The organism is Labrys sp. LIt4, assembly GCF_017813775.1.
Classification (GTDB): Bacteria; Pseudomonadota; Alphaproteobacteria; order Rhizobiales; family Labraceae; genus Labrys; species Labrys okinawensis_A.
Map to the genome: position 1 here is coordinate 285,522 of NZ_JAGIPY010000006.1, position 56,400 is coordinate 341,921.

54 protein-coding genes and 1 pseudogene (2 of these 55 running past the window's edge) are annotated in these 56,400 nt (G+C 62.6%); 37 read left to right on the forward strand and 18 right to left on the reverse strand.

Annotated elements, in window-relative coordinates; all coding sequences use genetic code 11:
• Positions 1-140 (reverse strand): annotated as a pseudogene (dinB, locus tag J8I29_RS30440) (DNA polymerase IV); it reaches 1,113 nt to the left of the window's first position.
• Positions 141-550: 410 nt separating this feature from the next.
• Between dinB and J8I29_RS14225 the strand changes: the two are divergent.
• The 4 genes from J8I29_RS14225 to J8I29_RS14240 all read left to right on the forward strand — a co-directional run bounded on the left by J8I29_RS14225 (position 551) and on the right by J8I29_RS14240 (position 4,952).
• Positions 551-2,002: a hypothetical protein gene (locus J8I29_RS14225; RefSeq protein ID WP_209432138.1), complete on the forward strand. Its 1,452-nt coding sequence runs from the start codon at positions 551-553 to the stop codon at positions 2,000-2,002.
• Positions 2,003-2,072: 70 nt separating this feature from the next.
• Positions 2,073-2,804 (forward strand): hypothetical protein, encoded by a 732-nt coding sequence (locus J8I29_RS14230; RefSeq protein WP_209432139.1) that lies wholly within the window; start codon positions 2,073-2,075, stop codon positions 2,802-2,804.
• Between the two features lie 2 nt (positions 2,805-2,806).
• On the forward strand, positions 2,807-3,880 hold the full coding sequence (locus J8I29_RS14235; RefSeq protein WP_209432140.1) for a hypothetical protein: 1,074 nt from the start codon (positions 2,807-2,809) through the stop codon (positions 3,878-3,880).
• Complete coding sequence (locus J8I29_RS14240; RefSeq protein WP_209432141.1) at positions 3,873-4,952, forward strand: hypothetical protein; 1,080 nt, start codon at positions 3,873-3,875, stop codon at positions 4,950-4,952. Before J8I29_RS14235 ends, J8I29_RS14240 begins: the two co-directional genes overlap by 8 nt.
• A 17-nt stretch (positions 4,953-4,969) precedes the next feature.
• On the opposite strand, the gene J8I29_RS14245 is transcribed toward J8I29_RS14240, so the two are convergent.
• The 3 genes from J8I29_RS14245 to J8I29_RS14255 all read right to left on the reverse strand — a co-directional run bounded on the left by J8I29_RS14245 (position 4,970) and on the right by J8I29_RS14255 (position 7,249).
• A complete protein-coding gene (locus J8I29_RS14245; RefSeq protein ID WP_209432142.1) occupies positions 4,970-5,797 on the reverse strand; it encodes an alpha/beta hydrolase in 828 nt (275 codons plus the stop codon).
• Positions 5,798-5,873: 76 nt separating this feature from the next.
• Positions 5,874-6,326: a cupin domain-containing protein gene (locus J8I29_RS14250; RefSeq protein ID WP_209432143.1), complete on the reverse strand. Its 453-nt coding sequence runs from the start codon at positions 6,324-6,326 to the stop codon at positions 5,874-5,876.
• A gap of 197 nt (positions 6,327-6,523) precedes the next feature.
• Positions 6,524-7,249, reverse strand: a complete 726-nt coding sequence (locus J8I29_RS14255) for an SDR family NAD(P)-dependent oxidoreductase (protein WP_209432144.1) — start codon at positions 7,247-7,249, stop codon at positions 6,524-6,526.
• Positions 7,250-7,347: 98 nt separating this feature from the next.
• Between J8I29_RS14255 and J8I29_RS14260 the strand changes: the two genes are divergently transcribed.
• Entirely contained in the window at positions 7,348-7,728 is a 381-nt protein-coding gene (locus J8I29_RS14260) for a helix-turn-helix domain-containing protein (protein ID WP_105860570.1), read from the forward strand.
• A 133-nt stretch (positions 7,729-7,861) separates the two neighbouring features.
• On the opposite strand, the gene ugpC is transcribed toward J8I29_RS14260, so the two are convergent.
• Positions 7,862-8,932: a sn-glycerol-3-phosphate ABC transporter ATP-binding protein UgpC gene (ugpC, locus tag J8I29_RS14265; protein WP_209432145.1), complete on the reverse strand. Its 1,071-nt coding sequence runs from the start codon at positions 8,930-8,932 to the stop codon at positions 7,862-7,864.
• Between the two features lie 130 nt (positions 8,933-9,062).
• Between ugpC and J8I29_RS14270 the strand changes: the two genes are divergently transcribed.
• The 7 genes from J8I29_RS14270 to J8I29_RS14300 all read left to right on the forward strand — a co-directional run bounded on the left by J8I29_RS14270 (position 9,063) and on the right by J8I29_RS14300 (position 15,765).
• Positions 9,063-9,773 carry a GntR family transcriptional regulator gene (locus J8I29_RS14270; RefSeq protein ID WP_209432146.1) on the forward strand — a complete coding sequence of 237 codons (711 nt, stop codon included), beginning with the start codon at positions 9,063-9,065 and terminating at the stop codon, positions 9,771-9,773.
• Positions 9,770-10,771, forward strand: coding sequence for an alpha/beta hydrolase (locus tag J8I29_RS14275; protein WP_209432147.1), 1,002 nt, complete (start codon positions 9,770-9,772; stop codon positions 10,769-10,771). The genes J8I29_RS14270 and J8I29_RS14275 overlap by 4 nt, the downstream gene beginning before the upstream one ends.
• Before the next feature lie 35 nt (positions 10,772-10,806).
• Positions 10,807-12,021 (forward strand): sugar ABC transporter substrate-binding protein, encoded by a 1,215-nt coding sequence (locus J8I29_RS14280; protein WP_209432148.1) that lies wholly within the window; start codon positions 10,807-10,809, stop codon positions 12,019-12,021.
• Between the two features lie 70 nt (positions 12,022-12,091).
• Positions 12,092-13,015: a sugar ABC transporter permease gene (locus tag J8I29_RS14285; protein ID WP_209432149.1), complete on the forward strand. Its 924-nt coding sequence runs from the start codon at positions 12,092-12,094 to the stop codon at positions 13,013-13,015.
• The gene (locus tag J8I29_RS14290) at positions 13,012-13,845 is read left to right on the forward strand and encodes a carbohydrate ABC transporter permease (RefSeq protein ID WP_209432150.1); all 834 of its coding nucleotides are present in this window, start codon (positions 13,012-13,014) and stop codon (positions 13,843-13,845) included. The genes J8I29_RS14285 and J8I29_RS14290 overlap by 4 nt, the downstream gene beginning before the upstream one ends.
• A gap of 46 nt (positions 13,846-13,891) precedes the next feature.
• Positions 13,892-14,773: a sugar phosphate isomerase/epimerase family protein gene (locus J8I29_RS14295; RefSeq protein WP_209432151.1), complete on the forward strand. Its 882-nt coding sequence runs from the start codon at positions 13,892-13,894 to the stop codon at positions 14,771-14,773.
• The gene (locus J8I29_RS14300; protein ID WP_209432152.1) at positions 14,770-15,765 is read left to right on the forward strand and encodes a Gfo/Idh/MocA family oxidoreductase; all 996 of its coding nucleotides are present in this window, start codon (positions 14,770-14,772) and stop codon (positions 15,763-15,765) included. The genes J8I29_RS14295 and J8I29_RS14300 overlap by 4 nt, the downstream gene beginning before the upstream one ends.
• 364 nt (positions 15,766-16,129) lie before the next feature.
• Here the strand turns inward: J8I29_RS14300 and J8I29_RS14305 are convergent, their stop codons facing one another.
• The 5 genes from J8I29_RS14305 to J8I29_RS14325 form a co-directional block, all read right to left on the reverse strand.
• Positions 16,130-18,100 carry a glycoside hydrolase family 127 protein gene (locus J8I29_RS14305; protein WP_209432153.1) on the reverse strand — a complete coding sequence of 657 codons (1,971 nt, stop codon included), beginning with the start codon at positions 18,098-18,100 and terminating at the stop codon, positions 16,130-16,132.
• Between the two features lie 24 nt (positions 18,101-18,124).
• Entirely contained in the window at positions 18,125-18,988 is an 864-nt protein-coding gene (locus tag J8I29_RS14310; RefSeq protein WP_105860579.1) for a carbohydrate ABC transporter permease, read from the reverse strand.
• On the reverse strand, positions 18,985-19,866 hold the full coding sequence (locus J8I29_RS14315; RefSeq protein WP_245197013.1) for a sugar ABC transporter permease: 882 nt from the start codon (positions 19,864-19,866) through the stop codon (positions 18,985-18,987). The genes J8I29_RS14310 and J8I29_RS14315 overlap by 4 nt, the downstream gene beginning before the upstream one ends.
• Positions 19,867-20,072: 206 nt before the next feature.
• A complete protein-coding gene (locus J8I29_RS14320; RefSeq protein WP_105860581.1) occupies positions 20,073-21,317 on the reverse strand; it encodes a sugar ABC transporter substrate-binding protein in 1,245 nt (414 codons plus the stop codon).
• Positions 21,318-21,344: 27 nt separating this feature from the next.
• Positions 21,345-22,406: a LacI family DNA-binding transcriptional regulator gene (locus J8I29_RS14325; RefSeq protein ID WP_209432155.1), complete on the reverse strand. Its 1,062-nt coding sequence runs from the start codon at positions 22,404-22,406 to the stop codon at positions 21,345-21,347.
• Between the two features lie 400 nt (positions 22,407-22,806).
• Here J8I29_RS14325 and J8I29_RS14330 point away from each other — a divergent pair, with 400 nt between their 5' ends.
• The 12 genes from J8I29_RS14330 to rpsU all read left to right on the forward strand — a co-directional run bounded on the left by J8I29_RS14330 (position 22,807) and on the right by rpsU (position 34,513).
• Complete coding sequence (locus J8I29_RS14330; protein WP_209432156.1) at positions 22,807-23,721, forward strand: transketolase; 915 nt, start codon at positions 22,807-22,809, stop codon at positions 23,719-23,721.
• Entirely contained in the window at positions 23,718-24,692 is a 975-nt protein-coding gene (locus tag J8I29_RS14335; protein ID WP_105860584.1) for a transketolase C-terminal domain-containing protein, read from the forward strand. Before J8I29_RS14330 ends, J8I29_RS14335 begins: the two co-directional genes overlap by 4 nt.
• On the forward strand, positions 24,692-26,170 hold the full coding sequence (locus J8I29_RS14340) for an FGGY family carbohydrate kinase (RefSeq protein ID WP_209432157.1): 1,479 nt from the start codon (positions 24,692-24,694) through the stop codon (positions 26,168-26,170). The genes J8I29_RS14335 and J8I29_RS14340 overlap by 1 nt, the downstream gene beginning before the upstream one ends.
• A 65-nt stretch (positions 26,171-26,235) precedes the next feature.
• Positions 26,236-27,216: an ABC transporter permease gene (locus J8I29_RS14345; RefSeq protein ID WP_105860586.1), complete on the forward strand. Its 981-nt coding sequence runs from the start codon at positions 26,236-26,238 to the stop codon at positions 27,214-27,216.
• Between the two features lie 76 nt (positions 27,217-27,292).
• Complete coding sequence (locus tag J8I29_RS14350) at positions 27,293-28,231, forward strand: sugar ABC transporter substrate-binding protein (protein WP_105860587.1); 939 nt, start codon at positions 27,293-27,295, stop codon at positions 28,229-28,231.
• 129 nt (positions 28,232-28,360) lie between these two features.
• Positions 28,361-29,860 (forward strand): sugar ABC transporter ATP-binding protein, encoded by a 1,500-nt coding sequence (locus J8I29_RS14355; RefSeq protein ID WP_209432158.1) that lies wholly within the window; start codon positions 28,361-28,363, stop codon positions 29,858-29,860.
• Between the two features lie 14 nt (positions 29,861-29,874).
• The gene (locus J8I29_RS14360) at positions 29,875-30,639 is read left to right on the forward strand and encodes an SDR family oxidoreductase (protein ID WP_209432159.1); all 765 of its coding nucleotides are present in this window, start codon (positions 29,875-29,877) and stop codon (positions 30,637-30,639) included.
• A 140-nt stretch (positions 30,640-30,779) separates the two neighbouring features.
• Positions 30,780-31,751 carry a sugar-binding transcriptional regulator gene (locus J8I29_RS14365; protein WP_209432160.1) on the forward strand — a complete coding sequence of 324 codons (972 nt, stop codon included), beginning with the start codon at positions 30,780-30,782 and terminating at the stop codon, positions 31,749-31,751.
• 11 nt (positions 31,752-31,762) lie between these two features.
• Positions 31,763-32,554: a glucose 1-dehydrogenase gene (locus tag J8I29_RS14370; RefSeq protein WP_209432161.1), complete on the forward strand. Its 792-nt coding sequence runs from the start codon at positions 31,763-31,765 to the stop codon at positions 32,552-32,554.
• 699 nt (positions 32,555-33,253) lie between these two features.
• Positions 33,254-33,457 (forward strand): hypothetical protein, encoded by a 204-nt coding sequence (locus tag J8I29_RS14375; protein WP_105860592.1) that lies wholly within the window; start codon positions 33,254-33,256, stop codon positions 33,455-33,457.
• 76 nt (positions 33,458-33,533) lie between these two features.
• On the forward strand, positions 33,534-34,019 hold the full coding sequence (locus tag J8I29_RS14380; protein ID WP_209432162.1) for a hypothetical protein: 486 nt from the start codon (positions 33,534-33,536) through the stop codon (positions 34,017-34,019).
• 218 nt (positions 34,020-34,237) lie between these two features.
• Positions 34,238-34,513: a 30S ribosomal protein S21 gene (gene rpsU / locus J8I29_RS14385; protein WP_105860594.1), complete on the forward strand. Its 276-nt coding sequence runs from the start codon at positions 34,238-34,240 to the stop codon at positions 34,511-34,513.
• A gap of 196 nt (positions 34,514-34,709) precedes the next feature.
• Here the strand turns inward: rpsU and J8I29_RS14390 are convergent, their stop codons facing one another.
• The 5 genes from J8I29_RS14390 to J8I29_RS14410 all read right to left on the reverse strand — a co-directional run bounded on the left by J8I29_RS14390 (position 34,710) and on the right by J8I29_RS14410 (position 39,318).
• A complete protein-coding gene (locus J8I29_RS14390; RefSeq protein ID WP_245196984.1) occupies positions 34,710-35,156 on the reverse strand; it encodes a hypothetical protein in 447 nt (148 codons plus the stop codon).
• 42 nt (positions 35,157-35,198) lie between these two features.
• On the reverse strand, positions 35,199-35,906 hold the full coding sequence (locus J8I29_RS14395; protein WP_245196985.1) for a lysozyme inhibitor LprI family protein: 708 nt from the start codon (positions 35,904-35,906) through the stop codon (positions 35,199-35,201).
• 511 nt (positions 35,907-36,417) lie between these two features.
• Entirely contained in the window at positions 36,418-36,957 is a 540-nt protein-coding gene (locus J8I29_RS14400) for a cytochrome b (protein WP_209432164.1), read from the reverse strand.
• Positions 36,954-38,006 carry a catalase family peroxidase gene (locus J8I29_RS14405; RefSeq protein WP_209432165.1) on the reverse strand — a complete coding sequence of 351 codons (1,053 nt, stop codon included), beginning with the start codon at positions 38,004-38,006 and terminating at the stop codon, positions 36,954-36,956. Before J8I29_RS14405 ends, J8I29_RS14400 begins: the two co-directional genes overlap by 4 nt.
• A gap of 475 nt (positions 38,007-38,481) precedes the next feature.
• Positions 38,482-39,318, reverse strand: a complete 837-nt coding sequence (locus J8I29_RS14410; protein WP_209432166.1) for a phytanoyl-CoA dioxygenase family protein — start codon at positions 39,316-39,318, stop codon at positions 38,482-38,484.
• Between the two features lie 231 nt (positions 39,319-39,549).
• Between J8I29_RS14410 and J8I29_RS14415 the strand changes: the two genes are divergently transcribed.
• Complete coding sequence (locus tag J8I29_RS14415; protein WP_209432167.1) at positions 39,550-40,599, forward strand: cyclase family protein; 1,050 nt, start codon at positions 39,550-39,552, stop codon at positions 40,597-40,599.
• Between the two features lie 39 nt (positions 40,600-40,638).
• Here J8I29_RS14415 and J8I29_RS14420 read toward each other — a convergent pair whose 3' ends face one another.
• Positions 40,639-41,718, reverse strand: coding sequence for a hypothetical protein (locus tag J8I29_RS14420; protein WP_209432168.1), 1,080 nt, complete (start codon positions 41,716-41,718; stop codon positions 40,639-40,641).
• A 195-nt stretch (positions 41,719-41,913) separates the two neighbouring features.
• Here J8I29_RS14420 and J8I29_RS14425 point away from each other — a divergent pair, with 195 nt between their 5' ends.
• A complete protein-coding gene (locus J8I29_RS14425) occupies positions 41,914-42,171 on the forward strand; it encodes an alpha/beta hydrolase (protein WP_209432169.1) in 258 nt (85 codons plus the stop codon).
• Between the two features lie 20 nt (positions 42,172-42,191).
• Here J8I29_RS14425 and J8I29_RS14430 read toward each other — a convergent pair whose 3' ends face one another.
• The gene (locus J8I29_RS14430) at positions 42,192-43,235 is read right to left on the reverse strand and encodes a LacI family DNA-binding transcriptional regulator (RefSeq protein ID WP_209432170.1); all 1,044 of its coding nucleotides are present in this window, start codon (positions 43,233-43,235) and stop codon (positions 42,192-42,194) included.
• A 96-nt stretch (positions 43,236-43,331) separates the two neighbouring features.
• Here J8I29_RS14430 and J8I29_RS14435 point away from each other — a divergent pair, with 96 nt between their 5' ends.
• The 11 genes from J8I29_RS14435 to J8I29_RS14485 all read left to right on the forward strand — a co-directional run bounded on the left by J8I29_RS14435 (position 43,332) and on the right by J8I29_RS14485 (position 54,310).
• Positions 43,332-44,150 carry an SDR family oxidoreductase gene (locus J8I29_RS14435; RefSeq protein WP_209432171.1) on the forward strand — a complete coding sequence of 273 codons (819 nt, stop codon included), beginning with the start codon at positions 43,332-43,334 and terminating at the stop codon, positions 44,148-44,150.
• Entirely contained in the window at positions 44,137-45,669 is a 1,533-nt protein-coding gene (locus J8I29_RS14440; protein ID WP_209432172.1) for an AMP-binding protein, read from the forward strand. The genes J8I29_RS14435 and J8I29_RS14440 overlap by 14 nt, the downstream gene beginning before the upstream one ends.
• A 26-nt stretch (positions 45,670-45,695) precedes the next feature.
• Complete coding sequence (locus tag J8I29_RS14445) at positions 45,696-46,388, forward strand: SDR family oxidoreductase (protein ID WP_348536018.1); 693 nt, start codon at positions 45,696-45,698, stop codon at positions 46,386-46,388.
• A gap of 5 nt (positions 46,389-46,393) precedes the next feature.
• The gene (locus tag J8I29_RS14450; RefSeq protein WP_209432174.1) at positions 46,394-47,176 is read left to right on the forward strand and encodes a citryl-CoA lyase; all 783 of its coding nucleotides are present in this window, start codon (positions 46,394-46,396) and stop codon (positions 47,174-47,176) included.
• Positions 47,173-48,345, forward strand: a complete 1,173-nt coding sequence (locus J8I29_RS14455; protein WP_209432175.1) for an iron-containing alcohol dehydrogenase — start codon at positions 47,173-47,175, stop codon at positions 48,343-48,345. The genes J8I29_RS14450 and J8I29_RS14455 overlap by 4 nt, the downstream gene beginning before the upstream one ends.
• Positions 48,346-48,394: 49 nt before the next feature.
• The gene (locus J8I29_RS14460) at positions 48,395-48,829 is read left to right on the forward strand and encodes a lipocalin-like domain-containing protein (protein WP_209432176.1); all 435 of its coding nucleotides are present in this window, start codon (positions 48,395-48,397) and stop codon (positions 48,827-48,829) included.
• A 29-nt stretch (positions 48,830-48,858) separates the two neighbouring features.
• Positions 48,859-49,761, forward strand: a complete 903-nt coding sequence (locus J8I29_RS14465) for an MBL fold metallo-hydrolase (RefSeq protein ID WP_209432177.1) — start codon at positions 48,859-48,861, stop codon at positions 49,759-49,761.
• A gap of 134 nt (positions 49,762-49,895) precedes the next feature.
• Positions 49,896-51,197, forward strand: a complete 1,302-nt coding sequence (locus J8I29_RS14470; RefSeq protein ID WP_209432178.1) for an MFS transporter — start codon at positions 49,896-49,898, stop codon at positions 51,195-51,197.
• Positions 51,198-51,270: 73 nt separating this feature from the next.
• Positions 51,271-52,068, forward strand: coding sequence for a glucose 1-dehydrogenase (locus J8I29_RS14475; RefSeq protein WP_209432179.1), 798 nt, complete (start codon positions 51,271-51,273; stop codon positions 52,066-52,068).
• An 11-nt stretch (positions 52,069-52,079) separates the two neighbouring features.
• On the forward strand, positions 52,080-53,294 hold the full coding sequence (locus tag J8I29_RS14480) for an acyl-CoA dehydrogenase family protein (RefSeq protein ID WP_209432180.1): 1,215 nt from the start codon (positions 52,080-52,082) through the stop codon (positions 53,292-53,294).
• On the forward strand, positions 53,291-54,310 hold the full coding sequence (locus J8I29_RS14485; protein ID WP_209432181.1) for a phosphotransferase family protein: 1,020 nt from the start codon (positions 53,291-53,293) through the stop codon (positions 54,308-54,310). The genes J8I29_RS14480 and J8I29_RS14485 overlap by 4 nt, the downstream gene beginning before the upstream one ends.
• Before the next feature lie 1,103 nt (positions 54,311-55,413).
• On the opposite strand, the gene J8I29_RS14490 is transcribed toward J8I29_RS14485, so the two are convergent.
• Positions 55,414-56,400: the 3' portion of an AI-2E family transporter gene (locus tag J8I29_RS14490; RefSeq protein ID WP_209432182.1), read on the reverse strand. Its footprint extends 159 nt past the window's final position; the window shows 987 of its 1,146 coding nt (coding positions 160-1,146); its start codon lies beyond the right edge, outside the window; its stop codon occupies positions 55,414-55,416.

The window sequence follows — 56,400 nt, forward strand, 5'->3', positions numbered from 1 at the left end:
CTGGCCTCGTAGCTCGCCGCCAGTACCACCCCGCCGCCTACGGCGATCGGTCTCCCACGCAGATTGGGGTCGAGGAGTTGCTCGACCGAGGCATAGAAGGCGTCGAGGTCGGCGTGAAGGATGGTGGCAAGGGTTTCCACGACGGCACTTGAAATCCCGTATCACAATGTTCTCTATTTGTTCTAGTTGGCGACGGCAAAGTCAAGGCCCTGAAAAGGTAGACAGCTCAAGCGGCGCCGGAGCGGTAGGCCAGTGATTGACGAAGCGCTTGATGGCGGGTCAAGCGGAAGTCCACCAGCAGTCTCGTGTCCCTGACGACGGGTGGGTGTTCATTCCCTCGGTGGTCGCGACGGCAAACATCAAAGCACTGCATTGGAGGACGGGATTACATGTCCCGTGGTGGCACGCAGGCCCTTGGCTCAACAGACGACAATCAAGGGCCCTGGCTCTAAAAAACCACCGCTATGATACGCGTAGCACTACCTATATAACTACGCTGTCGGCCAAATTTCCGGCCGATTATTTCGGTTGAGTTTCTGGATATTGCATCTTGAAGAGCACTGCCCTCGCCCGCTTGTTGCAGGGGATCACGAAGCCTTCTCACGACAAGCGTCCCTCGATCGAGACCTTTGCGGATATCGACACGGATCGGCTCGCTGCCGAGCTCAACCTTGCCGGTCGAGGGAGAGAACGCGGCGGCAACGAGGAGCCTGCGACCTCATCTGAGACGATGGACTCTGTCGAGACTCAGATCATCGAGCGCATCGAGGCCGCAAAGAAGGCCGCTCATGCCACCGTCGAGGACGAGTTGCGCACCTATGCCGAACGCTTGGCGGCTCTCGATTTCGAGGACAGGTTCACGCAGATCCAGCACACAGCCCCGGCAGCCGTCGGCGATTTCAAGCTGGAGGCCCGCGCGGGGCGCGACGACCTTTATGCGCTGCGCCGCAACCTGCGCGACCTCGATGCCGAGCAGCAGACTTTCCGGCGCAAGCACAAGATCGACCGCACCGCTCGTGTCCACGGTGGCGCAGCGACCTTTCTGAAAGTCGCCCTCCTCATCGTGATGTTCGTGATGGAGGCGTTCGCGAACGGCAACTTCCTGGCCAAGGGCAGCGAGCAGGGCCTGCTAGGCGGCGTGACCGAAGCCATTTCCTTTGCCGCCCTGAACATCTTCGGCACCTTCATCATCGGCCATTTCGGCGTCAAGCAGATCACTCACAACAACATCTTCCGCAAATGCCTTGGGGTGCTGGCCTTTTGCTTCTATGTGGCCTTCGCTCTCGGCCTCAATCTGGCCTTGGCCCACTATCGCGACGTGTCTGCCCAGTTCCTGGAGGGGGGTGGCGAACGCGTGATGCAAGTCATGGCCGCCGCCCCCTTCCAGCTACGCGACCTCAATTCCTGGCTGTTCTTCGGCCTTGGCCTGATGTTTTCGGTGGTCGCCTTGATCGACAGTTTGACCTTCTCGGACGCCTATCCTGGCTATGCCGAAGTTCAGCACCGGCTCGAAGCAGCCAGGGACGCCTATCGCGACCGCAGGGCGGAACTCGATGAGAACCTGAAAGACGTGCGCGACGAATATCAGGATAGGATGCAGGATATCAGCAGCGATCTATCCCTGCGACGGGGGGAGTATGAAGCCATCGTCGCCAATCGTGCGCGCATGCTAAAGCTCTTCAGCCAACATCAAGACCATCTGGAACGGGCGGCCAACACGCTGATCAGTTTCTATCGCGAGGCGAATGTCAAAGCTCGCAAGACGCCGGCTCCGGCCCGTTTCGCAAGCGCCTTCTCGCTCTCAAAGGTCAGCGTGGAGGCCAACACCGAAGGCGAATGGAGCCTGCGAGAGCTGCGATCCCGCATCGAACAGATCCAGGCGATGCTGACGGCCGAGGTGAAGGAGATCCATACGGCCTACCAGACCACCATGGACGAATATCAGCAACTCGACGACGTCGTTCCCGAGCCGGGGATGGGTGATGGCCCGAAACAGGCGTAGGCGCTCGCGTGGCCCAAGCGGTTTGTCGCATTACATCCTGGGTGGCCTCCTGCTGCTGGCGGCTGCAGCGGTGGCAACCGGTTTTGCCTATCTCAAGCTGACGACACAGGCTCCGCCGAAACTCGCCGCCGATTTGTGTCCCGTCGATGGGCCTACCTCCATAACCATCGTCCTGCTTGATGCCTCGGACGCCTTGCCGCCGATCGGCCGCCAGCAATTGATGACGGAGCTCACCGATCTGGCCGAGGCGACGCCCGACTACGGCCTGTTCGAGCTGCGTATCCTGGAGCCCGGCGCATCAGGCGGTGCCGTGAAGTTCCGGGCCTGCAATCCAGGGGACGGCTCCGGGGTTGACGCCCTCACCGGCAACAAGGAGCTTGCCAGGAGGAGATGGACGCAAGGGTTCAAGGAACCACTCGAACGGGCTCTGGCGGCGGATCTGGCTGGCGTTCCCTCTGATAATTCTCCGATCATGGCAACCATCCAGGCGATTGCAGTCGAAAGATTCACGGGAGCCAAGGCGGACAGCGTTCCCAAGAAGCTGGTCATCGTCTCCGACATGATCGAGAACGGACGAGATTACAGCCAGTATCGCGGCGATCTCTCATACGCACGCTTCAAGAAGTCGGTCGCTTACAAGCAATTCAGGACCGATCTTCACGGCGCCGACGTGAGCATCAAATATGTACAGCGCCAGAAGCCACCGATCGACAGCGTTGCTCATATCCGGTTCTGGCAGGAATGGATCGCCGATAATAACGGCAGGTTCGACAGCGCCGACCGGTTGCAGGGAGTGAACTGACGATGGTCCAGGACAAGGCATGGTCGACGTCCGACAATGCCGTGAGTGCCAGCCTGTTCAGCCTGTTCGTTCTGGCGGGCAGTGCGTACATCATTGCCGCCAAGCTGCTGCACTATTCGGCCTTCCTGGTGACATCCGTACCGGTGGCGGTGATGGCGATCTATGCGCTTGTCATCGTCGTGCTGCGGCGCTTCCGCCTGCGCTTGGACCAGGCGGGCGACAATATCTACTATATGGGCTTCCTGTTCACCCTCACCAGCCTTGGCGTATCGCTCTATCAGTTTCAGGCCGAGGGGGCGGTGGAGGAAATCGTCCGCAATTTCGGCGTAGCGATTGCCTCCACCATCGCCGGCGTCGCTCTTCGCGTGCTGTTCGGACAGATGCGGCAGGACCCTTACGAGGTCGAGCTGGCTTCGCGCCTGGAATTGTCGGAGGCCACCCGGCGGGTTCGGCGGGAGCTGGATACCATCGTGGTCGAAATCGCGAATTTCCGCCGCTCCTCCCAGCAGATGATCATCGAGGGGTTTGGAGAAGCTCGCGAGGGCGTACGGGATGCAACCAGCCGGGCCCTCGGCGACTTCGAGGATTTGACCCGGAAGGCGGCCGGGCCGATCGAGGCCAGTGCCGATGCCAGCACCACGATCCTGAAGGCATTCGCGAAATCGGCATTCGAGAGTGTCGAGGCCGCCAATACGAGGTTCGCCGCAGAAACCGCAAAGCTGTCGGAGGGAACCGACAGGCTCACGGCGACCTTGGAAACGATGTCGGACCGTCTAAAAAGCCTGCAGGTGCCCGCCAATGTCATCGAAGAAAAGCTCCAGCCCTCGGTCGTCGAGCTTACCCACGCCGTCTCCCAGTTGAGCAACAGCCTCACGCCCTTCATCGAGCACAACTCGCCGATGACACCGACCCAGCTTCTCGACACGGAAGCCAAGCGCAATGCCCGCATCGACAATCTGGCGGAGGCGATCGCCAGTCTGACCAAGCAGATGGAAGAGGCCGCCGCCGCCAAGCAGAGCAGGCCGCTGCGATATATCAGGCGCCTCTTGCGCAAATCGGCAGCGGCCGATGCATAGAGCCACCTCCATTGGGTCCGATGGAGCGGCCTATCGGCGTGGCATCGTCCTCGGCCTGACCATGGCGGAGATCATGCTGCTGCTGGTTTTCTGCCTGCTGATCGCCCTGACGGTCATGTTCAGCCGGGAGCAGGAGCGCGCCAATCTTCTTGCCGCCCGCCTGAACCAGGCCGAAGCGGCGCTCGCAAAGGAGCAGCAGACGTCGAAGGATCTCGCCGTACTCCTGGACGAGTTCAAACGCGCCGGAGCAATTCCCCAGCGAGTCGACGAAAGTTGGCGCAAACTGGTCGAAGCGCGCGACCTCGTCGACAGACTGCAGAAGAGTGGTGTCGATCCGGATCAGCTCAAGCAATATGCCTCGAAACTCAAGGACATCCTGCCCACGCTGACCACTGACGTCTCGGGAGCCGATCTGGCAGCGGCGTGGCGTCAGATTGCCGAAGCGAAAAGCAGAATGACAACCATCGAGCTTGGAAATCTGACGGTGTCTGAAGTGGCGGATCTCATCGTCAAGGGGGCCAAGACGCAGCAGGCCGAGCGGGAGGGTCGCGGCGAGCACGACTGGCCACCGATCATCAATTTGAGCGAAGCCAGTGGTTATAATTTTGCGATCGGCCGAGCCGACCTGTCGGCAGATTTCGACAAGAAGCTCAAGACGAATGTCATCGAGCGGGTGGCAAAGATCGTTGCCGAATATGATGTCGATGTCGTCGAGGTGATCGGCCACACCGACGAACAGGCCGTCAACAACCGCACTTCCAATCTGGATGGCAAGCTCATTCCTGCCTTGGTGGGCAAGGTACAGATCGATGGCCTCACCCCTGCGGACAATGCGGGTCTGGGCATGGCCCGGGCCGTGTCCGTCGCCAGGGTCTTGGAGAATGATCCGCGGCTCAAGGGCGTGGCGGTTCTTCCTCTCTCCGGAGGGCAGATGATCCTGCCGGGTGACAAGGTGACCGACGGAACCACCAGGGGCGACGTCAAGGCGCGGCGCCGGATCGAGATCAGGATGCGAAGATCCGAGGGCAAGGCGGCGAGCGGCCTCCGGCCTGAAGCGGGGACGCAGCCCTGACCGGATGCGTCGGGCCTTCACATGGAAAACAAAGCACGCGTCAAGGCGTGGTCGGGATCGACGAGCCCATCGAGAATGTTGAAATGGTGGCGATCCGGCTCTTCGACGACATCCGTTTCGATGCCGAGACCTCGCCAGATATTGCCGAGCAGCGCATTCTGGCGGAGGAACTCGGAAGTCTCGCGGGCGCCGGCCCAGCAGATCAGCCGGCTTCCCGGCAATGGCTCGAGCAGGGCCGGGCTCTCGCTTTTGGCTTCGCCCGCGTCGATCTTCAGCGTCGCATTACGCGCAATATTCATCAGCGGCCGAAGATCGTGCAGGCCGGATATGGAGAGCGTTCCCGCGATCCTGTCATGCAGCTCGCCTGGGAGCGGCGTCGTTTGGCTGATCATGCGCGTCACCAGCTGGCCGCCGGCGGAATGGCCGATCAGCCGGATCGGACCCGGCACCATGCTCGCAGCCGCCACGACGGCCTGGCCGACCGACGTCGTGATGTCTGCGATGCGTACCTCCGGAGCCAGCGGGTAGCTGGGTATCGCCACCGCATATCCATGCGCCAGCGGCCCCTTGGCGAGATGCGACCAGAAGCTCTTGTCGAGCGCCATCCAAAAGCCGCCATGGACGAAGACGACCAGACCCGCTGGGCTCCCCTTCGGGTAGAACAGGTCGAAACGCTGGCGGGGATCGCTGCCATAGGCGAGCTCCAGCCGTGCCCGATCACCGTCGACGAACGCGTCGCGCGCGGCCCGGGCTGGCTCCACCCAGGCGCTTGGCCACGCCTCGCTCCTGGGGATGTTCCCCGCGTTGTCGTAGGCCCAGGTCCAGTCGACCACCCGATATTGCATAGTTGCTCGCTTTCAGACCTGTGCGCCCGGCCTGAGCCCGTCGCCACCTGCTCCCGCTTTCCGGAAAGGCTTTTTCTCAGTCATTGGCCTCTGGAGGCAGGAAATCGACGTCGTGTTCCGCGGAGGCTTGGATGACGGCTTTGACATCGGTCATGTTATGCAAAGTCTTGAACAGGTCGTGCAGCCTGCCGGCCGGCGACACCCAGAAAAGCGCTCGAGCCGGCTTGTCCGACTTGTTGAAATAGCCATGCGGGATGCCGCGCGGCATGCGCACCAGGTCGCCGGGCTTGGCCGTCTGCCATTTTCCGTCGAGCTTCAGCTCCAGCTGGCCTTCCAGCAGAAAGATGAATTCATCCTGCGTCGGATGGATGTGGACCGGCACGAACTGGCCGGGTTCGGAATTGGCCTCGAAGGCGAAGGTCGACCCGCAATCGGCCTTCGGGAAATAGCGTTGGCCGAGAATGTTCCATTCGACCTGCCCATAGCCCTCGCCGTGCCGCGTGATGCCGGCATCCAGTTCCGTCGTCATCGCGATCCCTCCCCTCTCTGATTGCACTCAATATTCGCAAGAAAAGGCATGCGCCACCCTGCGGTGGCGCATGCACTGGGATCATAACCTCGTCTGGCTATCCTGAAACGGGTGTTTTCCACGAACAGCCCCGTTCTCCCCTCCAATTCGCAGCAGTCTGCAAGACACGAGGCGTTCCCGGGATCGTGTCTTTCTCATCACGAGGGAGGCAATGAAGGAACGATCGCCTCTGCACGGTCACGTCTGGTCACGAGCGACCAGATCTCTTGGGCAACGACGTCCGGATCGATCATCGGAAAGTTCGGATCCAGCATTTTGCCGCCCCCGGTGAGCGCCCGAAGTCCGGTGGAACGATCGAGCATAGCACCGATGCTGACGGTTCCGGCATAGACGCCCCTTTCCGCCACTTCGGCGTTGAGCGTGAGAACATAATTGCGTGCGGCGGCCATCAACGGGCCAACACCGCTCAATCCTGGCATGGTGATCACGGCAGACAGGCCGCCGACGATGACAATCGCGCCATCGCCCCGTGCCATCTGCCCCTGCAGGACCGCGTGCGATACCTCCACCGGCGCAAAGGTAAAAATGTCGACCATCGACTTGAGCGCCGCGGCATCGAGCTCGGCGGCAGGCACGAAGCCGACATCCAGCGGCAGCGCGGCATAGACCGCAACGTCGATGGCTCCCAGACGCTCCTCGATCGAACGAACCAAGGGAGGAATACCGGCTAGGTCGGTGAGGTCGGCCGGGAAGGCCGCAGCTTCGATGCCGGCGGCTGCAAGCTCGGTGACGTGCTCGTCGAGCGGGCCGGCGCGGCGGGCAACAAGGGCCACGCGGTAGTTTTCCCGTCCGAACCGCCTAGCCAGGGAGGCGCCGAGACCGCTGCCGGCGCCGAAGAGTGCTATCGTTTTCTTGTCAGCCATAATCTGCTCCAAAACGTGGTATGTTTTAGTGACCAGATAATTGGATTGGACTGAGAATGGCGCAAGAACGCATAAGTTTGGGGCCTGGTCACAGACCTATGCCTGCCCCTCCTTTCCAGCCCGGCACCCATCCGGGCTGCGGAAAGGTCAAGGAGGTTCTCAGCCGCTTGGGCGACAAATGGACCGTCCTGGCGATCTCGATGCTGGTCGAGCAGCCAAGGCGCTTCAATGAATTGAAAAGGCTGATCGGGGGAATCTCGCAGCAGATGCTCACCCGCACCCTCAAGGGGCTGGAGCGCGACGGCCTGGTGACGCGAAAAGTCTATCCGACCATTCCTCCTCAGGTCGAATATGGCTTGACGGATCTGGGCAGATCCCTTGCCTTGCCTCTCATGCAGCTGGGGCTTTGGATATTGGACAACATCAACGCGATCGAGGCCCATCGGGAGGCGCATGACCGGAAAGCTGCGCAAGACTAGATGTTCGATCCCAGGCTTTGATAGGGCATCATTGCCCTCCGCGTTTCTCGGTGCCCGCATCCGGAGCGGCGGCCGCCATTGACGCTTTCATGCCGCAGTGGGCCCCGGCTGGCTTGCTGAGCCCGCTTCCCCCTCACTCGGGATTCAGCCGTCTGCCGCTTCTCCCGTCGAAAAGGTGCATCACGTCCCGATCACCCCTAACGGAAACAACCTCTCCCACCTTCACGGCGCTGTGACGGGGAAATTCGACCGTGATCATGCGTTCGCTGCCATCGTCCAGATAGCCAAAGGTCTGTCCGCCGAGACGTTCGACCATGGTCAATTCGCCGGTGAACCATGCCTGGGAGGCATCGCAGGGCGAAAGATCTTCCGCGCGAATGCCAAGGATGATCGGGGTGCCGGCTGCCGCCGTCAGCCATGGCAGGGCGATTCTAGCCTTGCCGATCGCAAGTTCATTTTCCCCATTCAGCTTCAGTTCCACGGTGTTCATGGTCGGACTGCCGATGAAGCGCGCGACGAACAGACTTGCCGGGCGGTGATAGAGGTCGAGCGGGGGACCGACCTGTTCCATGCGCCCGGCATTCATCACCACGATGCGGTCGGCCAATGTCATCGCCTCGACCTGGTCATGGGTGACATAGACGGTGGTTGCCTGGATCCGCCGGTGCAGCTTGGCGATCTCGAGCCGCATCTCCACCCGCAAGCCGGCGTCAAGATTGGAAAGCGGCTCGTCGAACAGGAAAGCCTGGGGATCGCGGACGATGGCCCGCCCCATGGCGACACGCTGGCGCTGCCCTCCGGACAATTGCCCCGGCCTGCGTTCCAGCAAGGGCGCCAGTTTCAGGGTTTCGGCAGCTTGCTTTACGCGCTCGTCGATCATTTGCGGGTTCTGATCGCGCATGCGCAGGCCGAAGCCCATATTCTCGGCCACCGTCATATGCGGATAAAGCGCGTAGTCCTGAAACACCATGGCGATGTTGCGGTCGGCGGGCGTCAGCGCATTCACCACTCTGCCCCCGATGCGCATCTCCCCGCCCGTAATCTCCTCAAGCCCGGCAATCATGCGCAGCAAGGTGGATTTGCCGCAGCCCGAAGGACCGACCAGCACCAGGAACTCGCCCTCGGCGATATCGAGGTCGACGCCGTGGATCACCGTATGGGTACCGTAGGACTTGCGAATATCCCTGAGGGCAATGCCCGCCATTGCGTTCTCCCCGATGCTGCCTGCGACAAGCGAGGCCTTTCCAGCCCTTGACCTAATTATCAATATCAATAATGATAATTGCAAGAGGCCTTGCGCAGCATTCGCAACCGGCGCCAGCACAGGGGGAGAGATGAGCGAGCGGCCAGCATCCCGGCGTTTCGACCCGGCATTACGCGCCAAAGGCGCCCGGCCCGGCCCTGTCGCCCGTTCGGCGATCGCCTTCGACGCTCTCAAGCACGACATCATGCTCGGCGAACTCGCCCCCGGCGAACCGCTGGTGGAACTGGAACTTGCCGCCCGCTTCGCCTGCAGCCAGGGCACCGTACGGGAAGCCCTGCTGCAGCTCCAGGAAGAGGGGCTGGTGCACCGGCGCGGCCATCGCGGTACCCAGGTTTCGGACTGCACGGCCGACGAGGCCGTCGAGATGTTCCGCGTCCGCAGGCAGATCGAATGCGCCGGCGTGCAGCGCGCCCTGCGCAACCCCAGCCGCAGCCTGCTTTCCGATCTGAAGGCGCTGGTCGAGGTAATGGAGGAGGCCGCGCGGGAGAATGACGAGATGGGGCTCGCCGCCTTCGACCGCGATTTTCACCGCCGCCTGTTCCACGATGCCGACCTGCCGGCGCTGGATCCGATCCTGCATCGCTGCCTGATCCATAATCACCGCTTCAAGATTTCGCGGACGCAGGGCCAGCGCGATCTCGTGCTCACGGCCCAGCGTCATCGGCCGCTGGTGGCGGCCATCGAGGCCGGCGACAGCGCCGCGGCCGTGGCCTCGCTCGAACACCACATCGCGACCATCGTCGATTTCGGCCCCAACGTCTTTCCCGGAGCGGGACAATGAACGATCCCATCCCCGATAGGCGGATTGAAGAGTTGCCTGGCCGGCTGGATCCGGAACTGGCACGCCTCCTGGCCGCCATCGAGGATGAAATCGGCCCGCAACCCGACACGACGCTGCTGCCGCCGGCCGAGGGACGGACCCTTGCCGCGCAACTCAACCAGCGCTGGAACCGCGACCTGCCGGCAATGGCCTTTGCAGGCGACATCGTCATTCCCGCGGATCCGGCCTTCTCGTCAGCCGGCTGCCGCGTCAAGGTGCTGATCCCCCCGCAAGCAGGAGACGGTGCCCTGGTCTTCATCCATGGCGGCGGCTTTGCCTTCTGCAGCCCCCAGACACATGAGCGGTGCGCTCGGGTCCTCGCCCTCGAAACCGGCCTGCCCGTGCTCCTGCCGGACTATCGCCTGGCACCGGAACACCCCTTCCCGGCGGGGCTGCATGATGTGATCGCCTGTCTGACCTGCGTTTTCGAACACACGGCTGCACTCGGCATCCATCCAGGGCCGCTGCTACTGGGGGGCGACTCCGCCGGCGCGAATCTGGCGCTCGCCGCCATGCTTCACGGGCAGGCCCATGGATACAAGGCTGCCGATGGTGCCCTGCTCTTCTATGGCGTCTACGACGCGGATTTCGAGACCCCGTCCTATCGACGTTTCGCCGAGGGTCCCGGCCTCACCACGGCAAGGATGCAGCGCTACTGGAACTGGTATCTGCCCGACCCGGAGACGCGCCGCGCGGCGCTCGCCTCGCCCCTTCAAGCCAGCGACGAGGCCTTGCGGGCCCTGCCGCCTCTCTTCCTTCTGGCGGCGGAGATCGACCCGCTCCTGTCGGATACGCTCAACCTGGCGGCGCGCCTGCGCTCGCTAGGACGGCCGGCCGAGATGCACATCGTCGAGGGCGTCACGCACGGATTTTTGCAGATGAGCATCGGGCTGAGCGCGGCCCGCAACGCCCTCAAGACCGCGGGTCAAGCGGCAAAGTCAATGATCAAGCCGGCGTGAACCGGCATCAAAAATACATTCTTCGGGAGGAGACGATGAGGACAGGACTGACAAAAACGCTGAAGGCGCTCGGTATCGCCTGCGCCCTGAGCGCCGGCATGATGCTTGGGGCCGCCAAAGCGCAGACGGTGCGCTTCTGGTATCATTTCGACAATCCGGCCAACCCGATGGACGATCTCATCAAGAAGTTCGAGGCGGCCAATCCCGGCATCAAGGTCGAAGCCGAAAACGTGCCGTGGAACTCCTATTACGACAATCTCTACACGGCAATCGTCGGCGGCAATGCGCCCGACGCCGCCATGGTGAAGCTGTTCGCCCAGCCCCGCCTCGTCGAGATGGGAGCCCTGGAGCCGATCGGCGATCGCATCGATGCCTGGCCCGGCAAGGCGGACCTGCTCGACAATCTCCTCAATCTCAACAAGGGACCGGAGGGCAAGCAATATTACCTGCCGATCCAATATGTCGTTCTCTATCTCTATTATCGGGCCGACCTGTTCAAGGCCGCCGGGCTCGAGCCGCCCAAGACCTGCGACGAGTTCCGCGAGGACGCCAAGAAACTCACCAAGGCGCCGGAGACCTATGGTTTCGGCCTGCGTGGCGGCAAGGGCGGCTGGGACCAGTGGGGCACCTTCGTCTTTTCCAAGGGCGCCAAGCTCGAACCGGGCGGCCTGACCAACCCGGAGGCGATCGCCGCCAACAAATGGCTGGTCGACATGTACCGGGAGGACAAGTCGATTCCGCCCTCCGCGCCCAATGACGGCTTTCAGGAAATCATCGCGGCTTTCAAGGCCGGCAAGACGGCGATGACCATCCACCATATCGGCTCGTCCAACGACCTCGTCAAAGCACTGGGCGACAAGGTCTCGGCGGTGCCCGCTCCGGCCTGCAACGGCAAGCAATGGACCTCCTATGGTGATGAATCGCTGGCGATCTTTTCCTCCTCGCAGGTGAAGGACGCTGCCTGGAAATGGATCTCCTTCCTGGCGGAGGGACAGAACAATGTCGAGTTCAACAAGGCCACGGGCCAGATGACGGTGACCAAGTCGGGCTCGGCCAACTGGACGCTGCACCAGAGGCGCTTCGTGGACGCCACCGTGCAGTCTCTGCCCTTCGCCTCGGTGCTGCCGCAGACCCCGGCCACGACCGAATTCGTCAACACGGCCTGGCAGACCAACATGCAGCAGGCCCTGACCGGCGCGGCGACGCCCGAGCAGATGATGCAGCAATTGCAGACCTTGTTCGCAAACTAGGCAAGGGCGCCGGGCTTTCCGCGCGGTGCGCAGAAAGCCCCTCTTTCTCCTCTCACCGTCACGCCGGGCCATGTCGCTGCATTCGTCCACCTCCGAACTCGACCGGGAATTCGCGGTACCCCTGCGGACGCGGCTGATGCCCTATGTCCTGTTGGCGCCGGCCCTGCTGGTTGTGTTCGTCGTCGTCTTCGTCCCGATGATCGAGGCCGTCTATACGAGCCTGTTCGATCTGGTGCTGTGGAAGCCCAATGCCGCCAAATTCGTCGGCTTGGGCAACTACATCAGGCTGTTTGCCGATCCGGTGTTCTGGACAGCGCTCTGGCACACCGTAATCTGGATCGGCCTCACGGTGCCGCTGCAGATGGGGCTTGGCCTGGTTGCCGCCCTGCTGCTCAATCGCGACTTTCCCTGGCGCGGCCTGGCCCGCGCGCTGATCATCATCCCCTGGGCGCTGCCGAGCGTGGTCATCGCCCTGATGTGGCGCTGGATCTACGATCCCAACACCGGCGTGCTCAACGACATGCTGCTGAGCGTGCACCTGATCCAGAGCGCGGTGCCCTGGCTCGCCGACCCCAATGTCGCGCTCTATGCCGTGATCGCCACGCTCACCTGGCAGGGATTCCCTTTCTTCGCCGTGATGATCCTCGCCGGCCTGCAGGGCATTCCGCGCAGCCAGTACGAGGCCGCCTCCATCGACGGCGCCACGCCCTGGCGTCAGTTCGTCAACGTCACCCTGCCCGGCATTGCACCGGTCCTGGCCACGGCCGGGCTGCTCCGCGTGATCTGGGTCGCCAACTCGATGGACGTCATCTTCGTGATGACGGGCGGCGGTCCCGGCTACGCGACCCACACGCTCCCCCTCTACGCTTTCATCAAGGCGCGCCAGAACCTCGATTTCGGCTATGGCACGGCGATAGCGGTGACCTTCACCATCCTGCTCGGCGCCTTCGTCGCCATCTACATCATCCGCACCATGAAGGAGGTCGAGCGATGAACAAGCCGTCGACCCTCCGGCGCATTCTCACCACCGACCTGCCGGTGGCGGCGATCGTGCTCTTCGCGCTCGGGCCCTTCGCCTGGATGATCCTGACCTCGCTCACCCCGTCCGAGCGCATTGCGGCGAGCGGGGTTTCGCTCTCGCCCATCGGCTGGAGCTTCGACAACTACACCCGCCTGTTCGAGCAGACTTCCTTCCTCGGCAATATGGGCCATAGCCTGATCATCGCGCTCGGCACGGTCGTCGTCGGCCTTGGCGTCTCGGTCACCGCCGCGTACGCCTTCTCGCGCTTCCGCTTTCTCGGCCGGCGGGCAATCATGCTGCAATTCCTGCTGGTGAACATGTTCCCGGTGGTGCTGCTGATCCTGCCGCTTTTCGTGCTGATGCGCCGGCTCGGCCTGCTCGACACCCATCTCAGCCTGATCCTGGCCAATGCCACCGTCGCCATTCCCTTCGCGGTGTGGATGCTGACGAGCTATGTGGCGGCCATTCCCAGAAGCCTTGACGAGGCGGCGATGATCGACGGCTGCTCGCGCCTGGCGGCGCTGCGCCGGGTGATACTGCCGCTTGCCATGCCCGGCATCATCTCCACCGGCATCTATATCTTCATCACCGCCTGGAACGAGTATCTCTACGCGCTCACTTTGGGCGGCAAGAACGTCCGCACGGTGACCGTGGCGATCCAGACCCTGATCGGCGAATACCAGATCGAATGGGGGCTGCTCGCCGCCGGCGGCGTGGTCGGCGCCCTGCCCGCGACGCTGCTCTTTCTCATCGTGCAAAAACGCCTGGTCGGCGGCCTGACCCAGGGAGCGGTGAAGGGATGATGAAGCCAGCACCGCGCCTGCCCTCTGTAAACCGTGAAATGAGCCAATGAATTCTATCGGCCTGATATCGATGCAATATGCCCGGCCCTTTGCCGCCGAGCATTTTCCCCTTTTCGCCCGCATGAAGGAACTCGGCTACGACTTCGTCGAGCTGCTGGTGCCCGAGCCCGGGGAAATGGACCTCGCCGCGGCCCGCGCGGCCCTGGCCGATGCTGGCCTTGGGGTGGTGTTGGCAGCTCGCGTCAATTTGCAGCGCAACCTGTCCTCGGAAGATGCAGCCAGCCATCGCGCCGGCATCGACTATCTGAAATATGCGGCGGACTGCGCGGCCGCGCTTGGCGCGACAGTGGTGGGCGGCCCCCTGACGGGCAATCCACTCGTCTTTGCCGGCCGCGCACCCCAGCCGGTGTCAGAGACCGAGCGCCTCGCCCGCAAGCAGCGCTGTGTCGTCGGCCTGAGGGAAGCCGGCGACCATGCCGCAGGCCTTGGCGTCACTCTCGCCATCGAACCTCTGAACCGTTTCGAGAGCGACGTCCTGTGCACCACGCAGCAGGCGATGGAACTGCTCCAAGCCGTCGATCACCTCGCCGTGCGGCTGATGCTCGACACTTTCCACATGCATATGGAGGAAGCCTCCATCTCCGAGGCTATCCGCCTGGCCGGCTCTCTTCTCGTGCATTTCCAGGCCAATGAGAACCATCGCGGCTTTCCGGGGACCGGTTCCACGGATTGGGTCGATGTCTGCCGTGCCCTTCATGACATCGACTATCGCGGGCCCATCTCGCTTGAGCCCTTCAGGCGCAATGACGATCGCTTCGGCGTGCCTTTCGCACAATGGCGGCCCCCGCATGAGGACGAGAGCGAGCGCCTCGCCGCCTCCGCCGCCTTCATCCGCTCCCACATCTCGCTGACGGAATTTCGCAGATGACCTTGAATATCGGCTGGATCGGTTGTGGCGTGCATGCCACCCAGATGCTGCTGCCCCAGCTCATCCGCCACGACGTTAAAATCGCGGCCCTTTGCGATATCGACGGCAAACGCCTGGCGGATGCCGGCCGCCAGTTCGGCGTTTCGACGCTCCTCACTGATGCAAGCGCGTTGATCCGCACGCCCGGCATCGATGCCGTCGGCATGGCCGTCGGCCCCGACCAGCATCTGGCCTTCGGCAAGGCGGCGCTGGAGCATGGCCTGCCGGTCTTCATGGAGAAACCTCCTTCGGGGTCGGCCGAGGGCGCCCGCCTGTTGCGGCAGGCATCCGAGAAGGCCGGCAAGCCGTTGCTCCTCGGCTTCATGAAACGCTATTCGGTGGGCAACAAGATCGCGCACAACATCCTGAAATCCGGCCGTTTCGGCCCGGTGCTCGGGCTTACCGGCTACTATATGACGGCGCCCGGCTATTTCGCCGGCAATGTCGATTACACCGGATTTTTCCTGCACCATTGCGTGCATTACATGGATCTCGTCTCCCATCTCGTCTCACCCGTCACCGCCCTGACGGCGCGCAAGGTGGAGAAGACACCGGGCCGCGTGCTCTTCCACATCGCCCTGGACTTCGATTGCGGCGCCATCGGCACCATAGCGATGGGTACGATTCAATCCCGGGGCACGCCGGTCGAACGGATCGAATTGATGGGCGATCATCAACGCCTGGAGATCGAAGACGTGGTGGAGGTGCGCTGGCATCGCGATCCGCCCTTCAAGACGGCGGATGCGCAGGCGACCCTTATCGACGATCAGGACAGCCTGACCTGGAAACCCAATTTCACGGCCGCCGCCAATGAGGATTTCAAGGGCTACCACGCTCTCCTCGCCGACGTCGTTCCCGCCCTGAAAGGGGAACACACGCCCGCCCCGACCATTCAGGACGGCGTGGTGGCCATGGAAAGGCTCGAAACCCTGAGGAAGGCTCTGAGCCTGTAATACCAGATAACATCAGGACCTCCTGGCATCGCAAGCATCCTTGCCTGCTCTTCCGGCCCTCTCGCAGAGGGCAGGCAAGGACGCCCATCGGCGCTAAACATGGGGTTGGAAGCGCGGGTTCTTTACCCTCCCCTCGATGGGGAGGGTCGGCCTGAAGGGCCGGGGCTGGGTGGAGCTACGCAGGTCTCGACGACGAAAGCCGTAGATTCTTGCGGAGAAGTCACCCCTCCCCGACGCTTCGCGTCGACCCCAGGCCATTCAAGAGGTATGGCCGACCCCATCGAGGGGAGGGTATGGTCGCACTAAGATCGCCACGTCGCCGGTGGAGATACCGCATCGCGCGACTTGCCCCGCCATGAACGGATTACGGTTCGTCGCGCAGCCACACCCGCATCTCACCCGGCTGCCGGTTGTCCCAGGCGAAATAGGGGACGGCCCGCACCATGGTCTGCTCTCTGACGGGACGCGCGCTTCGGTAGAGAGTATCGCCCCAATCCGAGCTCCGATCGGCAACCGCCTGGCCCGATAAAGTCACCACCCCACCCAGCAGATCGGGCGCCTCGACGGCCTCGATCGACGTTGCCGACGGCAAAACAAGGCTGTGGAGCGGCTCGGGATTGTCGACTTCCTCGACGCAATAGACGATCGGCCCGCGGGCGAGCGCGACGCGGCCGGCATCCTGGCGAACCCTGGGATTGGCGTAGATACGCCGGGCCGGCATGTCGAGGTCGAGGCGGATCACGTCGGTGCCCTCCCATTCGCGATCGAGGGTGACGTATCCATCGGCCAGGGCATCCTCGACATCGACACCTTCGCCATTGACCGTCAACTGCGCCCGTGGACACCAGCCGGGAACGCGCAGATGCAGTTTGAAGCGCAGCGGCCGGTCCATGTCGAACTTGATCGAGACGGCGCCATCCCAGGGATAGCGGCTGCCCTGAGTCAAAACGACCTCACGCCCTTCCACCTCGAACCGGATGGAGCTGTCCCCGTAGAGATGGACGGCGACGGCACGCTCGCCCAGGCCATAAATATAGGTGCCGATCGAAGCGACCATGCGTCCGATATTGGGCGGGCAGCAAGGACACCGATGCCACTTCCAGCGATTGTGCCGTCCCCGGCTTTCGAGCGGGTTTTCGTAGAAGAAGCGGGAGCCGTCCAGCGACAGGCCCGAGATCGAGCCGTTGTAGAGCGCCTGCTCCATCACATCGGCATAGCGTCGGTTGGGGCCCACGCCCAACATCCTGCTTGCCCAGAACACCAGGGCAACCGAGGCACATGTCTCGGCATAGGCCGTTTCGTTGGGCAGGTCGTAATCGGAGGTAAACCCTTCATTGGCCGCCGATGGGCCGAGCCCGCCGGTAACATAAAGGTTCTTGCTCGTCAGGTCGTTCCAGAGGCGCTCCAGCGCGGTGCGGAGGCTGTCGTCAGCGAATTCCGCGGCGATATCGGCCATGCCGGCATAAAGATACATCGCCCTGACGGCGTGGCCGACGACCTTGTCCTGCTCCCGCACGGGCTTGTGGGACTGGTTATATTCATACGTCTTGAAATGGTAATCCTTCGGATCGGCGCCACGCGCCCTTGCTTCTTCATCGAAGTAGTGCGGCTGCTGGCCGCGCTGGTCGACGAAATAGCGCGCGAGCTCCAGATATTTGCGCTGCCCCGTCACCCGTCCGAGCTTGACCAAAGCAAGCTCGATCTCCTCATGCCCGCAATAGCCTTTCCGCTTGCCCGCCTCGGCCCCGAACATCTCGCCGATGTGATCGGCAAACCGGCACATGATATCGAGAAGCTTGCGCTTGCCGGTGGCCTGGAAATAGGCGACCGCCCCCTCGATGAGATGGCCGGCGCAGTAGAGTTCATGGCAATCGCGCAAATTCGTCCAGCGCAATCCCGGCTGGATGCGCTGATACCAACTCGACAGATAGCCATCCTCCTGCTGAAGCTTGCCGAACAGGTCGATGACCGCGTCGATCTTGCGCTCCAATTCGTCGTTCCGGCGGCGGTAGAGCGAATAGGCGGCGGTCTCGATCGTCTTGCCCCAGTCGGAATCCCAGAACATCTGGGTCGTCACCGTGGCGCCGGTGAACTCGTTGCCGGTCGGCGACATCGAGTGGAAGGGAATGACGACACCCGGCGACGGAACGTCGGGATCGATCTGCTCGAGCATGCGGGCCTCGACGCAGCGATCGTAGAGGATATCGGCCGTGCGCGAGGCAACGGCATCGACGCGGGCGCCCCAGAACCCGGCGACTTCGACTTGTGCCACCGAGGGTGGGCGAAAGGTGGTGTTGGCAGGCATGGTGCCGGGCGTGGCATTGAAAACAGACATGAAAGGATCTCCAGGTAATATCGGCTACTTCACCGCGCCGGCCGTGAGCCCGCGAATGTAGTAGCGCTGCAAGAGCAGGAAGAGGACGAGGCAGGGAATCATCATCACGGTGACGCCGGCCTGCACCGCGCCCCAATCGATGGCGCCGAAGCGGCCCGACTGCAGGGCCGTCATCATGACGGGCAGAGTGAACTTGCTCTGGTCCGTCATCAGCACCAAGGCAGCGAGGAATTCGTTCCAGGCACCGAGAAAGGCAAAGAGCGCGATCGTCACGATCCCGGGCCAGACCAGGGGCAGCATCACGCGGATCAGCAGGCTGACATCATTGGCCCCATCCATGCGGGCGGCCTCCTCGATCTCCCGTGGCACGGCATCGAAGGCATTGCGCATCATGAAGATGGAGAACGGTAGCTGCAGCGTCACATAGACCCCGACCAGGCCGGTCAGCGTGTTGTGCAGTCCCAGCTTCGTAAGGATCAGGAAAATCGGCGTCAGGATCGACTGGAACGGGATCATGATGGTCGACAGGATCATCATGAACAGCAGGTTCTTGAACGGAAACCGAAAGCGGGAAAACCCGTATCCGGCCAGCACGCTGATCAATACCGACAGCAGCACCGTCATGCCGGTGACATAGATGCTGTTGAGTGCCGGCTGGGCCAGGCCATTGCCGAAGCCGTTCAACGCCGAATAGTTCTCCAGCGACAGGCCGGTGCTCGGCCAGGGCGGCAAGGGAGGCTGGCGCGCCTCCATCGGCGATTTGAGGCTGGACAGGACCGTCCAGACGATCGGCGCGGCGAACACGGCCGCAATGAACACGCCGATCGCATGGTTCCCCGCAAAAGAGATCAGGGACCGTCTTTCCGTGGCAGCGACGAGCGTCTTCATTCCACGCCCTCCGGCTGACGCAGGACGCGCAGCTGGATCAGACTCAAGACGATCAGGACGACCAGCAGCACCATCGACAGGGCGGCGCCATAGCCAAGCTTGAAGGAAACGAAGGACTGGTTGAAGATCCAGTAGACGGCGGTAAGGGTCTGGTTGTTCGGACCGCCGCGCAGGATGATGTAGAACTGGTCGAAGGCCAGCACCGATCCTGATACCGACAGGATAAGAGCGAGCGCGAGCGTACGCCGCATCAGGGGCAGCGTGATCAGGCGAAAGCGGGCCAGGGCCCCCGCCCCGTCGATCTTGGCCGCCTCGTGCAGTTCGCCCGGGATGGACTGCAGGCCGGTCATCAGGATGACCATGGTGAAGCCGGCGACCTTCCACACCACCATGGCGATGATCGACCAGAACGCCGGCTGGAAACCGGCCAGGAGATTGATTTTCCTTTGCGTGAGGCCAAGCTCGAACAGAGCCGCGCTGAAGAGGCCGGAGTCGACGTTGAGCAGCCAGGACCACAGCAGGCTGGCGGAGGCGAAACCGACGACGACCGGCATGAAGAAGAAGGTGCGGTAGACGCCGACGCCCGGCCGCGGCCTTTCGATGAACAGGGCCAGCGGAAAGGCGACGGCGAAGATGGCCACCGTCACGATCACCGTGTAATGGGCGGTAAAGCCGAGCGCCGACCAGAAGCGCGTGTCACGGGCGATGGCCAGGTAGTTGGCGATGCCGATGAAACGCGGTACCCCCATCAACGGCCAGTTGTGCAACGACATCCAAGCCGTCATGCAGAGCGGCATGATGAAGAACACGCCCACAAAGGCAATCGCCGGCGCGATATAGACCAGCCCCATGAGATTGCCGGAGCTGCGGCGGCGCATTCGCGTCCGCGCGCGCGGCAAGGCTGCCGAGACACTCATCGTCCTCTCCTGTCGATGCGAGGCCATCGAGCCGCCTCTGGAGCAGAGTACGATTCTCTTGAATCGTATTTTCTCTCTAACTCTTTGTTTTAACGCATTTTCTTAATCGAAAAGCCGATCGGCTTATCTGGAAAACGCTTTCGCGAGGCGGCGGCAATTGCCGGGCGCTATTGCGGGGCGGTATCGATAATGGACTGCATGGTCTTCTGGGCGGTGGCGATGGCCGCTTCGACATCTTCGCCGTAAAGGGCCTCCCCGATCATCTGGTTCCACGGGCCATTGGCCGAGTTGATGATGTCGTTGAAAACCGTGCTGTAGGGCGTGCGGCCCTTGGCCATGGCCTCGGCGGCGATCTGGTAGCGCGGATCGAGATCCTTGAGGGCTTGCTTGGCAATATCGCCGCGCACCGGCAGGCTGCCATATTTGGCCAGCAGGGTCTGCCCCTCGATGGAATAGGCAAATTCGAGGAACTGCTTCACCACCGCGAGCTTGGCGGTTCCCTTGGTGACGACGAAATTGTCCCCGCCCGCGAAGGACGACCAGCCGCCATCCTTGCCGGGCAGGAAGGTGACGCCATAGTCGATGTCGGGATATTGCGTGTTCAAGGCCCCGATAGCGAAGGCGCCGGAGGGGCTGATACCGATATTGCCGGCGGCGAAGGCCGCGAAGAAATTGGCGCCGGTGTCGCTTTGGGCGCCGGCCGGAACCAGGTCCTTCTTGATCATGGAGCGATAGAAATCGATGGCGGCGCGCAGTTGCGGGCTCTCCAGCGTGGCCTTGGTGCCGTCCTCGGAGAGAATGTCGCCGCCGGAGGCCCATACCAGCGGGGTCAGGGTGAAAATGTTGCAGCCCGGGCAGTTGCCGGAAAAGTAATAGCCCTTGATGTTGCCGCCGAGGGCATTGATCTTCTCGGCGTCCGCCTCGATTTCAGCCCAGTTGGCAGGGCCTTTTTCGGGATCCAGCCCCGCCTTCTTGAACAGCTTCTTGTTCCAGATCAGTACCGAACTGTCGGCGGAGAACGGCAGACCATAGATCCGGTCGTGATAGGTGCCCGTCTTCACATGGGCCGGCGACAGGGCAGAGAAATAGGGCAGCGACTTGGCCCAATCGGTGATGTCTTCCAATTGGCCCGAAGCGGCAAAGGCCGGCGTATAGATCAAGTCGAGCGACAGGGCATCCGGTGCCGTACCGCCTGCCGCGGCAGCACCATATTTGGTGATGATCTCCGCATTGGGAATGATGTCGAGCTTGATCTGATTGTCATGGCTCTTGTTGAACGCGTCGACCACTTTCGGCATGAAGTTCGAAGCGTCGGCGCGGACCCAGATGGTCGCCGTCTCAGCGCTCCATGCCGGCAGCGCGATCACCGCTGTGGCGAGCCAGGTCGCCAGGCCTATCATCAACTTTCTCATTGTTTCCTCCCCTTTGGTATCACCGACCTAGCCACCCCTTGTTGACGGGGTCTCACCGTCGTGGCGCGGACTGCCGCAGGACTCCCGCACCACAAGCCGACAAGGCAATTTCCTGACGCCCGGCTCCACCGGGCGACCGTCGACCTGAGCCAGCAGCGCCAGCCCGGCCTGCCGCCCGAGCGCGGCCAGGTTCATGTCGATGGACGTCAACGGCGGCCGGCTCTGGGAGGCGATGATCTCCCAATTGTCGAAACCGATGACCCCCACATCTCCCGGCACGCTGAGGCCGCGCTCGCGCAGCGCGTCGATCACCCCCCGCGCGATCATGTCGTTGCCGCAGAAGATCGCATCGGGTTTGGCTCCCCGTCCCGCAAAGAGCCGCCCCACCGCTTCGTGCCCCCATGCCTCGGACCAAGCTCCCATCAGGGGAGGAAAGGGCGACAATCCAGCCTGAGCCTGCACATCGTGGCAGGCCTTGGCGCGAAGATTCACGACGGAGAAGCTTGCCGGGCCAGTAATATGAGCAATCCGGCGCCTGCCGAGGCCCAGGAAGTGTTCGGTCGCAAGGCGGGCCCCGGCTTCGTCGTCGGAGACGAACGCCGCCGCGCCCGGATCGGGTTCGGTAAAGGCGTAGACGGCCGGTATGCCGAGATTCGAGAGGTCGACCGGAAGCCGGCGGTCTATCCGCTTGCCCGTGGCGATAATGCCGTCGACCCGCTTGTCGAGCATGGCATTGACGTGGAGCTGCGCCAGGCGCGGATCGTCCTCGACATTGCACAGGAAGACGGAGACGCCCTTGTCGACCAGGGCGTCGGTAATCCCCGCCATCAGCGGGAGCGAAAAGCGGCCATAGGTATCGTTGGTCAGCAGCCCCACCGTAAAGCTGCGGCGGCGGAGCAGGCTCTGCGCCAGGGCATTGGGTCGAAATCCCAACCGTGCGGCAACCTCGCGCACCCGCTTGCGGGTTTCGGCCGTCATCCGTCCCTGACCATTGAGTGCTTTGGAAGCCGTGGCGAGGCTGACGCCGGCGGCAGCCGCGACGTCCCGCAGCGTGACGGGTTCGGACGCCCCCTCGCCTCCCTTCGACATCACAGCTCCTCACCTGAGAAAAGGTTTTCTCTTTCCCAAAATAGCGACGCCAAGCGTAAAAGGCGCGGCTTTATTGTGAGAAAAGGTTTTCTCACTTTTATAGCAGATCGAGGCCTCGGACAAGGCCTATTCATCGGACGATCGAAATCGGCTCCCCCGGCGAGATTGCCCTTCGACGATAGGCCGCGCGCGCACAATGAGTGAGAACCCACGCCCAGCCATCCTGCATTTGGGAGCCTCAGTAGCGGTTTACGGCCAATCTCCGCTCCAGGCCTCGATCATCCCACGTCCCCCTCTTACGCACGTCGAGCGTTCGCGGCGCTTGACAAAGTGTCGTTCTGGCCTCAGAATGAATTTAATATCACATATGAATAAATATTCGTATCGACATGGAGGACTGATGACGGCGCCCCCCCACGCTTTGAATCTCGTTGAAGCCGAGGCGTCCGGGCCTGCCTCGTACCCGGCACCGCTGGCGGCCGTCGCGCCTCCGAGCTTCGAGAAAACCGGCGATCCCGCCGCGCTGGCGGAGATCGCCCGTCAGGTGCGGATCAAGATCGTCAGGACCATTGCCTTGGCAGGCCTCGGCCATGTCGGCGGCGATCTCTCGGTGACCGACATCCTCACCACGCTCTATTTCGGCGTGCTCAATGTCGATCCCGCCGCCCCGGCCAAGCCGGACCGGGACCGCTTCATCCTCTCCAAGGGACATTGCGCCGCCGCCTTCTACAGCGTGCTGTCGCTGCGCGGCTTCTTCGATCCGGCCGCCGTCGATACCTTCATGAAGCCGCTGGCGGCCCTCAACGGCCATCCCAACCGCCGCAAGATCCCGGGCGTCGAAGCCAATACCGGCCCGCTCGGCCATGGCCTTCCGATCGGCGTCGGCACCGCCGTCGGGGCCGCGATCACCGGACAGGATTGGCGCACCTTCGTGGTGCTCGGCGATGGTGAGCTGCAGGAAGGCTCGAACTGGGAGGCAGCCATGGCTGCCGGCCATCGCAAGCTCGCCAACCTTACCATCATCGTGGATCGCAACCGCTTCCAGCAGGGCGCGGGTACGGAAGCCACCAACACCCTCGAACCGCTCGCCGACAAGTTCCGCGCCTTCGGATGGGAGGCCATCGACGTCGACGGCCATGACATGACAGCCTTGCTCCGCGTACTCGCCGCCCGCGGCACGGACCGCCCCCGGGCCGTCATCGCCAAGACCTATAAGGGCCGCGGCGTCTCCTTCATGGAAGATCGGGTGGAGTGGCATCACAAAGTGCCGAGCGCCGAGCAGGTCGAGATCGCATTGAAGGAATTGTCGCTATGAGCGCCCCCGAAGCTCCCCGCCCCGCCGGCGCCCCAGAGACGTTCGACTGCCGGGTCGCCTTTGCCGAGGAACTGATCGCCCTCGCCCGTGCCGACAGCCGCATCGTAGCCGTCTGCAACGACAGCGTCGGCTCGAGCAATCTGGGGGCCTTTCAAAAGGAGTTCCCGGACCGCCTGGTCAATGTCGGCATCGCCGAGCAGAACATGGTCGGCGTCGGCGCCGGCCTCGCCAATGCCGGCCTGATCCCCTTCGTCTGCGCCGCAGCTCCCTTCCTCACCGGCCGGGCGACCGAACAGATCAAGGCGGACTGCGCCTATTCGCAATATCCGGTGGTGCTGTGCGGCATGTCCCCCGGCATGGCTTATGGCGAATTGGGTCCCACCCATCATTCCATCGAGGATTTCGCCTGGATGCGGGCAATTTCCGAACTCACCGTGATGGCGCCGGCCGATCCGCAGGAAACCCGCCAGGCGGTTCGCTGGGCAGCGACTGCGGGCAAGCCCGTGTTCATGCGTGTCGGCCGCTTCAAGATCCCCGCTGTGAACAGGCCGGGCGACAGCTTCCTACCCGGCAAGATCGGTACGCTGCGCGAGGGCAGCGACGTGACGCTGGCCGCGATCGGGACCATGGTGTCGCGAGCCCTTGAAGCAGCGGACCTGCTTGCGGCACGAGGCGTCTCCGCCCGCGTCCTCAATGTCTCGACGCTGAAGCCGCTCGATGAAGAGACCATCCTGCGCGCAGCTCGCGAAACCGGCCGCATCGTCACCGTGGAAGAAGCGATCAATGTCGGAGGCCTCGGAGGCGCCGTCGCGGAGACGGTGGCCCAGCACCATCCCGTGCCGATGCGAATTCTCGGCGTTCCGGGCTTTGCACCGACGGGCGACACCCAGTTCCTGCTCGATCATTTCGGCCTGAACGCCAAGGGCATCGTCGAGGCGGCGCTCGCTCTCCTGGGCAAGGGAGCACATTGATGGCCGGCCCGCTCGTTCTCGCGATCGATCAGGGCACGAGCTCCACCAAGTGCCTGCTGGTGGACGGTTCCGGTGCCGTGGTCGCGCGCGGACAGGCGCCGCTGCGCGAAAGCCATCCCCAGCCCGGCTGGGTCGAGCAGGACGCCGAGGAGATCTGGCAGAGCATCAGGGCCGCCGTCGCGGCCTGCGTCACGCCCGAACAGGCCCGGGCAGTCGTCGCCGCCGGCATCAGCACGCAAAGGGAATCCTGCCTGCTGTGGGACCGCAAGACGGGTACTGCGCTTTCGCCCGTGCTGTCCTGGCAGGATCAGCGAACCTCGGCGCTGGCGCAGGCGATCGCCACGCCCGACACGCTTGTCCGGGTACGCCAGGTCAGCGGCTTGCCGCTCGACCCGATGTTCTCAGCCCTCAAGCTGCGCTGGCTGCTCGACCAGATCGATCCGGACCGCGCCAAGGCCCGTACCGGCGACATCCGCGTCGGCACCATCGACAGCTGGCTGCTGAGCCGTCTGTCCGGCGAGCATCTCACCGAGGTGGGCAACGCCTCCCGCACGCAGTTGCTCGACGTTGTCAAGGGCCGCTGGGATGAAGGCCTTCTGGAGCTGTTCGGCGTACCGGCCGAAGCACTGCCGCGCCTCACGGCCTCGAGCGGCCCCTTTCCGGTCCTTCGCGGTCTCGCGCCCCTGCCGGACGGAATCCCGCTCCTGGCGGTGATGGCCGATTCCCATTCGGCACTTTTCGCGCATGGCGCGATTCAGCCGGGCGAAGCCAAGGCCACGCAGGGAACAGGTTCGTCCGTGATGGGCCTGATCGCGGATGGCGCCGCCCTCGATCCAGGCCTCTGCCTTACCATCGCCTGGGCCATCGACGGTGTCGGGCCCGGGCAGCTCGCCCTCGCCGCCGAAGGCAATATCAGGGCGGCAGGTTCCACCTTGCGATGGGTGGCCGGCATTCTGGGCGTCGATACGGACGAATTGGCGAGGCTGGCGAGTACGGCCCCGAGCAGTATTACCCTGGTGCCCGGCTTCACCGGACTCGGCGCACCGTGGTGGGACGCCGAAGCCGTCGGCCTGTTGACGGGCATCACGCTCGGCACCGACAGGAATGCCATCGCCCGCGCGGCCATCGACAGCATCGCGCATCAGATCGCCGACGTCGTCGAGGCTCTCGAGCGCAGCGGCTCGCCGGCGCATCGGCTCCATGTCGATGGCGGCCCCACCCGGAACGACCAGCTCATGCAGATGGAGGCCGACATGATCGGCCGCCCCATCCTGCGAGGGCATACGGCTGAACTCTCGGCGCTGGGCGTTGCCCATCTGGCCGGTCTCAAGGCCGGATTCTGGGATGCCAGGAAACTCGCCGCGCTCGAACGTCCGCGGGATGTCTTCGAACCGGCGATGGGCGCAGCCGAACGCCAGGCCGAGCGCCGGCGCTGGCTCGATGCCGTGGCCCGTTCGCGCCTGCGACCGGGCACCTGATTCGGCGTCTACACCACACCAAAAGCCACGACAAGGGCGAAAGAACCAAAGCGGGAGGAAGGAAAATGTCAGCCCAAGTAGAGAATTCGGATCGAGCGGGGCCGCGCTTCAAGATCGACCTGACCGCAGGCGTCTGGGGCCCGTTGATCGGCCTGCTCGTGCTGATCGCCTTCTTTTCGATCCGGGCGCCTCATTTCTTCACGGTGCAGAACGCCATCATCATTTTCGACCAGGTTACGGTTTACGGCATCCTGGCCATCGGCATGACGCTGGTGATCATCACCGGCGGGATCGATCTGTCGGTCGGCTCGGTGCTGGCCTTCTCGGCCATGACCACGGGCTGGCTCTTCTCCACCGTCGGGCTGCCCTTCGTTCCGGCCTTGCTGCTCGGCATCCTGGCCGGGGCGGCCTGCGGGCTGGTCTCGGGCCTGTTGATCACGCAGGCGCGGCTGCCCCCTTTCATCGCGACCCTGGCCATGATGACGGTCGCCCGCGGCCTCGCCAACAAGTATACGGACGGAAACGTGGTTTCCGGCTGGCCCGACGCCTTCAACACGCTCAACACCTATCGCCATTTCGGGCTGATCACCGCCACCACCGCCTTCTTCCTTCTGCTTGTCGTGCTGACCTGGGCTTTCCTGAAATATCGCCCGGCGGGGCGCAATCTCTATGCGATCGGCGGCAATCCGGAGGTGGCACGCCTGGCCGGCATTTCGGTGAAAGTGCAGATCGTCATCGTCTACGCCGTCGCCGGGGCCTTGTCCGCCATCGCCGGCATGGCCAATGCCGCCCGCCTGCAGACCTCCCAGCCCTATGACGGGCTCGGCTACGAACTCACCGCCATCGCAGCCGTGGTGATTGGCGGGGCATCCCTCTCCGGCGGCGTCGGCAGTATCGGGGGCACGCTGATCGGCATTCTGATCATCGGCGTGCTCAATTCGGGCCTGAGCCAGATCGGGGCGCAGACCTACGACAAGGACGTGATCATCGGAATCATGATCGCGGCCGCCGTCGCCTTCGACACCCTCATCCGGCGACGCCGGTAACCCGATCGGGGCGGGCCACACCCTCCCGATGTCTCAACTAAGCCTGCAACAAGATCTCCAACCGAGGAAACTCCCCATGAGCAGAACCATCCGCGCTCTCGGCCTGACGCTCGCCTTCGCCGTTTCGCCCCTTGCCGTCTCCGGCGCCTGGGCCGCCGACAAGGTCAAGGTCGGCCTTGCCGTCGCCAATCTCCAGGCCGACTTCTTCAACCAGATCAAGCAGTCAGTCGAAAAGAACGCCGCGGCGATGGGAGCGGAGGTCGTCACCGTCGACGCCAAAGGCGATGGCGCCACCCAGGTCAGCCAGATCCAGGACCTGATCACGCAAAAGGTCCAGGCCCTCATCTACATTCCCGCCGGCGCGGCAGCCGCCAGCGTTCCGGTCAAGGCGGCCAAGGCCGCCGGCATTCCGGTCATCGCCGTCGACCGCAACCCTGCCGATGCGCCCGGCGATACCTTCATCGCCACCAACTCGGTGGCTGCGGCCAAGACGCTCGGCGAGCATGTCTGCAAGGTCACCGGCGGCAAGGGGGAACTCGCCATCATCCAGGGCCAGATCGGCACCACGCCGGAGCAGGACCGTGACAAGGGCTTCAAGGAAGCCATGGCCAATTGCGCCGGCATCAAGGAAGTCGGCCGCGAGGCCTCCAAGATGTGGATGAAGGACGAGGGCTTCAACATTGCCCAGAACATGCTGCAGCGCGATCCCACCATCAGCATCTTCTTCGGACGCGCGGACGCTCTCGCCCTCGGTGCCGCGCAGGCAGCCAAGGCCTCCGGTTCCGATCACAAGGTCTGGGTTTTCGGCTTCGATGGCGACCTTGCCGGCCTCAAGGCCGTCAAGGACGGCACCCTCGACGCCACCATGACGCAGCGTACCCAGTTCATGGGCAAGCTTGCCCTGCAATCGGCACTCGACCTCGTCGCCGGCAAGAAGGTGCCGGCCGAGCAGTTGCAGGACGCGGCGCTGACCACCAAGGACAATGTGGATCAATACATCGCCGAGCATCCCTGATGCCACGGCCCGTCTGCGGCGCGCATCGAGCGCCGCAGACATTCGAATGCTCCCCGCGAGCAAACCCGCTCTTCATGTGATTCCGGCCGCGCCACCGCGGCCTGAGCGCCCCTTTGTCGGAGGCCCGTCATGAATGAAATCCCAGAACCGGCCGCTGTCGGCCTGTCGGTGCGCGGCGCCTCCAAGCGCTATGGGCCCGTGACGGTGCTGGAGGGCGTCGACATCGATGTCCGCCCCGGTGAAGTCGTCGCCCTGCTCGGCGAGAACGGCGCCGGCAAGTCGACAATTTCCTCCATCATCGCCGGACTGATCCAGCCGAGCGCCGGCACGATGAGCTGGAACGGCGAGCCTTATGCGCCGGCCAGCCCCGCCGATGCGCTCGCGCGCGGCATCGGCCTGATCCATCAGGAGATGCGGCTCCTGCCCGATCTCACCATCGCGGAGAACGTCTTCGTGGGCCGCCAGCCCACGAAATCGGGCCGCATCGATCGCGCCTACATGGTAAAGCGCGCCGCCGAACAGCTCCATCGCCTTGGTCTCGACGTGCCCACCTCCACCCTGGTGCGCCATCTGCGCGTGGCCGCCCAGCAGCAGGTCGAGATCGCCAAGGCGCTCACCCTCGATGCCAAGCTCCTGATCCTCGACGAGCCGACCGCCGCCCTGGGCGGCGAGGAAACCGATCATCTCTTCGAGCAGATCGAGCGGCTGAAGAAGGAGGGCATGGGCTTCATCTATATCAGCCACCGCCTGGACGAGATCGCCCGTATCGCCGACCGCGTCGTCGTCCTTCGCGACGGGCGGCTGGTCGGTACCTACGCCACGGCACAGGTGCCGGTGAAGACCCTGGTCGAGGCCATGGTCGGCCGTTCGGTGGAACGCATGTTTCCCGCCATGACCACGCCGGCCGACCGTGAGGTCCTGCGCGTCGAAGGCTTGGGCGCCCCCGACAAGTCCTTTCAGGACATCAGTTTCAACGTGCATGCCGGCGAGGTCTTCGGCATCGCCGGCATCGTGGGTGCCGGGCGCACCGAGCTGGTGCGCGCCATTGCCGGCGCCGATCCCATTGCCGCCGGCACGATCACCATCGACGGCAAGCCGCTTTCCCCGCGCAGCCCGGCCGACAGCCTCACGGCCGGCATCGTGCTCGTGCCGGAGGATCGCAAGGACCAGGGCCTCATTCTGGAGCATACGATCGGCGACAACATCGCCCTGGGCAACTATCCGAGGATCGCCCCCTCCGGCTTCGTGACGCCGAGCGCCGTGCGCAGCTACGCCAACCAGAACATCAAGCGTTTCGGCGTGAAAGGCAGCGCCGGCCAGCCCGTCGGCCATCTTTCAGGGGGCAACCAGCAGAAGGTCGTCCTGGCCAAGTGCATCTCGCGCCGCCCCAAGGTCGTCATCCTCGACGAGCCGACCCGGGGCATCGATGTCGGCGCCCGTGCGCAGATCTACGAGGTGATCGCGGACCTTGCCCATCAGGGCCTCGCCGTCATCGTGGTCTCCTCGGACCTGGACGAGGTGCTCGGCCTGTCCAACCGCGTGATGGTGCTCAGCCGCGGCCTCAATCGCGGCATTCTCGACCGCAATCAAGCCAATCGCGTCTCCGTTATGGAACGCGCCACACTCTGACTCCAGGAGCGGATATGGAGATCTTCAGACTGGACGGCCAGGCCGCCTTCGTCACGGGCGCCGGCAGCGGCATCGGCCAACGGATCGCCATCGGCCTCGCGGAGGCGGGCGCCGACGTCGCCTGTTTCGACCTGCCCGGCTCGGCGACCATCGACCATACGGTGAACGCCATCGAAAAACTTGGGCGCAAGGTCATCGCCCTGGCAGGCAGTGTCACCCAGGCGGACGATCTCGCCCGCAGCATCCGGGAAGCCGAGAAGGCGGTGGGCCCGCTGTCCATTGCCATCAATGCCGCGGGCATCGCCAACGCCGCGCCGGCCGAGGACATGCCGCTCGAACAATGGCAGCGCATGCTGGACATCAACCTGACCGGCATCTTCCTGTCCTGCCAGGCGGAGGCCCGGGTCATGCTGCCGCGGGGGAGAGGCGCCATCGTGAACATCGCCTCGATGTCAGGATCGATCGTCAATCGCGGCATCCAGCAGATCCATTACAACACTTCCAAGGCCGGAGTGGTCCATCTGACCAAGAGCCTGGCGATGGAATGGGTCGATCGAGGCATCCGCGTCAATGCGATCAGCCCGGGCTATACCTCCACGCCCATGAATTTGCGCGCGGAAATCGCCGAACAGGTGAAGCGCTTCGAAGCCGAGACGCCGATGGGCCGCATGGCGACCGTCGACGAGATGGTCGGGCCGGCCGTTTTCCTCGCTTCGCGGGCTTCTTCCTTCGTCACGGGCGTCGACCTGCTGGTCGATGGCGGCTTCGAGTGCTGGTGAATGCCGCACAGGGCAACGTCACGGTGCACGAGTGAGATCCGTGCTTGTCGCTCTTCGACGATCCGGTCGAGAATGCGGTTTCGCCTCGCGAGGCAGCTTGCCCGCGAAAATCGCTCTCTCGCCGGATAACGACCGAAGCCATGTCCAGGGCCGACGAACTCCGCCTCATCACACGCGTTGCGCAGATGTATTACCTTGATGCCGTCAAGCAGTCGGATATCTCCGAGCGCCTCCACATTCCGCAGGCGCGGGTGTCGCGCCTTTTGAAGAAGGCGCTGGACGAGAACATCGTCCGCATCTCGATCACGCCGCCGCCGGGGGTCTTCGCCGAGCTGGAGGCGGGCCTGCGCGAGCGTTTCGGCATCGAGGAGGCCATCGTTGCCGAGGCGCTCAGCGAGCGGGACGAAACCGTTCTGGCCGCCATCGGCGATGCCGCCGCCCATTTCCTCGAATCGACGATCGCGGATGACGAAGTGATCGGGGTTTCCTCCTGGAGCCTGTCGCTGATGCGGACCGTGGATGCGATCACGCCGATCAAGCGCGTCCAGGCGAAAAAGGTGGTGCAGATCTTCGGCGGCATGGGCAATCCCACCATGCAGTCCCACGCCCAGCACATCGTCACCCGCCTCGCCCAGCTTACCAATGCAAAACCGCAATTCCTGCCGGCGCCGGGCGTCGCCGGCTCGCCGGAGAGCAAGAATGTCCTGATGGCGGACCCCTTCGTCGAGGAGACGGTACGCTGCTTTCAAGAGATCACTCTGATGCTGGTCGGCATCGGCTCGATGACGCCGTCCTACATGCTCGTCAATTCAGGCAATGCCTTCACCCGCGAGGAACTGGACGAACTGGCTGCCCACGGCGCCGTCGGCGACATGGGCCTGCGTTTCTTCGATGCAGAGGGCAAGCCCGTGATCACTCCCCTCAACGACAGGGTCATCTCGATACCTCTCGAGGAGATCAAGGCCGCCAAGCGCGTCGTCGCCGTCGCCGGCGGCAGCCGCAAGGTGCCGGCCATCCGGGCCGCCATGCTCGGCGGCCTCGTCGACGTCCTCATTACCGATCACTTCACCGCCGAGCAGTTGCTCGGCAGCGAACCCACCCGAAAGACCTGAAAGGACAAGCCATGACCACCGCTTCCCGTTTCTCCGGAAAAACCGTCGTGATCACAGGCGCCAGTCGAGGCATCGGGGCCGCCATTGCACGGCGCTTTGCCCGGGAAGGCGCGGCGGTCGTCGCGAGCGCCAACGAGGCGCGTGTCGAGGAGGTGGCCGCCGAGATCAAGGCGCAAGGCGGCAAGGCGGCGGCCTTCATCGCCGATGTCACGGACAAGGCCAGCGTAACCGCGCTCTACGATGCCGCCGAGCAGCAATTCGGCCGGGTCGACATCTCCATCCAGAATGCCGGCGTCATCACCATCGCCCGGATCGAGGACATGACCGAAGCGGAATGGGACAAGGTCATCGATGTCAACACCAAGGGTGTCTTCCTGTGCTGCCAGGAAGCGATCCGGCGTATCCGCAAGCACGGCCAGGGAGGCCGGCTGATCAACACCGCCTCAGGGCAGGCACGCCAGGGCTTCATTTTCACGCCGCATTATGCCGCCTCGAAATTCGGCGTCGTCGGCGTTACCCAGAGCCTGGCCAAGGAAGTGGCGAAGGAAGGCATCACCGTCAACGCGTTCTGCCCCGGTATCATCGAAACGGATATGTGGGCCTACAACGACACGGCCTGGGGCAAGCTGCTGGGCGATTACAAGCCCGGCGAACTCATGGCCGAATGGGTCCGCAACATTCCCATGGCCCGTGCCGGCAATGGCGAGGACGTCGCCGGCCTGGTCGCATTCCTGGCCAGCCAGGACGCCGCCTATATCACCGGCCAGACCATCAATGTCGATGGCGGCCTCATCATGTCCTGAGGCATGAGCGGCATCGCCCGGACGCACGGGGGCCGCCTTCATTCGGCAACTGACGTCCATTTCGAGGAATGGCGCAAGGAGCGGCAACAAAAAACGGCCCGGCGATGTCGGTCGTCCGGGCCAGTTCGTTGCCTGCGACACGTCATTGTGCCACGAGGTAAACTGTCGTTGTGCCGCGTGAAGCGAACGTGATAGAGCCGATGCCGAGCCGTCACACTTGGAAATCGGCCTGAGCTTGCCGACATCAGTCTTCGGGCTCTGGAGGGTGACAAGGCACCGCCTTGGCCGGAACCCGGTATGATTCGCTCGGATCTTCGTTTGCTGTTAGAGCAAGAGGGCCGGCTCGCGACACCTGATCCGATCTGACATCGTCCCTGTCCCGGAACATAGGGGCATAGGTGGGACGCCGGAACATTCGGAAGGAATGGATTGATGGCCCGAAATCCCCCGCCTCCCAGCAAATCGGAGAAGAGACAGGCCGAAACCGATAGTGCGGCATACGCGCTCATCGTGAGCGAGACGCAGACTCGTGACGAAAAGACCGCGCGTCTAAAAGCGTTGCGGGAAAAGCGAGATGCGAGCGGTGGCGAACCCAAGCCATCCGTTCAGCATGGGCCCGTGAAACGGCACCGCATTCGCCGTGCCGTGACCCAGAAGCGGCAATAGGCTCGACGCCGGTAAATCGAAGGGAACAAGGCCATGCCCGATAGCGTCGATCCGATTGAGCGCATCTGTCGCGCCTTGTGCCGATTCCATGGCAATCCCGAGAATATCCAATTCGACGGGAGCCCGATGTGGGAATCGTATCGGGACGAAGCAATGGCCATTTTGTGGGTGTTGAGAGAAGACGATTGGCTGCCGCACGGACTGGTGGTGAGAAAAGACGCCCGGCGGAGCGTGTGATTGCGGCGCCTGCGTCCTCCATTGCCCAGGGTGGATTAATGAATGACATTTGGAAGGTGATGTGTTAATTTAACATATGTCCAAATTAGATTTTCTCGTTCCTGCTGAGCTTTTTGTTAAATCAAAATCGGCCGGATGGGTTCGAAGCTCCATAAAATATCGACGTTTTGAGAGCCTTTCTTCTGCCGTAAACTTTGCGATGGACGAGTATGGAGCCAATCTTAACGGTATCTCCATACAAACAAACACCGACGAATATACCGGTTCCGCTATTCGGTCCCTTTATGAGAACGAGCAATATCCGTTAAGGGGCAGGCGAGCCGTCCAACAGCGCAGCCCAAAGGCCCCGAACTCGGCGAGTGGTCCGGCTGCCTCGGCCAGTCACAAGTTCAAGATCGGTGACGCAGTCAGATATTTGCGGCCGGGCCTGGTGGGACAGAGCGGATATTACGAGATCGTCAAAGTCCTTCCCGTCGAAAATGCCGGGCCGGCCTATCGCATCAAAAATAAAAGCGAGCAGCATGAGCACGCTGTCAAAGAGCACGAGATAGCGCCCGTCTAGAGCAAAGTGCGATTTCCCTAAATCGCACCTTCTCTCCAACCGTTTATTTTGACGCGTTTTCCTAATCGAAAAATCCGTCAACTTTTCTGAGAAACGCTCCAACGCTCTGTCTCGGTCGGTCGAATTCGTTCGACTGGATTCAAAAATCGACCTCTCGGAGCAGTGGGCCATGGCCGGATTGCTCCGATTTTTCACTCAACTGGAAAGGAAATAAATCATTGCAGGTATTGGTGCGGGACAACAATGTTGATCAGGCCTTGCGAGTGCTGAAAAAGAAAATGCAGCGCGAGGGCGTCATTCGTGAACTGAAGCTGCGCAAGGCTTACGAAAAACCATCGGAACGCAGGATACGCGAAAAAGCGGAGGCCATTCGCCGCGCCCGCAAGCTCGCCCGCAAACAGGCCCAGCGCGAAGGCCTTCTCCCACGTCCCAAGCCGCGCGATGCCTCCGTCAAGCGCGGCGGTTCAAAGCCACGCCCCGGTTCAGCGGCCTAAAGCGCTTTCCAGAAAAGTCGACAGGATTTTCGCCAAGAAAACGCCTGAAAGCAAAGAGTTAGGGAGAAGCACGCTGGACCAGGTCCGGCGGCTTCTTTTTCATGTACACCCCGCAAGGTGGCGGCAATAGGCTTTCCATGGTTTGTGAATCAAGACAGCTGCCAGCTCGCCGCGTGACGTTTCGTTCCGGATATTCTCAATTGGGAGCGTCCGGATTATCGACTTGGCATCCGATACCGTGGCAGCCCTGATAATTGCCCTGGGTATCGAAATTGGGATTGCCCTGCCTGTCGAACTGCGGCCTGGTATCGATGGTCTGATTGTTCGACTGCGACCAGCTGCTGTTGTTGTTCCAGCTGCTGTTGCTATTCCCGTTGTTGGCGGCTTTCTGCCGCCATGCGTCCCAATTGGCCTGGTCCCTCGCGGCCTGGGCCTGCTGCGCCGCTGCCTGTCTCGCCTTGTCGGCGGCCCGCGATTGGGCTGCCGTGTTCATGCACTCCGCCAGCGCCTGCGAGCCGGGCGCAAAACCTTGGGCCTGGCAGAGCCGGTTGTCGTTTCTCATGTCGATCGCGCGCTGCTGTTCGTCAGTCTTGCAGCCGGCGAGAAGGCTCAGCGCGCCGAGCACGATGAGGACACGTTTCATGTCGAACTCCATCAAGGATCGTGTGGATAAGGGGCAGGATCGTCAGTTGGCGGTGGGAACCGGGCAGCTGGTATCGCCCTCCCCGCAGCTCAGATAGGCCTCGAGCGAGCGAACCCTGGCTTGGGTGACCCTGTCCAGGCACATCGAATAGACCATGGGATAGATGCTTCCTCCCGAGGCACCGGAGGCGGAGAAGGTGCATTCGGCATCGCGGAAGGCCACCCAGGCCCGCTGCGCGGCAACAAGCCGTTTCTTGGTATCGGCATTGTCCTTCAATCGTTGCTCGATCTGCTGGTAGACGGCATTCAGATCGGCATCCGCTTTCTTGAAAGCCTTGTCGGCGCATTCGTTCATATCGGCCTGCGTGGCGGCGTTCGCGCAATTAGTCGCCCCGGCAGCCGCAGCTTGCCCCGCCGTTGCGACCTGGGCAGGCGCGCTTGCCGATCCCGAGCCGGAACCGGTGCTGGCTACGCTTTCCCGCTTCAGGGACAGGATGCCATTGTCGTACCAATAGAGTGAAACGACATCCGGCTGGACGGGCAGCACCACCGCGCCGGGCCCCCATCCCTGCGAGCCGCACAGGATATTGTAGCCGCCCTTCACCTTGTATCCGGCGTCCGGATCGTTGCGGTCGGCAGGCGTCAATTTCGGTGCTGCGTTGCAGTTGTCGGTGTTCGGATCGATCGGCTTGGCCTTGGTGCCCTGGACCCAGATGATCTTGCCTGCGTCGAATTCGACGACGGCCCCCATATATTGTGGATCGTTGTTGACCAGGGCTTGTACGCCATTCCCCGCAACTTTGACGCCCTGGACCTTCCATCGTCCAATAAGTGAACTGTAATGAAAGTCTGCTGCGTGACTTGGGAGTGTCGACACGACCAGCACGCCCGCCGCCAGAATTCCACCAAACGCCCGCATGCCCCTAATTCCCCTATGAGAATGCTGAATTAAATCCTGTATGGATCTTCGCATTTCCTTCAGGGAACAAACGAATAGATCGAAACAGACGGCAGTCAACCGCCGCTCGGTTTCTTTCTACCACCCAAAGCTCCTCGCACCGACGCCGAGCCGGCCGCCTGTTCCAGCAGACAGGGCGTTCCGAGGCAAAGGCCTGCCGTTAACGCTGGCGAAAGAAAGCCGATCGAAGGGGGCTGGATCGCCGATCGAGCCGCGATCCAGGCATGGTGGTCGGAAGGGTTTCAGGCAAAACCGGCCGTGCTCGAAATTCAGCTTTCCTCACCACGTGCTTTGCCTACCGGCCTCACTCGTTGCCGACCGTCATTTGCCTGAAGACCTCGTCCTGCCTGACGAGAAGATGGAACAGCGCCGCCGCGATGTGAACCAGAACCAGCGCAAAGAAAGCCATTGCGAGGTAGAAATGGGCGTTCCACAGCAGGGCGTGCATCTCGCGGCTGGCAGGAAGGATCGAGGGCAGGCGCAGACCGCCCGCCAGGACGATCGGGTAGCCTGCCGCAGACATCATGGCCCACCCGATCAACGGCATTCCGATCATCAGCAGATAGAACGCCAGATGTGAAAGATGCGCCGCCAGTTTCATCGGCGCCGGCAGATCGCCAGGCAAAGGAGGTGCGCCCCTTCTCAACCTGACCGCCAGCCTCAGGAGCGCCAGCACCAGGATGGCAACGCCGAGACTCTTGTGAAGCGAGATGAGGGACAGATAATCCGGTCCGATCGTCCTCACCATGGCCACACCGATGAACAGCATGGCGAGAATGCAAATCGCCATTACCCAATGCAGCAACCGCTGCAAAATCGAGAAGGAGCCGATCGCCGCTCTCATCGCGTTGCTCCCTGTTGCCTAGGGTAGCTGCCGGACTCGGCCGTCCGCCTGTCGAACGAGACGGCATAGGCCGCGGAACGAGCTGCAGGGAATGGGTCGTCGGAGGTGCGAATGCCGTCCGGCAGTACGGTCGGATCGAAGTTGATGTCGCGGCACGGGCCGTGATCCTCGGGGATGATCTGCGTCGCGGTAAGCGTTCCCACCTCCTCCGCCTTCCGATCGGTGGGCCAGGGCTTGCTCGGGTCTGCGGTGGGATCGCCCGGATTGGCCAGTGTAACCACCAGCTTCCAAGACACGGGCCCAGCCTTCACTCTTTCGACGATTTCCTGCTCGAGGAAGTCGGCATCGCGCTTGGCCAGATCGTCCGGTGCGATCGCGGTCGCCGCAATCGTGGGGACCAATGACCAGCGCACGGTATGTTCCGTGCCCGCCGCGTTGGTGAAGACGAAGCTATTCAGGCTGTTGAAGCGCTCCTGAGCGTAGCTGGCCGTCCAGGGCGCGCTCTTGGCCCATTCGCCGAACGCGGCAATCTCGGGATGGGCGCCGGCGAAACGCTTCATCGCCTCCGGATCCTTGCTCGCCGAGGCGGTCAGAAGCTCGTAAAACGCCTGCGGCGTGGACACCGGAAAGAAAGGCGGATCGATCATGGCGCTACGCCATTGTTGGCTGTCAGCACCGGTGATCTGAATCCCGATTCCCCTTACCCGGACAGCGGCATCGCGCGCGGTCGGATCCGGCGTGGCAAGGTTGAGGCGGCCGACGACCGGGTATTTGCCGGGGGCAAACATGCTTGCCTTCGACAAATTGACGCCAGAGCCATTTGCTTCGAACTCACCTGTGAAACAGATGCCTTTCGCGTGATTGCGCCGATGGCCGGGCGCAGGCCCCGATGCCGGGGCGAGAGCGTCCACAAGTTTCTGCGACGTGAGGGCGTGAGGTGAAAGCCAGCCCGCAGTGTAGGCAAAGGCAGCGCCTCCGCCTGCGACGACCACGCCAATGATTACAAAGGATAACCAGCTAGAATAGAAGGACGTCGAACCTGGTGACATCACAATTCCTTGAGCCAAGTTCCACGGCGGCCAAGTGAAAACGCAGTTTCATCCTCGCTCGCCGAAGCATTTTTCATTCTTCTCCCGGCGATAAAAGCAAGTCAAGGAGTACCGTTTCGTCGACGGAAATTCAGCCGAGCTGACTGTGTGCGCGTTCGATGAATCTCAGGCGCAATCGCACAATGGGATCGGCCGAAATCGAGGCCTCCCCTGAAATCTCGTTACGGGCGGGTCGAACCAATGGCGGGAATGACGCCATTTTCGCCGAAGCTGGAACGCTGGCCTGACTGAGACGCGCGTAGGGGCCGAATTGTCGCGCCCTCCCCTTGAGGAGCGCCTCGCTCCAACGCGCGTCGATGCCGCCGACGGTGCAGCGGTGCCAGGGGTCGTGGCTGTGGGGCGGGACCGTCGTTCGTGTTATCCCGCACATTGCCGGGCACGGTCCGCCAGCAAGGCGCCCTCCCATCTCGAGCCGTCAGGTCGGATCGGCTCCCATCACGAGGCCCTCGATATCGTGCTTCTGGCTGATCGGCACGAGTTCGTCCACGACCCTGCAGACGAGGTGTTTCTTCGCGATATCGGGCAAGGCATCATACCAGTCGCGCGTTACCATCATATCATGCAGTTCGGCATGCCCTGCCCCCGGCGCATCGACGCCAAGGACCATCACGGGCCGCGCGATCGGCGATTGATGCTCCGTTCCGCGATGGACCGTCAGCGCCGACCGACAGGAGATATCGCCCCGCTGCGGATATTTGCGGGTCGCACGCTCCTGGAAGCGGCCCCAGAGCGACTTGTCCGGAAACATCTCGTGCTTCCATTCACGGCCGTCGTCATATTGCGTTCCGGGGGCTATTTCGAAAGGACCCATGTCTTCGGTGACATCGACGCCGGTGAGGTTGAAAGCGAGCGAGGTGATTTTTCGATCGCGATAGGTGTCGGCAGGTGAAGGAAAGTCGCGGTGCCAGGGCTGGTATTTCGCACCCTGGAACGGCACGTCGAAGCCGATTTCCACGATCTGATAATCGGGCCCAAGCACATGCGTGCAGACATCCACGACCCAGGGATGGGTGATGAGGTCCACGAAACCGCGAAAGGCCTGCGGATGTATCTCGACATACCAACGGCGTGGACCACGGCCGACGGCGCCACCGGGCCGTTGAATCGCCGCCCAGAAAGCCGTCATCATGTCTTCACGCATCTCGTCGGCCCATTCCGGACTGAAAGCGCCTTTCAGCCCGATGATACCGTCTTCGGCGAGCTGCGCCGCCTGAGAGGCGATATCGTATTTAAACGAAGGTTGCGTCGTCATTCAGCCGTCTCCTCCTGATTTTCCGAGATACTAGCCAGCCGATAATTATTCGCATAGTCCGACGAGCCCTCGGGCGATCCGCACGCGCATTGCGGTTGGTGTCTTCGGCGACGGCGGCCCGGGGGTCGCCCATTTGGTCGTCTTGATCGAACGCACGATTGCTGGTCCGTTGTACCAAGCGGCGTCACGAACTTCCGACGAGTCCCCCATTTCGAGATGCGAGGAACCCAAATGGCAACGAAGCGCTGGATCCGACGGCCGGAAGGATCGACATGGGGCGATTGGGGCGAGGACGACGAGCGCGGGCGCGCCAACCTGTTGACACCGGAAGCCGTCCTGCGGGGCATTCGCGAGGTTCGTGAAGGGCGTACCTTCTGCCTGTCGCTTCCGCTGGACTATCCCGGCGGCAACGCGCTCAACCCGCGCCGGGGGCCACCCGTGTTGCGGCCGACCGAGCGCGACGGCAAGCCCTTCATGAACTATCCGCTGCGCTGCGACGATCCGACGGCAACAGATATGGCCAGCGACGATCAGGTCGTGCTGGCGCTGCAATATTCGACGCAATGGGACACCTTCGCCCATGTCGGACAGATGTTCGATGTCGACGGTGACGGCAAGCTGGAAGATGTCTATTACAACGGCTTTCGCGCCAACCAGGACGTTGTCGGCCCCGTCGTTTATGCCGAGGATGGCACCAGCACGCCGACGGCGGCGCATAGAGGTGCATTGCATCTCGGCGTCGAGAATATCGCCACCGCCTGCATGCAAGGCCGGGGCGTGATGGTGGATCTCTTCGCCCACTATGGCCGCAGTGGCCAGCTCATCGGTTATGATGAACTCATGAGGGTGATCGAGGCAGACGAGATCTCGATCCATCCAGGCGACTTCGTGCTGTTTCGCACCGAGTTCGGCCGCGCGCTCCTGGAGATGCACAAGCAGCCCGACACAGGCAAGCTTTTTTCCACCACGAGCGCGCTCGATGGCCGCGATCCCAAGCTCTTGCAATGGGTGACGGATTGCGGGGCGGTGGCCCTGGTGGCCGACAACTATGCCGTAGAGGCTCTGCCTGCCCGCCCCTGTACGAGCGATCATTGCGCCAGATTGCCTTTGCATGAGCATTGCCTGTTCAAGCTCGGCTGCTATCTCGGCGAGCTTTGGTATCTGAGCGAGCTTGCGGATTGGCTGCGCGAGAACAAGCGGACGAGCTTCCTTCTGACCGCTCCGCCGCTGCGTCTGCCTGGCGCGGTCGGAAGCCCGTTGACGCCCATCGCCACGGTATGATCGCCCAATGGCACGGCCGGGCATCGCCCGGCCGGCAAATCAGTACGGCGAGCCGATGATTTCGGTCAGACCCGCCTTGTCGGGTGGCCCGCCCTTATACTTGATGGAGGCGAACATGCCGCCATCGGACACGACATAAGGGCCCTTGCCTTTCTCGCCCCAGATCAGCGCAGTGCTGCCCCGGATGGCCGGGTCATGCGAGAATTCCACTGATTTGCCGTCGAGGATCACGTACAGGCTCTTCTGATGGGTGGTATAGAAGAGATTGCCTTTCGGCGAGAAGGCGATGTCGTCGGCCCTGGCATTCTCCTGATAGGCTTCGATGGGGCCAAGTTTCCCGGCCGGGTCGAGGCGCGCTCGATAGATCGTCTTGCGCGCCGTGTTGGAGATATAAAGATAACCGTCGTGGATCTTCAGCCCGTTGGCCGCCGGCGTGACAATCGTGGGGTCCGGCGTGTCGAGCAAGGGATCGGAGGCGAACTTCGTCAGGTCACCGCTTTTGGTATCAAGCTGCCAGATAGTCCCACCGATTGAATCGGCGATCAGAAGGCGCCCCGGCGCCAGTCGCACCCAACCATTCAGGAGCCTCGCATCCTTGGCTTCCTTGAAGAGTTCCGGTTTGCCCTCAGGGCGAATGCGGTAGATCGTGTTGGCGTCGGGGCCGTTCACCGGCGTCAGCGCGTTGCGGCCGATGGCACCGACATAGAGGGTCCCGTCTGTGTCGAAGATCAATCCGAGCGGATAGGCCGGCAGCTCTGCAAAGATTTTCAGTCCTTCCACATCGGCGTAGCGAAGGATGCGGCGATGGTTGTGATCGGAGACATAGAATGCTCCGTCCGGCCCGAGCGCGATATTCTCCCAAAGAGAGAGCTCACTGGCCTGGCCGACCACTTTCGATGTGACTGCCGCCAGGGCTTGCGCGGGACCTTGCGTGGCAGTTGCAGGTTCCGTCGCCCTGGCCGCAACGCTCCCCCCGGCCAACAGCGCCGTGGCCAGGAAAAGGCTGCTGCAAAATGCACTGATACCGGAACGGCTGACCACCCCAGCCCGGCCCGTGCCAACACATTCTGTAATTCTTGGCTGTTCGATCCGACGGTGAAACGCACTGGCCAGTTTCATTATCGCACACTCCCTAAAATGGTGCGCCCACGCTGCCGGGGCGGGTTGGGGAACGAGACGGAGAGATTGGTGCGCTTCTCACGCCAGGGCGGCTCAAGGTCGCATGGGCGGCGAGAGGCGAGCTTCCTTGCCAGGCCGGATCCATCCGGGCCTTGATATAAAGGCGCGCCGGATCGGCGCGCGGCGATTGCGGGAATGCCGGAACAAAGCCTGGAGGCTCTGTTGGCGGCGAGGACCTATTCCGTAACCTCGACCGACGGTACCCGGCTTGCCGTGTCCGAAAGCGGACTCGGGACGGGGCGCTCCATCATCCTGCCCGCTGCCGCCGAGATTACGGCACGGCATAGCGCCCACGCCCGACTCTCCTGGTACGCCGAAAGCGGTCATGCGCCCTTCTGGGAAGAACCTGAACGTTTCAATCGCGAGCTCGCGGCGTTTGCCGAGAGATGCTGAATCGTCAGCCGGCATGGCTTTTACGTCTTTAAGGCCATGGCCGGCGCATTTTCTGCGACCGGCGGGCTGCACGTTTCGCCCAGCACCAGATCGAAGCCGACGATGCGCGTCAGGCGCTCTGCTGCGGGCTCTTCCAAGCGGCGCAGGATCAGTTCGGTGGCGGCGCGTGCGACTTGATCGAGATTAAAACGCACGGCCGTCATAGGGGGGTGCATCAAGGCAAAGCCGCGCTCCGTGCCGATGCCGATCACCGAAAGATCGTCGGGAATGCGACGTCCCGCCTGCCGCGCCGTATTCATAGCCGCCGGCAATATCGGCGTACCCAGGCAGATCATCGCCGTCGGAGGCCGCTCCAAAGCCAGCATCGCTTCCATCTGGGCGACAGGCTGATCGGTGGCCGAACGCAGCATACAGATCAGATCCTCATCGAACGGCAAACCCGCCGACTTCAGGCCTTCTTTGTATCCCTCCAGCCTTTCACGGCCGCCGCGAATGGCCAGCGAGGGGCCAAACAGCGCGATACGCCGATGACCCAGGCTGACGAGATAGCGCGTCGCCTGACGCAGTGCGGCGCGATGATCCTGCAGCACGAAATCGGCCGGGAAATCGATGTCCCGGTCAAAAACCAGGAGCGGCAGCTTGCAGCGCGCATAAGGATTTTCATCCTCGCTGAAATTCTCGCGGCTCGGCGTGACCACGATGGCTTCGACCCGGCGCATTTCGAACATGGCCAAGAGCTCGGCTTCGCGCGCGGGGACATCATATGTACTGGCCACCAGCAGCGAATATCCGTTTGCGTAAAGATGAAACTCCAGCGCAGCAAACAGCTCGGCCAATAGTGGGTTGGCCATGTTGGATACCATCAAGCCAATGGTGCGGCTGCGCCCCGTGCGCAATTGACGCGCACTATAGTTGGGGATGTAGCCCGTCAACCTGACCGCCTCCTCGATCCGACGGCGAACTTCATCGCTGACATAGCCGCTGTCGTTGAGCGCGCGCGACACCGTGGCAATCGACACGCCTGCCGCTTCTGCAACGTCCCGGACGGAAATCTTTTGTTTCATGCTTTTCATGTGAAAAAATTACACCTGTTGCATATGGAAAGCAACACGTATATGTTACAGAAAATGTGGAAACGTTTTCAGAGACAGGCACCTGCGATGGTCGAGACGACCCCTGGAAATTTGGATGGTCGGAAGATCGTTGTCATCGGCGGCGGCCAGCTGGGCCGGCCCGAGCCGGCCAGCAACGGCAGGGCGATCTCTCTGACGCTGGCACGGCGCGGCGCTCATCTGATGGTGGCCGACCGCAGCGAGGAAGCGGCCCGGTTCTCGGTCGACGCGATACGGTCGGAAGGCGGCATCGCGGATATGGTGAAGCTCGACATCGCCGATCCAGACGCGGTGCGCCGGTGCTTCAATGAATTCGACGCCGAGGGACCGATCGATGGCCTGGTGCTGAATGTCGGCATCAGCGACAGGCGGCGGCTCGAAGACATCACGCCGCAGTCGTGGGATGCCATTCTGAACGTCAACCTCCGCGGCCACATGCTTTGTGCCCAGGTTGGCCTTGAAACGATGAAGCCAGGATCGGCCATCGTCTTCATCTCGTCCTTATGCGCGCACCTGCCTCTGGCACGAAATCCCGCCTATGAGGCCTCGAAAGCCGGCATCGGCGCCTTATGCCGCGCGGTCGCTATGAGTGGGCACGAGCGCGCCATCCGCGCCAATTGCGTGGTTGCCGGCTTTGTCGACACCCCGATGGGCCTGGCCGCGAGCACCGCCCGTCCCGAACGCGCAAGTAGGCCTCTTCCCTTCGGCCGGATGGCAAGCGCCTGGGAAATCGCCGAGGCCGTCGCCTTCCTGATCAGCAACCAATCCTCCTACGTCAACGCCACCGAACTCCTGGTCGACGGTGGCCTGGCGGCTGGAATCACACTCCCCGTTCAAGCAGAGGAAAACGATCATGCGCCCCATTGATTACGTTCTGCGCTCCGCTCAACGCTTCCCGGACAAAGTGGCCCTGGAAGGGCCCGAAGGCACGCTGACCTACGCCGAATTGATCTCGAAGTCAGAGGCCTGCGCGGCATTCATCCAGGATCTGGTGCCCGACGAGCGCGGCCGCGTCGGCATACTCGCAGCCAACAATTTCGCCCACGTCGTCACCCTGCTGGGCATCCTTCTGTCGGGCCGCATCTGGGTGCCGCTGAATACCCGCTCGGCCCAGGCCGAGATCGCGCGAGCGGTCCGTTTCGTGACACCTTCACTGATTGTGGCGGACGCTTCCTATGTCGGCCTGGTGCCTCCCACCGAGGGCCTCGAGATCGTACTGGGCGCACCGGGACAGGAACCCGATCCGAAGCTGCGGCGCCTGACCGACGAGCTCCAAGCCTACGCCGGGAAGAAGCCGAAGCCGATCTACCACCCGCTCGCCGAGACGCAGGCGATCAAGTTCACCGGCGGCACCACCGGCGCGCCGAAAGGCGTCATGCAGTCATATCGCGGCTGGAACGCTGGAATCGTTTCCTTCATTCACGCCATGCGTCTCCAGGAGGATGAACGCTTCCTGGCGACCGCCTCCATCTCGCATGGCACCTCCGCCTTCCTGTTCCCCATCCTCGCCCAAGGCGGCACCATCGTCCTGCCGGAAGCAAACCGGCCGCCCGATCTCGTGCGCATTCTCGAGCGGGACCGCATCACGGCGACATTCCTGCCCCCGACATTGATCTACAGCATCCTGGAAGAGCCGACGGTACGCGGTCGCGACTGGAGCGCCTTGCGTCATCTGATCTATGGTGCCGCCCCTATGCGGGAAGACAAGGTCGCCGAAGCCCAGCAGGTCTTCGGTCCGGTGCTTGAAACCGCCTACGGCCAGACCGAATCCCCCGCGATCATCGCCTTCCTGACGGCCGCCGAGGCCATGAAGCCGGAAAACCGCCCGACCGTCGGACGGCCCACCATCCTGACCAGCGTTGCCATCCTGGATTCCCAGGGAAACGAGGTTGCGCCCGGCGAATGGGGCGAGATCTGCGTCCGTGGCGATCTTGTCATGACCGGCTATTGGAACCAGCCGGAGAAGACGGCCGAAGCTTTCATCAAGGGCTGGCTGCGCACCGGCGATGGCGGCTATCTCGACGAGCGCGGCTATCTGCGCTTGGTCGACCGCATCCGCGATGTCATCATCACGGGCGGGTTCAACGTCTATCCCGCCGATGTCGAGACCGCGATCGGCCAACACCCCGACGTCATCGACTGTGCGGTCGTCGGCATTCCCGATTCCCACTGGGGCGAAGCAGTGCACGGGGCGGTGCAGCTGCGCGCCGGCTCCACGCTGAGCGAGCGCGAACTCATCGCCTTCGTCCGCGGCATACTCGATGGGGTGAAGACACCCAAGGGCGTGCATTTCTTCGACGAACTGCCTCGCACGGCCAATGCCAAGGTTTCCAAGGCCGAGGTGCGGCGCGAGATCGATCGCCGTCTCGGGGAGGTCGCCGCATGAGCACCGGAGCCAGACAGAAAGTCCTTGTGACCGGAGCCTCCTCCGGGATCGGGCTCGCCATCGCCAAGGACCTGGCGGCGCATGGTTGGGAGATCATCAATTTCGACCGAAACGCCCCGCCCGAACCCAATGGGCGTTTCATCCAGGTCGACATGTCCGATACCGACGCACTCGCCGACGCCTTGGCGTCCATCCAGGACGATGCTCCCCTCGGCCTCGTCAACAATGTCGGGCTGGTGAAGCCCGCTTCGCTCGATGCGACCACATTGTCCGACTTCGACTACCAGATGGCGGTCAATGCCCGTTCGGCCCTGCAATGCGCGCAGGCTTTGTTGCCGGCGATGCGCAAGGCCCACTATGGCCGCATCGTCAACATCTCGAGCCGGGCCGCTTTCGGCAAGGAATTGCGCTCGGCCTATTCGGCCAGCAAGGGCGCGGTCATCTCCATGACGCGGACGTGGGCGCTCGAACTCGCCGGCGACGGCATCACCGTCAACGCGGTGGCGCCGGGCCCGATCGCGACGGATGCCTTCAATGTCGCCAATCCACCCTTCAGCGAACACACCCGCAAGATCCTGGCGACGATTCCTGTCAAGCGGCTCGGCACCAGCGAGGACATCGCCAACGCCGTGAGCTTCCTGATGGACGAGCGCAGCGGCTTCATCACCGGCCAGACACTGATGGTCTGTGGTGGCATCACCGTCGGACTCGGGGGGTAATCGAAATGGACGGCGTCAAGACAGAAATCGGCTACACGACGGCAGATCAGATCGTCGTCCGCGGCGCAGACCTTTCCACCGAGATTCTCGGCAAGTTCGACTTCGTCGACATGATCTATTGGCTGAACTTCGCGCGTCGTCCCGAAGAGCGCGAGAGGGCGATGGTCAATGCCATTCTGGTGGCGGCCACCGACCATGGCCTCACCCCGAGCGCCATCGCCTCGCGCCTGACCCTGCTTGGCGCACCGGAGAGCGTGCAGGGCGCGGTCGCTGCCGGACTGCTCGGCGCCGGCGGCCGTTTCCTCGGGACCATTCAGAACGTCTCGGAACTCTTGACCTCCTCCGCGCGCGACCTGCCGCCCGAGGCGAGCGAGACGAATATAGCTGAAGCCGCGCGGCAATTGGTGCAGCGGCAAAGGCAGGCGCGATCCACCATTCCAGGCGTCGGCCATCCCATTCATGTCGGCGGCGATCCCAGGGTCGAAATCCTGAGACGGATTTCCCGTGACAACGGTTATTTCGGCAAGCACTGGCGGCTTGCGCTGGCAATCCCCAAGGCGTTGGAGGAAACTCTCGGCAAACGGCTGCCCTTGAACGCTGCCGGCGCCCTCGGAGCGATGATCAGCGACATGGGCTTCGACTCGGTCTTTGGCCGAGGCCTGATCCTGGTCGGGCGGGCGGCGGGCCTGATCGCGCATCTGCGCGAGGAAACGGAAACGCCCATTGCCGCGAATTTGTGGGAGCTGGTGCTGGAGCAGGACCCACGCAACGGGACCTGGGGCAAATGATGAGCATCTCGTCGGGATTCTACCGTCAGTTTGCCATGGAGCGGGTTCTGCATGGCTCACCCTTCGATACCCTGCTGGCCGCCGAACTCGAGGCTGGAGGCCATGAGAAAGTCCTGCTGCTGACAGCACCGCAGGCGGTCGGCACCCCCGATCTCGCGCGCCTGGAAACTGCGATCGGCAATCGCCTCGCCGGCAGCTTTTCCGGGCTCGCTCCACACACGCCGTTGGAGGGTGTTCTGAAGGCGGCGGATCTCGCCCGTAAGCTCGGAGCCGATCATCTCGTCGCCCTGGGCGGCGGTTCCGTGATCGATGCCGCCAAGCTTATCGCCCTATGCGTGCACGAAGGGATCGATGCGCCCGAAGGGCTGCTCGACAAATATCCGACCGCGGGTGTCGATCCGAGCCGCCGCCCGTCGAGCGCCGGGGGCTGGATCCGCATGACGGCCCTGCCGATGACGCTGTCGGCGGCGGAATTCACCTGGTTCGCCGGCGTGACCGACACGGCCAAGGGCCTGAAATATGTCGTGGGCCATCCCATGATGATGGCGCAGACCGTCATCATGGACCCTGCCCTGACGCTCGGCATGGGTGCCACGGATTTTCTGGCGAGCGGCATCCGCGCCGTCGACCATGCGGCTGAGCGCCTGGCCGCCCTGACCTCACATCCCTTCAACGACGCGGTGTGCCGGCAGGCGCTCCAAATGCTCAGCGCCTATCTGCCCAGGATTCACAAGGACCCGCGCGACCTCGAAGCGCGCCAGCAGTCCCAGATGGCCGGCTGGCTGTCACAGGCCGGCGCCGGCACGGGCGTAAGGGTTGGCGCCAGCCATGCGCTCGGCCATGTATTGGGTGCCCACGCCGGCATCCCGCATGGCCTGACCTCCTGTCTGCTGCTTCCCGCCGTGATGACCTGGAATGCCGGCGTCAACGCCGAGAGGCAGGCTCTCGTCAGCGCCGCGCTGGGAGCGGACGATATCCCGGCGGCGGAAGCGATAAGGCGCCTGGTCGCCGCCATCGAGCTGCCGACCCGGCTGCGCGACGTCGGCATCACCAGGGACGATCTCCCTCTCATCGCGGCCAAAAGCTTCCATGATCCGGGCCTTCGCAACAATCCGCGCCCGGTCGAGACCACCGCCGACGTGCAGGAAATCCTCGAACTGGCGTGGTGAGGCACGCACTGGCGCAGCGTTGCACCGCGCCCGCATCAGGAGGTTCGCTATGACCGACGAGACCCCAAACGTCCAATCCAACCACGCGGCCGCCCGACGTTTCGTCGGGACCTGGCGGCTCCTCTCGATCGACAACAGCCCGCTACAGCCCGATCGCGGCGACAAGCCGACCGGACTGCTGTTCTACGACGGCAAGGGCAACATGGCCGTGCAGATCGCACCGAGCCGGCCGCGCCGACCTTTCGTCGACCGGCATGTGCCGACAGCCGAGGAGGCCCATGACGCCATACTCGGTTACACCGCCTATTTCGGCACCTTCAGCGTCGACGCCGGCAAGGGGACCGTCACCCATCATCGCCACGGCAACATCAGCCCGGGCGCGACCGGCGATTTCGTGCGCCGTTTCAAATTCCTCGCCGAGGACCGCATGGCGCTGATGCCGATCGAGAACGATGTCAGCCTGACATGGGAACGCGTTGGCTAGAGACTCGAAGACTTCCAAGGAGGCGAACTATGACCGGCAGATACAATGACCGCATGATCGGCGATGTCCGTCTGACGCGGATCGAGGAGAGTTGCACTCCCCTCTTTCATCCCAAGAACTGGTATGCCGACTACAATGAGGAGGAACTGGCGCCAGTCCTGAAAGCGCTGCCGCCCGGCTGCCACGACCCGTCGACCGGCTTCCTGACCATCAGCATCCACAGCTGGGTCGTGCGCCAGAACGGGCGCACCATCCTGATCGACACCTGCGTCGGCAACCACAAGAACAGACCGAGCTGGGGTGTGTTCGATCAGCTGAACACTGACTATCTCGACCGACTTCGAGCCGCGGGTGTCGAGCCCGAGGAGGTCGACATGGTGATGTGCACCCATCTGCACGTGGACCATGTCGGCTGGAACACACGCCTGGAGAACGGGCGCTGGGTGCCCACCTTCCCGAACGCGAAATATGTGATGTCGCGTGCCGATCTCGCCTATTTCGAGAAGGCCGCGGCAACCGAGGACAAGGACGTGGCGGAAGTGAACCGCCAGGCCTGGTTCGACAGCGTGTTGCCGGTGATCGAGGCTGGCCAGGTGCTCACGGTGGAGGGCATCGAGGAACTCGGTCCTGGCCTGATGCTGCGGCCGGCGCCGGGCCACTCGCCGGGCCAGATGCGGCTCGACGTGAACTCCCGCGGCCAGCGTGCCTGCCTGTGCGGCGACGTGATGCATCATCCCCTGCAGGTACCACTCTGGCGTTGGCGCACCTTCGTCTGCGCGGATCCGGAGAAGGCGGTGGAAACGCGTCGGGAGATACTCGAGCACTGCGCCGAGCAGGACGTCATCGTGATGCCCGCCCACTTCGCCCCTCCCTATGGCGGCCACATCAAGGCCCGGGGCGACGAATTCAGCATTCTATTCGATCGAATGTGAGGATGCTTAGTCAAGACGCGCGCCACGACTTGGCTGGCGGTCTTTGAATAATTCTACAGATATAAACTGGAATGCAGAAGTAAAATGAAAATATAACTTCCAATATCAGGGAAACGTCTATGCCAAAATCTTCCATGCGCAAGATCGCCGCAGCGAGCTTCGCCGGCGCGGTAATGGAATGGTATGATTTCTATGTTTTCGGCACCGCCTCAGCCCTCGTGTTTGGCAGGCTCTTCTTTCCAAGCACCGACCCACTGACGGCGATGACCGCCTCCTTCGCGACCTTCGGCGTCGGCTTTCTGGCCCGGCCCCTCGGAGGAGTCGTCTTCGGCCATATCGGCGACAAGATCGGACGCAAGGCCAGCCTTCTCGCGACACTGATCATCGTCGGCCTGGGTACCTTCCTGATCGGCCTCCTACCGGTCTATGAGACGGCGGGCTTCTGGGCGCCGGTGATGCTGGTCGTGCTGCGTCTCCTGCAGGGATTCGGCGTGGGCGGTGAATATGGTGGCGCCGCCCTGATGACGATCGAGCATGCGCCGATGGAAAAGCGCGGCTTCTGGGGCAGCGTCCCACAGTCGGCGGCCTCCGGCGGCATCCTGCTGGCAACGGCCGTGTTCGCCCTTGTGACCCTGCTGCCGCAAGAGCAGCTCCTGAGCTGGGGCTGGCGTATCCCCTTCCTCATCAGCGCGATCATGCTGGTGATCGGCCTGTTCATCCGGCTCCAGATCGAGGAAACGCCTGAATTCAAGCGCAGCCAGGAGCGCGCGGACAGACCCAAGGTGCCGTTGTTCTCGCTTGTCCGGCAGCATCCGCGCAATCTCGTCCTCGCGATCGGCTCTCGTGTGGCTGAAAATGTTTCCGCCAACATCATCAATACCTTCGCCCTGGGATATCTGACTTCCAGCCTCATGGTCGATCGCTCGGTTCCACTAACGGGCATGATACTCGCCTCTGGTCTCGGTTTTATCGCCTGCCCGATATTCGGCTGGCTTTCCGATCGCGTTGGCCACCGGGTCCTCTATCTTTGCGGGGCCGGGTTCCTGATGCTGGCCGCCTTTCCGTTCTTCATGTTGTTGGAGACGAAATCAACCGCACTGATCATCCTTGCGATCGTGGTCGTCCTTACCTTCGGCGCAGTGCTGATGTTCTCGGTACAGGCGACATTCTTCAGCGAGTTGTTTGAACCTGGCGTGCGCTATACGGGCCTGTCGATGGCTGCGCAGCTCTCGGCGGTGGTCGGCGGGTTCACGCCGCTGATCGCTTCACGGCTTCTGGCAGCAGGCAATGGCACACCCTGGTACGTCGCCGCCTACATGGCCGCGATCGCCCTGCTGAGTTTGGTGTGCGCGGCCATGACCTCCGCCAGAGAGCACCAGCCGGACCCGGGACCGGCATCGATCGCGGCCGTAGGCGCTGGCAAAGCCACCGAATAGGTGGTGTTCCGCCGGGGCGGCGTCGACAGACATTTTCGGGAAACAGCTCCCACCTTCTGGAAGGTTATCTGCCATGTCTTCTCACGATTCTGCGTCTTCGGACGGGCGTCTTGTGGACTCCGACCTATCCGGGCGCACGGCGGTTGTGACCGGCGCCTCTTCCGGGCTGGGGCGGCATTTTGCGGCCGTTCTGGCTCGGGCCGGGGCCAAGATTATCATTGGCGCGCGCCGGCTTGAGAAATTGGAGGAGGTTCGGGAGGAAATTGCCGCTCTTGGCGCGGATGTGGGTGTGGTGCAGGTGGATGTCGCCGACCCTGCGTCTGTAGAGCAGGCTTTCCGCGACATATCGGCGGCAGGCGGCCTCGATATTCTCGTCAACAATGCCGGCGTGACGGTAACCAAGCCGGCATTGGACGTCACGGAACAGGAATGGGATCAGGTCCTCGATACCAATCTCAAAGGCGCTTTCCTGATGAGTCAGGCGGCCGCGCATGCGATGAAGGGACAGGGCCGCGCCGGCGCCATCGTCAACATCGCTTCCATTCTTGGGCAACGGGTCGCCGGCCAACTCGTCGCCTACACGGCCTCCAAGGCAGCGCTCATCCAGATGAGCAAGGCTCTGGCGCTCGAATTCGCCCGTTTCGGCATCCGCGTTAACGCACTTTGCCCCGGCTATATCGAGACCGATCTCAATCACGGCTTCTTTGCGAGCGAGGCCGGTCAGGCCCTGGTGCGCAGGATACCCCAACGCCGTCTCGGTCGGCTCGAGGAGCTTGACGGGCCCTTGCTTCTTCTGTGCTCGGACGCCGGCTCCTACATCACCGGCGCGGCACTGGCGGTCGACGGCGGCCATCTGGTTTCATCCCTGTAGGAGCGCGAGGTATGGATTTTCACATTTCGCCGATCGTCGAAGATTATCGTCGGCGCATCGATGCCTTCGTGGCACGCGAGCTGATCCCTCTGGAGGCCGATCCCGCCTCCTATGATCGCCATGAGAATATCGATCTCGGTCTGCTTGCAACCCTGCGTACCCGCGCCATGGCCGAAGGGTTGTGGTGTCTGCAGCTCAAGCCCGAGAACGGCGGCGCCGGTCTCAGCCGCGTCGGCATGGCGGTCTGTTATGAAGCTATGAACTACTCGATCTTCGGACCGGTCGTGTTCAACTCCGCCGCCCCAGATGACGGCAATATGATGGTGCTGGAGGCTGTCGGCACCCCGGCGCAGCGCGAAAAATGGCTAAAGCCGATCGTACGCGGCGAAGTGCGTTCCGCCTTCGCCATGACGGAACCACATCCCGGCGGCGGATCCGATCCGACCATGATCCGAACCAAGGCCGAAAGACGCGGCGATACCTATGTCGTACATGGGCATAAATGGTTCATCACCGGCGGTGAGGAAGCCAGCCATTTCATCTTGATGGCCCGCACTTCGGATGACGAGCGCCACGGGCTGACGGCCTTCATGTTTCATAGGGATCAGCCGGGCTGGAATATTGCGCGCCGTATCCCGATCATGGGGCCGGAGGAACATGGCGGCCACTGCGAGCTCACCTTCGAAGGGCTGGAGATTCCAGCCGAAAATGTCCTGCTTGGCGAAGGGCAAGGGCTGAAGGTCGCTCAGATCCGCCTCGGCGTGGCGCGCCTGACCCATTGCATGCGCTGGCTGGGGCTGGCGGAGCGATGTGTCGCAATCGCGCGCGAATACGCCGCCGAGCGGCAGGGTTTCGGCATCAGGCTGGCGGATCGCGAGAGCGTCCAGCTCATGCTGGGCGCTTTGGCGATGAACATTGAAATAGGGCGGCTCCTCGTCATGAAGGCAGCCTGGGAACTCGACCAAGGCGGCTTTGCCCGCAAAGAGGTTTCCATGGCGAAGGTTCAAGTCGCCAATGCGCTCCACCAGGCAGCCGATATCGCCATTCAGATCAACGGAGCGCGCGGCTATTCCAAGGACACCTTGCTCGAATGGATCTACCGCTATGCCAGGCAAGCGCGCTTGGTGGATGGAGCGGACGAAGTGCACCGCATGGTGCTCAACCGCTGGCTGGAGACGGAAGGGCGCAACTTTTGGCAATGGCCGGTGGCGGAGTTGGCGTCATGAGCGAACGTGACGGCGATTTCGATCCCGCCCGGTTGGATGCGTTTCTGCGAACGGCACTTCCGGATGCTTCCGGATCCATCAGAATAGAACGGATATCGGGCGGCCAATCCAATCCGACCTTCTTTGTAACCTATGACAACCAGCGGCTGGTGGTCAGAAAGCAGCCTTCCGGCGCGTTGCTGCCCTCCGCCCATGCCATTGATCGCGAATACCGGGTGATGCGCGCTTTGGCAAAAACATCCGTCCCCGTGCCGGACATGGTCTGTTACTGCGACGAGCGCGAGATAATCGGCACTCCCTTCTATGTAATGCGGCGCCTGGAGGGACAGGTATTCCACAATACGGCCCTCCCCCCCGTGGCACGCGAGCAGCGCCGTCCGATGTATCGCTCCCTCGCAGAGACGCTGGCCAAGTTGCACAACATCGATCCGGCTGCCGCCGGACTCGGCGATTACGGCAAAATCGGCAATTATTTCGTCCGCCAGATCGCGCGCTGGACCAAGCAATGGGAATTGTCGCAGACGCATGAGGACGACAACATCAAGCGCCTGATCGACTGGCTGCCCGATCATATCCCGGCCAGCGATACAACGGCCATCGCGCATGGCGACTATCGGATCGGCAATGTGCTGTTCCATCCCGACGAGCCGAGGATCGTCGGGGTACTGGATTGGGAATTGTCGACGCTCGGTCATCCCCTGGCCGATCTTGCCCATAGCTGCATCGCCTGGCATTCGGAGCCGGAAGAGTATGGCGGCATGCTCGGTCTCGATCTCGCGGCGGAAGGCCTGCCTGAACAGGCGGCATACGAAGCCGATTATTATGCTTCCGTCGGACATGGTCTGCGCATGACCAGCTTTCACATGGCCTTCGCCCTATTCCGTTTCGCCGTGATCTTCGAAGGCATCGCCGCTCGCGCCAAGGCCGGCAATGCGTCCGATGGGGACGCCGCGCGAACCGGCCAGCTCTCTGCCCGCTTCGCCCGGCGCGCAGTCGACGTGCTCGACCGAGGGTAGGACGGTAGTGCGATTTGGCCGAGCCCGAGAAACCGGATCCTGCCCCCGAGGCATGACGCATCCCGGCGGCGCGGCGCCGGACACGTCATACGCAATGTCCCCGCCCACGCCGACAGCAAGATAGGCGCGTCGTTGCCCCCTCGATCGCCCAGCCCCCCCGCTGGGCACAGACGCCGCCAAAGATCTGTCCGCCGCTTGGCCGGTGGCAGCCCAGTCCGTTGGGGGGCAAACGATAAAGGGAGCGTCCAACGGGCCCACTGCACGAGGCCGGAAACCATCGTTCTTTCGATCGATGATCCTCTCGCAAGCTGACGAAACATACCGGTTCGGGCCGCCAGGCCGCAAACTACACCGCGTCGTGGGACACGATCGTCACTGCCCGCTGCTTGGCGTTTCTTCGGTCCAGGACTGCAAGACCGGCCGGCGTCAAGGCCGCACTGCCGCCCCCGCGAATGACGCGTCTCGCAACCAGTCCCCTACGATGCAATGACGCCAGGAGGCGAGAAGGGTTAAGGCTCGCTTCCAGTTCCTGCGGCACCTGCCGCTCATTCTTGCGTCCGACTCGCGACCGGTATGACGTATTTCTCGTCATGCCGTCGTCGAGCGTCATTTCATGGCCGCGCGAGGGTCGATTTCCCGCCTCTTCCTCTCGACTGCGCGGTACTCGTTCGGACAAATCCGGCGCGAGCTTGTAAGCACGCCGAAGTATCGCCGATACGCAGAAATATCTGCCCGGATAGTGCCCCTGCTCCATCAGGGCGAGCGCCCTGAGAAACAGCAATTGCCTTGAGCCCAAGCCGACATCCATCGCATAACCCCAACGTTGTGGTATTTGCTCGCCAATTAAGATTATAAATACAATATAATATTACCGAGATTCAAGTATAAAATAAAAATTGTAATAGAAATGTCTCAGTATACATATATTATTTCATATATTGAATGACGATTTTCAATTCGGCATTTCGGATAATTTTTGTTTATGCATTTCTAAAAAATAAACATTTTGGCGAAGCAATGAGCTGCGCTCATGAACCCGTGCGGCGCCAGGATCCCATGTGATGATCGAAAGCGGAATGATATCCGGGCTCGAGACATTAGCGTCACGACCGCTCCATAGAAGATGTCCATTCCCGCCAGATAGCGAACAGGAGCGCCATTAGTACGGGCCCAAGGAATAACCCCAGGAATCCCATTGTTTTAATGCCCCCGACCAGGCCGAAGAACGTAGGGAGGAAAGGCAATTCTATCGGTCCTCCTACCAGCTTGGGACGAATGGTCTTGTCCACCACGAACAACTCGATAGACCCCCAAGACAAAAGAGCCACGCCGGCAACGGGTGAGCCACTCACCGTCAGGTAGATTGATACCAAGGTAAAACATAGAGGCGCGCCGCCTGGTATCAGGGCCATGATGCCGGTGATGACACCCAAAGTGGCAGGTGACGGCGCCCCCGCGAACCAATAAGCTACCCCCAGTACGATACCTTCGCCGAAGGCGATCAAGGTCATTCCTGTAACCGTTGATGCTATAGTTGCTGGAATAACGCGCGAGACCCTCTTCCATCGCTGAGGGAAAAGGTGATGACCAATTGTTTCGACCTTCGCTACCAGCCGATCTCCATCACGATAGAGGAATAGGAGCGCAATCATCATGAAGAGGATATTGAGGGCAAAGCCGAATATGCCAGCACCTGCCGCCAATACACCTCGATAAACATTGCCAATGTTGTCCCCGCTCAAAAGCTGAACAACCTCACCAATGCCGCCGGGATGGCCGAGATAGCGGTTCCATTGCTCTTCAATCCAAGCGCCGGCGAATGGAACGGTCCGCAGCTGGACAGGCGCTGCTGCGCCATCTCTGTTGATTTGCATCAACCAAGCATAACTGTCCCTGATTTCGTTCGACGCGTAACTCCCGGCCAAAACAATCGGCACGATCAGAAACGCCAGAATGAGGATTATCGCAAAAGCCGCGGAAAGTGTATCTCGCCCTCCCAGTGCAGCGCGTAGCTTGCGATAAATGGGCCAGCTTGCAAAGGCGATCACCAGAGCCGCGAGAACTGGAACCAAGAATCCGTGAAAAAAATA

Excerpts from the sequence above, each read along its gene's own strand:
- J8I29_RS14235 (WP_209432140.1), top strand. The coding sequence starts at position 2,807 with ATGGTCCAGGACAAGGCATGGTCGACGTCCGACAATGCCGTGAGTGCC.
- J8I29_RS14240 (WP_209432141.1), top strand. The coding sequence starts at position 3,873 with ATGCATAGAGCCACCTCCATTGGGTCCGATGGAGCGGCCTATCGGCGT.
- J8I29_RS14245 (WP_209432142.1), bottom strand. The coding sequence starts at position 5,797 with ATGCAATATCGGGTGGTCGACTGGACCTGGGCCTACGACAACGCGGGG.
- J8I29_RS14250 (WP_209432143.1), bottom strand. The coding sequence starts at position 6,326 with ATGACGACGGAACTGGATGCCGGCATCACGCGGCACGGCGAGGGCTAT.
- J8I29_RS14255 (WP_209432144.1), bottom strand. The coding sequence starts at position 7,249 with ATGGCTGACAAGAAAACGATAGCACTCTTCGGCGCCGGCAGCGGTCTC.
- J8I29_RS14260 (WP_105860570.1), top strand. The coding sequence starts at position 7,348 with ATGCCTGCCCCTCCTTTCCAGCCCGGCACCCATCCGGGCTGCGGAAAG.
- ugpC (WP_209432145.1), bottom strand. The coding sequence starts at position 8,932 with ATGGCGGGCATTGCCCTCAGGGATATTCGCAAGTCCTACGGTACCCAT.
- J8I29_RS14270 (WP_209432146.1), top strand. The coding sequence starts at position 9,063 with ATGAGCGAGCGGCCAGCATCCCGGCGTTTCGACCCGGCATTACGCGCC.
- J8I29_RS14275 (WP_209432147.1), top strand. The coding sequence starts at position 9,770 with ATGAACGATCCCATCCCCGATAGGCGGATTGAAGAGTTGCCTGGCCGG.
- J8I29_RS14280 (WP_209432148.1), top strand. The coding sequence starts at position 10,807 with ATGAGGACAGGACTGACAAAAACGCTGAAGGCGCTCGGTATCGCCTGC.
- J8I29_RS14285 (WP_209432149.1), top strand. The coding sequence starts at position 12,092 with ATGTCGCTGCATTCGTCCACCTCCGAACTCGACCGGGAATTCGCGGTA.
- J8I29_RS14290 (WP_209432150.1), top strand. The coding sequence starts at position 13,012 with ATGAACAAGCCGTCGACCCTCCGGCGCATTCTCACCACCGACCTGCCG.
- J8I29_RS14295 (WP_209432151.1), top strand. The coding sequence starts at position 13,892 with ATGAATTCTATCGGCCTGATATCGATGCAATATGCCCGGCCCTTTGCC.
- J8I29_RS14300 (WP_209432152.1), top strand. The coding sequence starts at position 14,770 with ATGACCTTGAATATCGGCTGGATCGGTTGTGGCGTGCATGCCACCCAG.
- J8I29_RS14305 (WP_209432153.1), bottom strand. The coding sequence starts at position 18,100 with ATGTCTGTTTTCAATGCCACGCCCGGCACCATGCCTGCCAACACCACC.
- J8I29_RS14310 (WP_105860579.1), bottom strand. The coding sequence starts at position 18,988 with ATGAAGACGCTCGTCGCTGCCACGGAAAGACGGTCCCTGATCTCTTTT.
- J8I29_RS14315 (WP_245197013.1), bottom strand. The coding sequence starts at position 19,866 with ATGCGCCGCCGCAGCTCCGGCAATCTCATGGGGCTGGTCTATATCGCG.
- J8I29_RS14320 (WP_105860581.1), bottom strand. The coding sequence starts at position 21,317 with ATGAGAAAGTTGATGATAGGCCTGGCGACCTGGCTCGCCACAGCGGTG.
- J8I29_RS14325 (WP_209432155.1), bottom strand. The coding sequence starts at position 22,406 with ATGTCGAAGGGAGGCGAGGGGGCGTCCGAACCCGTCACGCTGCGGGAC.
- J8I29_RS14330 (WP_209432156.1), top strand. The coding sequence starts at position 22,807 with ATGACGGCGCCCCCCCACGCTTTGAATCTCGTTGAAGCCGAGGCGTCC.
- J8I29_RS14335 (WP_105860584.1), top strand. The coding sequence starts at position 23,718 with ATGAGCGCCCCCGAAGCTCCCCGCCCCGCCGGCGCCCCAGAGACGTTC.
- J8I29_RS14340 (WP_209432157.1), top strand. The coding sequence starts at position 24,692 with ATGGCCGGCCCGCTCGTTCTCGCGATCGATCAGGGCACGAGCTCCACC.
- J8I29_RS14345 (WP_105860586.1), top strand. The coding sequence starts at position 26,236 with ATGTCAGCCCAAGTAGAGAATTCGGATCGAGCGGGGCCGCGCTTCAAG.
- J8I29_RS14350 (WP_105860587.1), top strand. The coding sequence starts at position 27,293 with ATGAGCAGAACCATCCGCGCTCTCGGCCTGACGCTCGCCTTCGCCGTT.
- J8I29_RS14355 (WP_209432158.1), top strand. The coding sequence starts at position 28,361 with ATGAATGAAATCCCAGAACCGGCCGCTGTCGGCCTGTCGGTGCGCGGC.
- J8I29_RS14360 (WP_209432159.1), top strand. The coding sequence starts at position 29,875 with ATGGAGATCTTCAGACTGGACGGCCAGGCCGCCTTCGTCACGGGCGCC.
- J8I29_RS14365 (WP_209432160.1), top strand. The coding sequence starts at position 30,780 with ATGTCCAGGGCCGACGAACTCCGCCTCATCACACGCGTTGCGCAGATG.
- J8I29_RS14370 (WP_209432161.1), top strand. The coding sequence starts at position 31,763 with ATGACCACCGCTTCCCGTTTCTCCGGAAAAACCGTCGTGATCACAGGC.
- J8I29_RS14375 (WP_105860592.1), top strand. The coding sequence starts at position 33,254 with ATGCCCGATAGCGTCGATCCGATTGAGCGCATCTGTCGCGCCTTGTGC.
- J8I29_RS14380 (WP_209432162.1), top strand. The coding sequence starts at position 33,534 with ATGTCCAAATTAGATTTTCTCGTTCCTGCTGAGCTTTTTGTTAAATCA.
- J8I29_RS14390 (WP_245196984.1), bottom strand. The coding sequence starts at position 35,156 with ATGAAACGTGTCCTCATCGTGCTCGGCGCGCTGAGCCTTCTCGCCGGC.
- J8I29_RS14395 (WP_245196985.1), bottom strand. The coding sequence starts at position 35,906 with ATGGGGGCCGTCGTCGAATTCGACGCAGGCAAGATCATCTGGGTCCAG.
- J8I29_RS14400 (WP_209432164.1), bottom strand. The coding sequence starts at position 36,957 with ATGAGAGCGGCGATCGGCTCCTTCTCGATTTTGCAGCGGTTGCTGCAT.
- J8I29_RS14405 (WP_209432165.1), bottom strand. The coding sequence starts at position 38,006 with ATGTCACCAGGTTCGACGTCCTTCTATTCTAGCTGGTTATCCTTTGTA.
- J8I29_RS14410 (WP_209432166.1), bottom strand. The coding sequence starts at position 39,318 with ATGACGACGCAACCTTCGTTTAAATACGATATCGCCTCTCAGGCGGCG.
- J8I29_RS14415 (WP_209432167.1), top strand. The coding sequence starts at position 39,550 with ATGGCAACGAAGCGCTGGATCCGACGGCCGGAAGGATCGACATGGGGC.
- J8I29_RS14420 (WP_209432168.1), bottom strand. The coding sequence starts at position 41,718 with ATGAAACTGGCCAGTGCGTTTCACCGTCGGATCGAACAGCCAAGAATT.
- J8I29_RS14425 (WP_209432169.1), top strand. The coding sequence starts at position 41,914 with ATGCCGGAACAAAGCCTGGAGGCTCTGTTGGCGGCGAGGACCTATTCC.
- J8I29_RS14430 (WP_209432170.1), bottom strand. The coding sequence starts at position 43,235 with ATGAAACAAAAGATTTCCGTCCGGGACGTTGCAGAAGCGGCAGGCGTG.
- J8I29_RS14435 (WP_209432171.1), top strand. The coding sequence starts at position 43,332 with ATGGTCGAGACGACCCCTGGAAATTTGGATGGTCGGAAGATCGTTGTC.
- J8I29_RS14440 (WP_209432172.1), top strand. The coding sequence starts at position 44,137 with ATGCGCCCCATTGATTACGTTCTGCGCTCCGCTCAACGCTTCCCGGAC.
- J8I29_RS14450 (WP_209432174.1), top strand. The coding sequence starts at position 46,394 with ATGGACGGCGTCAAGACAGAAATCGGCTACACGACGGCAGATCAGATC.
- J8I29_RS14455 (WP_209432175.1), top strand. The coding sequence starts at position 47,173 with ATGATGAGCATCTCGTCGGGATTCTACCGTCAGTTTGCCATGGAGCGG.
- J8I29_RS14460 (WP_209432176.1), top strand. The coding sequence starts at position 48,395 with ATGACCGACGAGACCCCAAACGTCCAATCCAACCACGCGGCCGCCCGA.
- J8I29_RS14465 (WP_209432177.1), top strand. The coding sequence starts at position 48,859 with ATGACCGGCAGATACAATGACCGCATGATCGGCGATGTCCGTCTGACG.
- J8I29_RS14470 (WP_209432178.1), top strand. The coding sequence starts at position 49,896 with ATGCGCAAGATCGCCGCAGCGAGCTTCGCCGGCGCGGTAATGGAATGG.
- J8I29_RS14475 (WP_209432179.1), top strand. The coding sequence starts at position 51,271 with ATGTCTTCTCACGATTCTGCGTCTTCGGACGGGCGTCTTGTGGACTCC.
- J8I29_RS14480 (WP_209432180.1), top strand. The coding sequence starts at position 52,080 with ATGGATTTTCACATTTCGCCGATCGTCGAAGATTATCGTCGGCGCATC.
- J8I29_RS14485 (WP_209432181.1), top strand. The coding sequence starts at position 53,291 with ATGAGCGAACGTGACGGCGATTTCGATCCCGCCCGGTTGGATGCGTTT.